Annotated in this window: 39 protein-coding genes; 23 read left to right on the plus strand and 16 right to left on the minus strand. The window is 71.1% G+C overall.

From position 1 onward, the window contains the following. Nucleotides 1–121 precede the first annotated feature (121 nt). On the minus strand, nucleotides 122–472 hold the full coding sequence (locus AB0368_RS37035) for a PLD nuclease N-terminal domain-containing protein (RefSeq protein ID WP_366158723.1): 351 nt from the start codon (nucleotides 470–472) through the stop codon (nucleotides 122–124). Nucleotides 473–619: 147 nt separating this feature from the next. Here AB0368_RS37035 and AB0368_RS37040 point away from each other — a divergent pair, with 147 nt between their 5' ends. Together AB0368_RS37040 and AB0368_RS37045 are read left to right on the plus strand one after the other, a co-directional pair. Then, the gene (locus tag AB0368_RS37040; RefSeq protein WP_366158759.1) at nucleotides 620–1,081 is read left to right on the plus strand and encodes a DUF4247 domain-containing protein; all 462 of its coding nucleotides are present in this window, start codon (nucleotides 620–622) and stop codon (nucleotides 1,079–1,081) included. Then, nucleotides 1,056–1,772 (plus strand): hypothetical protein, encoded by a 717-nt coding sequence (locus tag AB0368_RS37045; protein ID WP_366158724.1) that lies wholly within the window; start codon nucleotides 1,056–1,058, stop codon nucleotides 1,770–1,772. Before AB0368_RS37040 ends, AB0368_RS37045 begins: the two co-directional genes overlap by 26 nt. 24 nt (nucleotides 1,773–1,796) lie before the next feature. Here the strand turns inward: AB0368_RS37045 and AB0368_RS37050 are convergent, their stop codons facing one another. Continuing rightward, complete coding sequence (locus tag AB0368_RS37050; RefSeq protein ID WP_366158725.1) at nucleotides 1,797–2,297, minus strand: DinB family protein; 501 nt, start codon at nucleotides 2,295–2,297, stop codon at nucleotides 1,797–1,799. 99 nt (nucleotides 2,298–2,396) lie between these two features. On the opposite strand from AB0368_RS37050, the gene AB0368_RS37055 reads away from it, so the two are divergent. From AB0368_RS37055 to AB0368_RS37065, 3 genes are all read left to right on the plus strand, one after another. Further along, complete coding sequence (locus AB0368_RS37055) at nucleotides 2,397–2,981, plus strand: XRE family transcriptional regulator (RefSeq protein ID WP_366158726.1); 585 nt, start codon at nucleotides 2,397–2,399, stop codon at nucleotides 2,979–2,981. A gap of 36 nt (nucleotides 2,982–3,017) precedes the next feature. Further along, the gene (locus AB0368_RS37060; protein WP_366158727.1) at nucleotides 3,018–3,800 is read left to right on the plus strand and encodes a polysaccharide deacetylase family protein; all 783 of its coding nucleotides are present in this window, start codon (nucleotides 3,018–3,020) and stop codon (nucleotides 3,798–3,800) included. 74 nt (nucleotides 3,801–3,874) lie between these two features. Then, complete coding sequence (locus AB0368_RS37065) at nucleotides 3,875–4,720, plus strand: HAD family acid phosphatase (RefSeq protein WP_366158728.1); 846 nt, start codon at nucleotides 3,875–3,877, stop codon at nucleotides 4,718–4,720. A gap of 68 nt (nucleotides 4,721–4,788) precedes the next feature. Here AB0368_RS37065 and AB0368_RS37070 read toward each other — a convergent pair whose 3' ends face one another. Next, a complete protein-coding gene (locus tag AB0368_RS37070) occupies nucleotides 4,789–6,189 on the minus strand; it encodes a hypothetical protein (protein ID WP_366158729.1) in 1,401 nt (466 codons plus the stop codon). Between the two features lie 409 nt (nucleotides 6,190–6,598). Between AB0368_RS37070 and AB0368_RS37075 the strand changes: the two genes are divergently transcribed. From AB0368_RS37075 to guaD, 4 genes are read left to right on the plus strand one after another with little or no spacing between them, the layout of a single operon-like run. Beyond that, on the plus strand, nucleotides 6,599–8,047 hold the full coding sequence (locus AB0368_RS37075) for an FAD binding domain-containing protein (RefSeq protein ID WP_366158730.1): 1,449 nt from the start codon (nucleotides 6,599–6,601) through the stop codon (nucleotides 8,045–8,047). After that, complete coding sequence (gene xdhB / locus AB0368_RS37080; protein ID WP_366158731.1) at nucleotides 8,044–10,482, plus strand: xanthine dehydrogenase molybdopterin binding subunit; 2,439 nt, start codon at nucleotides 8,044–8,046, stop codon at nucleotides 10,480–10,482. Before AB0368_RS37075 ends, xdhB begins: the two co-directional genes overlap by 4 nt. After that, nucleotides 10,475–11,296, plus strand: coding sequence for a xanthine dehydrogenase accessory protein XdhC (gene xdhC / locus AB0368_RS37085; RefSeq protein ID WP_366158732.1), 822 nt, complete (start codon nucleotides 10,475–10,477; stop codon nucleotides 11,294–11,296). Before xdhB ends, xdhC begins: the two co-directional genes overlap by 8 nt. Further along, complete coding sequence (gene guaD, locus AB0368_RS37090; protein WP_366158733.1) at nucleotides 11,293–12,594, plus strand: guanine deaminase; 1,302 nt, start codon at nucleotides 11,293–11,295, stop codon at nucleotides 12,592–12,594. The genes xdhC and guaD overlap by 4 nt, the downstream gene beginning before the upstream one ends. On the opposite strand, the gene AB0368_RS37095 is transcribed toward guaD, so the two are convergent. From AB0368_RS37095 to AB0368_RS37110, 4 genes are all read right to left on the minus strand, one after another. Then, nucleotides 12,570–12,965: a thioesterase family protein gene (locus AB0368_RS37095; protein ID WP_366158760.1), complete on the minus strand. Its 396-nt coding sequence runs from the start codon at nucleotides 12,963–12,965 to the stop codon at nucleotides 12,570–12,572. The two genes, guaD and AB0368_RS37095, sit on opposite strands and share 25 nt — an antisense overlap. Before the next feature lie 91 nt (nucleotides 12,966–13,056). Next, complete coding sequence (locus tag AB0368_RS37100; RefSeq protein WP_366158734.1) at nucleotides 13,057–14,106, minus strand: methyltransferase; 1,050 nt, start codon at nucleotides 14,104–14,106, stop codon at nucleotides 13,057–13,059. Further along, nucleotides 14,103–15,323 (minus strand): cytochrome P450, encoded by a 1,221-nt coding sequence (locus AB0368_RS37105; protein WP_366158735.1) that lies wholly within the window; start codon nucleotides 15,321–15,323, stop codon nucleotides 14,103–14,105. Before AB0368_RS37105 ends, AB0368_RS37100 begins: the two co-directional genes overlap by 4 nt. A 12-nt stretch (nucleotides 15,324–15,335) precedes the next feature. Next, nucleotides 15,336–16,358, minus strand: coding sequence for a methyltransferase (locus tag AB0368_RS37110; protein WP_366158736.1), 1,023 nt, complete (start codon nucleotides 16,356–16,358; stop codon nucleotides 15,336–15,338). A gap of 178 nt (nucleotides 16,359–16,536) precedes the next feature. Here AB0368_RS37110 and AB0368_RS37115 point away from each other — a divergent pair, with 178 nt between their 5' ends. After that, on the plus strand, nucleotides 16,537–17,442 hold the full coding sequence (locus AB0368_RS37115) for a proline iminopeptidase-family hydrolase (RefSeq protein WP_366158737.1): 906 nt from the start codon (nucleotides 16,537–16,539) through the stop codon (nucleotides 17,440–17,442). Here AB0368_RS37115 and AB0368_RS37120 read toward each other — a convergent pair. Genes AB0368_RS37120 through AB0368_RS37135 form a run of 4 tightly spaced genes read right to left on the minus strand, consistent with a single transcriptional unit; the run spans nucleotide 17,432 to nucleotide 21,477 of the window. Continuing rightward, entirely contained in the window at nucleotides 17,432–18,946 is a 1,515-nt protein-coding gene (locus tag AB0368_RS37120; RefSeq protein WP_366158738.1) for a GMC family oxidoreductase N-terminal domain-containing protein, read from the minus strand. The two genes, AB0368_RS37115 and AB0368_RS37120, sit on opposite strands and share 11 nt — an antisense overlap. A 14-nt stretch (nucleotides 18,947–18,960) precedes the next feature. Continuing rightward, nucleotides 18,961–20,181, minus strand: coding sequence for a beta-ketoacyl-[acyl-carrier-protein] synthase family protein (locus AB0368_RS37125; protein ID WP_366158739.1), 1,221 nt, complete (start codon nucleotides 20,179–20,181; stop codon nucleotides 18,961–18,963). Beyond that, a complete protein-coding gene (locus tag AB0368_RS37130) occupies nucleotides 20,178–20,426 on the minus strand; it encodes a phosphopantetheine-binding protein (RefSeq protein ID WP_366158740.1) in 249 nt (82 codons plus the stop codon). Before AB0368_RS37130 ends, AB0368_RS37125 begins: the two co-directional genes overlap by 4 nt. Nucleotides 20,427–20,475: 49 nt before the next feature. After that, nucleotides 20,476–21,477 (minus strand): beta-ketoacyl-ACP synthase III, encoded by a 1,002-nt coding sequence (locus AB0368_RS37135; protein ID WP_366158741.1) that lies wholly within the window; start codon nucleotides 21,475–21,477, stop codon nucleotides 20,476–20,478. Between the two features lie 173 nt (nucleotides 21,478–21,650). Here AB0368_RS37135 and AB0368_RS37140 point away from each other — a divergent pair, with 173 nt between their 5' ends. Continuing rightward, complete coding sequence (locus AB0368_RS37140) at nucleotides 21,651–22,154, plus strand: MaoC family dehydratase (protein ID WP_366158742.1); 504 nt, start codon at nucleotides 21,651–21,653, stop codon at nucleotides 22,152–22,154. On the opposite strand, the gene AB0368_RS37145 is transcribed toward AB0368_RS37140, so the two are convergent. After that, nucleotides 22,138–22,914, minus strand: a complete 777-nt coding sequence (locus tag AB0368_RS37145) for an AfsR/SARP family transcriptional regulator (RefSeq protein ID WP_366158743.1) — start codon at nucleotides 22,912–22,914, stop codon at nucleotides 22,138–22,140. The two genes, AB0368_RS37140 and AB0368_RS37145, sit on opposite strands and share 17 nt — an antisense overlap. Nucleotides 22,915–23,134: 220 nt before the next feature. Between AB0368_RS37145 and AB0368_RS37150 the strand changes: the two genes are divergently transcribed. The 8 genes from AB0368_RS37150 to AB0368_RS37185 all read left to right on the plus strand — a co-directional run bounded on the left by AB0368_RS37150 (nucleotide 23,135) and on the right by AB0368_RS37185 (nucleotide 41,372). Then, a complete protein-coding gene (locus AB0368_RS37150) occupies nucleotides 23,135–23,977 on the plus strand; it encodes a DUF5829 family protein (RefSeq protein ID WP_366158744.1) in 843 nt (280 codons plus the stop codon). Nucleotides 23,978–24,024: 47 nt separating this feature from the next. Continuing rightward, nucleotides 24,025–29,010 carry an amino acid adenylation domain-containing protein gene (locus AB0368_RS37155; protein ID WP_366158745.1) on the plus strand — a complete coding sequence of 1,662 codons (4,986 nt, stop codon included), beginning with the start codon at nucleotides 24,025–24,027 and terminating at the stop codon, nucleotides 29,008–29,010. Then, nucleotides 29,007–33,398 (plus strand): MupA/Atu3671 family FMN-dependent luciferase-like monooxygenase, encoded by a 4,392-nt coding sequence (locus AB0368_RS37160; protein ID WP_366158746.1) that lies wholly within the window; start codon nucleotides 29,007–29,009, stop codon nucleotides 33,396–33,398. Before AB0368_RS37155 ends, AB0368_RS37160 begins: the two co-directional genes overlap by 4 nt. Nucleotides 33,399–33,453: 55 nt before the next feature. After that, a complete protein-coding gene (locus AB0368_RS37165; protein WP_366158747.1) occupies nucleotides 33,454–37,674 on the plus strand; it encodes a thioester reductase domain-containing protein in 4,221 nt (1,406 codons plus the stop codon). Next, nucleotides 37,671–38,906, plus strand: coding sequence for an amidohydrolase family protein (locus AB0368_RS37170; RefSeq protein ID WP_366158748.1), 1,236 nt, complete (start codon nucleotides 37,671–37,673; stop codon nucleotides 38,904–38,906). The genes AB0368_RS37165 and AB0368_RS37170 overlap by 4 nt, the downstream gene beginning before the upstream one ends. A 12-nt stretch (nucleotides 38,907–38,918) precedes the next feature. After that, complete coding sequence (locus AB0368_RS37175) at nucleotides 38,919–39,104, plus strand: MbtH family NRPS accessory protein (protein WP_366158749.1); 186 nt, start codon at nucleotides 38,919–38,921, stop codon at nucleotides 39,102–39,104. A gap of 22 nt (nucleotides 39,105–39,126) precedes the next feature. Beyond that, the gene (locus tag AB0368_RS37180) at nucleotides 39,127–39,723 is read left to right on the plus strand and encodes an NAD(P)H-dependent oxidoreductase (protein ID WP_366158750.1); all 597 of its coding nucleotides are present in this window, start codon (nucleotides 39,127–39,129) and stop codon (nucleotides 39,721–39,723) included. Between the two features lie 77 nt (nucleotides 39,724–39,800). Then, on the plus strand, nucleotides 39,801–41,372 hold the full coding sequence (locus AB0368_RS37185; RefSeq protein WP_366158761.1) for an acyl-CoA carboxylase subunit beta: 1,572 nt from the start codon (nucleotides 39,801–39,803) through the stop codon (nucleotides 41,370–41,372). Nucleotide 41,373: 1 nt separating this feature from the next. Here AB0368_RS37185 and AB0368_RS37190 read toward each other — a convergent pair whose 3' ends face one another. Beyond that, entirely contained in the window at nucleotides 41,374–44,199 is a 2,826-nt protein-coding gene (locus AB0368_RS37190; protein WP_366158751.1) for an AAA family ATPase, read from the minus strand. A gap of 469 nt (nucleotides 44,200–44,668) precedes the next feature. Between AB0368_RS37190 and AB0368_RS37195 the strand changes: the two genes are divergently transcribed. The 3 genes from AB0368_RS37195 (at nucleotide 44,669) to AB0368_RS37205 (ending at nucleotide 48,020) form a co-directional block, all read left to right on the plus strand. Then, the gene (locus AB0368_RS37195; RefSeq protein WP_366158752.1) at nucleotides 44,669–45,751 is read left to right on the plus strand and encodes a ferritin-like domain-containing protein; all 1,083 of its coding nucleotides are present in this window, start codon (nucleotides 44,669–44,671) and stop codon (nucleotides 45,749–45,751) included. Between the two features lie 99 nt (nucleotides 45,752–45,850). Further along, nucleotides 45,851–46,489 (plus strand): TetR/AcrR family transcriptional regulator, encoded by a 639-nt coding sequence (locus AB0368_RS37200; RefSeq protein ID WP_366158753.1) that lies wholly within the window; start codon nucleotides 45,851–45,853, stop codon nucleotides 46,487–46,489. Nucleotides 46,490–46,577: 88 nt separating this feature from the next. Then, nucleotides 46,578–48,020, plus strand: coding sequence for a DHA2 family efflux MFS transporter permease subunit (locus AB0368_RS37205; protein WP_366158754.1), 1,443 nt, complete (start codon nucleotides 46,578–46,580; stop codon nucleotides 48,018–48,020). Between the two features lie 24 nt (nucleotides 48,021–48,044). On the opposite strand, the gene AB0368_RS37210 is transcribed toward AB0368_RS37205, so the two are convergent. The 3 genes from AB0368_RS37210 to AB0368_RS37220 all read right to left on the minus strand — a co-directional run bounded on the left by AB0368_RS37210 (nucleotide 48,045) and on the right by AB0368_RS37220 (nucleotide 51,478). Further along, on the minus strand, nucleotides 48,045–49,121 hold the full coding sequence (locus AB0368_RS37210; RefSeq protein ID WP_366158755.1) for an LCP family protein: 1,077 nt from the start codon (nucleotides 49,119–49,121) through the stop codon (nucleotides 48,045–48,047). 4 nt (nucleotides 49,122–49,125) lie between these two features. Then, nucleotides 49,126–49,911 carry a polysaccharide deacetylase family protein gene (locus AB0368_RS37215; protein ID WP_366158756.1) on the minus strand — a complete coding sequence of 262 codons (786 nt, stop codon included), beginning with the start codon at nucleotides 49,909–49,911 and terminating at the stop codon, nucleotides 49,126–49,128. Between the two features lie 85 nt (nucleotides 49,912–49,996). Further along, nucleotides 49,997–51,478 carry an alkaline phosphatase family protein gene (locus AB0368_RS37220; RefSeq protein WP_366158757.1) on the minus strand — a complete coding sequence of 494 codons (1,482 nt, stop codon included), beginning with the start codon at nucleotides 51,476–51,478 and terminating at the stop codon, nucleotides 49,997–49,999. A gap of 152 nt (nucleotides 51,479–51,630) precedes the next feature. Here AB0368_RS37220 and AB0368_RS37225 point away from each other — a divergent pair, with 152 nt between their 5' ends. Then, nucleotides 51,631–52,923, plus strand: a complete 1,293-nt coding sequence (locus AB0368_RS37225; protein WP_366158758.1) for a GAF domain-containing protein — start codon at nucleotides 51,631–51,633, stop codon at nucleotides 52,921–52,923. Nucleotides 52,924–53,045 lie beyond the last annotated feature (122 nt).

Below are 53,045 nucleotides of genomic sequence, written 5' to 3' on the forward strand. Positions count from 1 at the left end.
CAGCTCCACTCCACAACCGGAGGCCTTCACCCGTCCAGAGCTCAGATCAACTCGTCACACAACCTCGACCAACCTCCCTGGACAGCACACCTAGGCCGGCCGGCGGTGAGACACGTCCGGGTCAGCGGTTCATCAACGCCTGGTGCTTGATGCGTTCGAACTCCTCGCCGGAGATCCGCCCCTCGTCGTGCAGCCGCGCCGCGGTGGCGATCTCGTCGGCGGGCCGGAAGCGCCCGGCCGCCGCCGGAACCGACGCGCCGTCCTCCCGGGGCGTCGTCGCGTGCGTGACCAGGTAGATGAGCACGCCGAGCAGCGGCAGGACGACGATCAGCGCGATCCAGGCGGCCTTGGCCCAGCCCGCCATCCGCCGGCGGAACAGGTCGTTGAAGACGGCGATGAAGGTCCAGATGATCCCGAACCAGAAGCACGCCAGGAACATCACGTAGAAGAGCGAATCGAACGACCAGTCCACAGCCCCTGCCCCCTTCGCAGCCGGTACCCCCCAGCCTGGGCACCGAGGCCGGCGGCGGCATCATTCCGGGCGGATGAGCCGGGGGCTCCCACATTGATCGTGTTCGTTAGCATCAGCGCGGCATGGCAGGTAGGGGAGAGGCCATTGGTGCGCAAACGCTGGCGTACGGAGGATCGGCGCGACGAAACCGCGGACTCCGGCGACGCCGGCAGCCGCAGCGGCGGGCCGATGAGTGTCCGGCAGGCCGTGGGTGCCGCGGCAGGCATGGCGGCTCTTGCCGTCGGCATACTCGTGTCGGACGGAATTCCCGGCCATCTCAGCGTCCGGCGGCACGTGGACGCCGCCTACTCCCGATCGCCCGCCGACGACATCGCGGGTGACGCTGTCGCGTACACGTCTTCGCTGATGCCGACCCGGGTCGCCGGAGACATCACCCACCGGTGGCTTCCCGGCCGTGGCGTCGCCGACGCCGACGGCGTCTATCTGCGCTACGACGATGACAGCGTCGTGATCCTCCGCCGGCAGAACGGCTCCCTGATCCTGGTCGAGAAGACCACCACCGCCTACCCGAGGTATCTGGACCATGTCGCAGGTCACTGGGACCGGTAGCAACCCGCAGCGGGTCTGGCAGAAGTTCGTCTTCCTCAGTGTCGCCATCGGCCTCGGCGGCGCCGCGCTGTCCGCCTTCATCGGCGGCCTGCTGCCCTCGGGTCCGCCGAACCGGGTCGGCCCGCCAGACCAGGACGCGGCCGCAGCGACCGCGGCCGCGCTGGCCCGGGCGACCCAGGCGCAGCACCTCTGCTACGGCTGGCAGCTGGACAGTTTCGAGAGAGGGCAGTGGCTGCCGCTGAGCCTGGGCTCGAACGCCGGCGCCGGGGTTTCCGTACGCCAGGCTCCCGGCTGCGAGCGCTGGCTCGTGATCGCCGCGCAGGTCTCCGCCGGGACTAGGCGTAACAAGGTCGTCCTGACGGTGGTGGACTCGCACGACGAGTCGTCGGTGCGGTTGCGGATCGGCGCCCTCGGCATGACCGAGAAGACGTTCCTCGCCGACACCGGCGCGGGCGTGCTGCGGGCCGCCGGCGCGCTTCCGCTGATCGCCGCCGAGAAGGGCCTGGCACAGCCGGTGCCCGCGCAGCCGGCCCCGGCTGCCGTGCGCCCGCTGCCGCCGGTCGGGTCCGACCTCTTTCGGGGACGCAGCGGGTCGGTGAAGGTCGGCATTCCGCTGTTGTTCCTGGCCCTCCCGGGGTACGTGCTGCTGGCGGACGCGCTTCGGCGGCGCCGTGCCGGCGCTGACGACTGAGCCGGCCTCGGCCGGCCCGCACAGTCAGCGACCGGTGAAGCCGTCGATCTGTTCGCGGAGGATGTCGGCATGGCCCGCGTGCCGCCCGGTCTCCTCGATCATGTGCACCAGGACCCATCGCATGGACGACGCCAGGGCGCGGCCCGGCGGCCGGGGCGCCGGCCGGGCCAGGTCGGTCCAGGTGCCGACGACCTCGTTCGCTTGCGCGGTGGTAGCCCGGTACTCGGCGAGCAGGCCCTCGACCGTCTCCTCGCGGGTGGGCCGGAAGGTACGGCCCATGGCGGTGATCGGTTCCTCGAGAAAGTAGAACCGCTCGACAGCGGTCAGGTGCTTGATCAACCCGAGGAGATTCGTGCCGGAGGGCACTCCGGCGGTGCGGACCTCCGGTTCCGGCACGCCGTCGACCTTCTCGGCGATCGCGTCGCGCAGGTAGTCGAGGAACCCCACCAGGGTGGACTTCTCGTCGGGGGCGGTCCATGCCGGCCCGGTGTCCTTGCGTTTGCGGGTTCGAGCGGGTGACGGCATCAGCTTCTCCGATCGCGGCGGGGGAACGACTTCCGCGAGCAGCGTGCCCGACCGCCTTACGTATTTGCGAGAAAACTTGCGGATCCGCATCATGGATTCATGATCGCCACCGAGGAAGTACTGGCCGGGGTCGGTCCTCGCCTGCGTGCGCTGCGCCGGGCGCGGGGCATCTCGCTGGCTGCCCTGGCGGCCGAGACCGGCCTGACCTCGAGCACGCTGTCGCGCCTAGAGAACGGGAAGCTCCGCCCGACGCTGGAGCAACTGCTGCCGCTGGCACGGGCGCACGGCGTACCGCTCGACGATCTGGTCGCGGCGCCGCCCACCGGCGACCCCCGCATCCACCTGCGCCCCGTCCGGCGGTCCGGCTTCACCGTCGTGCCGCTGACCAGGCGCCCGGGAGGCGTCCAGGCCTACAAGGTGATCTACCCGCCGGCCGGGAGGTCACCCACGACGACACTGCAGACTCATGACGGGTACGAATGGTTCTACGTGCTGAACGGACACGTCCGGCTCATCCTCGGCGATCAGGAGTTCGAGCTCGGCCCCGGGGAGGCCGCGGAGTTCGACACCCGTACGCCGCACCGGATCGGCAGCGCCGGCGCCCAGCCCGCGGAGCTGCTCACCCTCTTCGGAGCGCAGGGCGAACGCGCGCATCTGACGCCGCATGACGCCCAGGGGTCCTGATTTCCGGCAGGGACGTGCCGATGGTAAGGGCGAGCCATGGACACCTCGACCGGTAACCGGAGGGCACCGCTGATGATCACCACCAGGCCCCGCTGCCTTGCCGTCACGGCGACGCTGGCTCTCCTCGGCGCCACCGCCCTGTATCCCGCCGGGCCCGGCGCCGCCGCCGCGCTGAACACGTGTGCGAAGCCCGCGCCGAACCGGATCACGGCGACGCCGGCCACCTACCCGAGGACCGTGTCGCTGACCTTCGACGACGGCCCCTCGGCGTACACCTCGCAGTTCCTCGCGGTGCTCAAGAGGTACAAGGTGCACGGGACGTTCTTCCTCAAGGGCGCCAACGTCGTGATCAACCCGGCGCTCGCGCGCCAGGTCGTGCGCGAGGGCCACGTCATCGGCAACCACACCTTCAGCCACCTCGAGATGCCGACGCTGGACAAGGCGGCCCAGGCGGACGAGATGGACCGGGGGAGCGCGGCGATCATCGCCGCCACCGGCAGGCGGCCCTGCTATTACCGCTCACCGCGCGGGCACGCCACGGCCACCACCCAGCAACTCGCCGTCGCTCGCCGGATGACCGCGGTGCAGTGGTCGATCGACACCGACGACTGGAGTCAGCCGGCGCGCGTCGACAAGGCCTTCGAGAAGCACATCTACGACGACGCCACCTCGACGCGGAAGCACCCGATCATCCTGATGCACGACGGCGGGGGCGCCCCGTTGTACCGCGGCAACACCGTCCGTGCGCTCGACGACATCATCCGCTACTACAAGGTCCGCGGATACGTGTTCACCGACCCGATGGGCCACAGGATCTGAACCGCCCCACGATGAGGGCGGGCACCTCCCGGGACTAAGTTGCCTTAGGCAGCGTTCAACCCAGGAGGAACACCATGTCCTTGACCTTCTCACGGCGCGTCGTGGTCACCGCGGTCGCGGCGCTCACGGCCGCCACCCTCGGCGGCGCCGGCATCGGGTACGCGGCGTCGTCGGCGGCCGACCCGCAACCGGCCATCAAGACCTGGACGCCCCGCTCCGAGGACCAGATCACCAACATCGACGTCCTGCGGCAGCAGATCCGCAACTACTACGGCGACCCGCTCGGCACCGGCCAGTTCGCCGCGGACAGCTACTACGCCAAGGAGGCGTCGTCGGTCGCCCGCGACGGCAAGCGTTACCTGGCCGCGCGGCACCGGACCCACAAGACCCGGGCGATCGTGCTGGACGTGGACGACACCACGCTGGCCACGTACAACTACGAGATCGTCAGCAACTGGGCGTACAACCCCACGACCAACGCGGAGTACGTGACCCAGCAGAAGTTCCCGCCGGTGCCCGGCATGGTCGGCATGGCCGCCACCGCCGAGCGCGAGGGCTACGCGATCTTCTACCTGACCGGGCGCCCGGGCACCCAGGAGGCCGCCACCCTCGGCAACCTCACCGCCGACGGGGTCGGCGTGGACGCGAACTACCCGAAGCCGACCACGCTGAGCAACGGCGAGGACGGCCTGTTCACCAAGCCCGCCGTCGCCGACTACCCGGACTACCTGAAGACCGCGTGCGCCGGTGACCCGGACGGCAAGTGCACGACCATCCACTACAAGTCGGCCACCCGCGCGCACATCGAGTCGCTCGGCTACGACATCGTCGGCAACTTCGGCGACCAGTACAGCGACCTCAAGGGCGGCTTCGCGAACAAGACGTTCAAGCTGCCGAACCCGAGCTACTACCTGCCCTGACGGAAAGCGACCGCGGCCGGCGGGGGTCGTTGACCTCCGCCGGCCGCGGTCCTGGTACCCGATCTGTCTTACTTGTTGTGCTTCGCAGCGGCCCTCGCCGCGGCCCACGCGGCGATCCTGGCAGCGACGGCGGCGGCCCGTTCCTTGGCCTTCTTGAGCTTCTCCGCCGCCTTGTCGGCCCGGTCCTGGGCCTTCTTCGCCTTCTCCGCGGCCTTGTCGGCCTTCTCCTGGGCCTTCTTCGCCTTCTCGGCAGCCTTGGCGGCCTTCTCCACAGCCTTGGCGGCCTTCTGCTGAGCCTTCGTCGCCTTCTCAGCGGCGGCCTTGTCAGCGGCGGCCTTGTCGGCAGCGGCCTTGTCAGCGGCAGCAGCCTGCTCGGCAGCAGCCTGCTCGGCAGCAGCCTGCTCGGCAGCGGCCTGCTCGGCGGCGGCGGCCTGGTCGGCAGCGGCCTGCTCGGCAGCAGCCTGCTCGGCAGCGGCCTTCTCCTCGGCGGCGACCTTCTCAGCAGCGGCCTGCTCCGCGGCGGCCTGCTCGGCAGCGGCCTGGTCGGCAGCGGCCTTCTCGGCAGCGGCCTGGTCGGCGGCGGCCTTCTCAGCAGCGGCCTGGTCGGCAGCGGCCTTCTCGGCAGCGGCCAGCTCCGCGGCCTTCTCGGCCTCCGTCTGCTGGACCTCCTGCGTCCAGCTCCAGTCCTTGACGAGCACCTCGTGCGTCGGGGCCGAGGTGGCCGCCGAACCGGGCCAGAGGGAGATCGCCTCTACCTGGAGCCGGGCCGAGACGTCGGTGCCCCAGCTCGCCTTGGGCGACTTGGTGTAGGGCGCCGCGAGCGAGGTGCCGTCGATGGTGAGCTCAGACGCCTGGTGGAGCGGGTCCACGGCGAATCGCACGCTGTGCCAGGCGGTGTCCGGCTTCAGGTAGCCGGCCGGGATCCAGGCGCCGCCGTTGGCGTCCGACCAGACCCGGAGCTGCCCGAAGTTCGGGAGCCAGGGGTTGAGCACCCACTGGAACGCGATGCCGTTGTCGAGCCGGGTCACCGCGCCGTCCCACACGAACAGGCCGCCCTCGACGGTCTGGGCGTTGAGGGCCCCGCCGGCCATCGACGGCACCGACGGCAGCTGGAAGGAGTACACCGCCCGGTGGATGGTGTTCATCATCTTGTCGCCCGACACCCGCTTGTACGACAGCGCGTCGGCCATCACGCCACGGCGGGCGACGTTCGACCGCAGGCTGGAGTAGTCGCTACGGTTCTCGACGGCGACGTCCGCGCCGGTCACCGCGGCCTGGCCGGTGGCGGCGAAGGTGCTGCCGCCCAGAACCGTCTGCCAGCCGGTCAGGTCCGCACCGGAGCTCACCGTCACGACCGGGCTCGCCGTTGCGGGGCTGGTCAGGCCCACTGTTGCGGCCACGCTGGCGGCGACGGCCGTCCCCAGGAGGGACAGTAGGCGTCGCGAGCCGGCCCCGTTTGAAGCCTTCATCGGTGTGTTCCTTCCGCATCTTCGCTAACCCCAAAAGCGTGCAGCCGCTAGTTCAGGGCCAGCTCAAGGGCAGGTATGGGTCCCTGCAGTTCCCGGCTTGCGCACCGGGGCCGTCGCTCCGGCCGCCCCCGGGGGTGGAGGCGGGCCTTTGCGTCGACGGAGCACATCATCGGCGGCCGACCGCGGCGTTCAAGAGTTTTCGGCAGGCAGGTGGCCCCGATCACCTCCGGCCGGAATCAGCTTTCGGCAGATCTACCCCGGTGTGCCGCCCGACTTGTAGAGTCGACACCGGCTCGGGCGGTTGTTCACATGGATAACCAGCCGCCCCAGCGTCGCCGTCAACCATGTCCGGCCGGGACGACACCGGCCTGGGAATCGCCGTGGGTGGGACGGCTGACGGGAGTTCGTCATGGGCGCTGCCGGGGCCCGGGTCAACGGGCATGACATCGCATTCGGGGACCTCGCGCCCCACACCACCGTGCTCGAGTGGCTGCGGGGAAAGGGCCTCACCGGCTGCAAGGAGGGCTGCGGGGAGGGCGAGTGCGGCGCCTGCGCCGTCCTGGTCGCGCGGCCCGGCGACGGCTCCGGCACCGAGTGGGTCGCCGTCAACGCCTGCCTGATCCCCGCACTCGGGCTGGACGGCCAGGAGATCGTGACGGCGGAGGGGCTGGGCAGCCCCGAGAGCCTGCACCCGGTTCAGTACGAGATGGCGGTCCGCGGCGGCTCCCAGTGCGGGTACTGCACGCCGGGCTTCGTCTGCAGCATGGCCGCCGAGTTCTACCGCCCGGGCCGGGAGGCACACCCGAACGGCGGCGCGCCCCGGCCCGACCACGGCCCCAACGGCTTCGACCTGCACGCGCTCAGCGGCAACCTGTGCCGGTGCACCGGGTACAGGCCGATCCGCGACGCCGCGTACGCCCTCGGGCCGCCGGCATCCGACGATCCGCTCGCCCGGCGCCACGAGGCACCCGCGTCCCCTGCCCGGCCGACTCAGGTGCGCACGGGTGACGCCGAGTTCCTCCGGCCCACCGCACTCGCCGACGCGCTCCGGCTGCTGAGGGAGCGCCCCTCCGCGACGGTCGTCGCGGGCTCGACCGACTGGGGCGTCGAGGTCAACCTGCGAGGCGCGCGCGCCCGGTGCGTCATCGCGGTCGACCGGGTGCCCGAGCTGCGGGAGCTGGCGATCGGAGCCGACCACGTCGAGATCGGCGCGGGGCTCACCCTCACCGAGATCGAGCGTCGCCTCGCCGGCCGGATCCCGCTGCTCGGCCGGCTCCTTCCCCAGTTCGCGTCCCGGCTGATCCGCAACAGCGCGACCATCGGCGGCAATCTCGGCACGGGCTCCCCGATCGGCGACACCGCTCCGGCCCTGCTCGCGCTGGACGCCGACGTGGCCCTGGCCGACGCCGACGGCGAGCGGTACGTGCCGCTCGCGGACTACTTCACCGGGTACAGGCGCAGCGTCCGGCGCGCCGACGAGCTGATCCGGGCGGTCCGGATCCCGCTGCCCCTGGCCGGCCTGGCGGACTTCCACAAGATCGCGAAGCGCCGCTTCGACGACATCTCCAGCGTGGCCGTCGGCTTCGCCCTGGAAGTGACGGACGGGACGGTCGTACGGGCGCGGATCGGTCTCGGCGGGGTGGCGAGCACGCCGGTCCGGGCCCGGGCCACCGAGGCGGTGCTGGAAGGGCGACCCTGGTCCGCGGAGACCGCCGAGACCGCCGCGCAGGTGCTACGCGGGGAGGGCACGCCGCTGGACGACCACCGGGCCAGTGCGGCGTACCGGGCGGCGATGCTCGGTCAGAGCCTGCTGAAGCTGTACGCCGAGAACCCGAGCCCGCAGGAGGTGCGCGGATGAGTGCCCTGTCCGAGCGGCCGGAGAACCCCTCAGTCGGCGTCGCCGTGCCGCACGAGAGCGCGAAACTGCACGTCACCGGCGCGGCGCTGTACACCGACGACCTGATCCACCGCACCAAGGACGTGTTGCACGCCCACCCCGTGCAGGTGCCGTACGCCCACGCCCGCGTCACCGCGCTGGACGTGACGCCCGCGCTGCGGGTGCCGGGCGTCGTCCGCGTGCTCACGGCCGCCGACGTGCCAGGGGTCAACGACGCCGGCGTCAAGCACGACGAGCCGTTGTTCCCGGACGAGGTGATGTTCTTCGGGCACGCCGTCTGCTGGGTGCTCGCCGACACGTTCGAAGCGGCGCGGCTGGGTGCGGACGCCGTCGAGGTCGGCGTGGAGCCGTTGCCGTCCCACGTGACCCTGCGGGAGGCGATCGCCGCGGAGAGCTTCCAGGGCGCCACGCCGCAGATCCTGCGGGGCGACGTCGAGGCCGGCCTGGCCGACGCCGTACACGTGTTCAGCGGGGAATTCGAGTTTGCCGGGCAGGAGCATTTCTACCTGGAGACGCACTGCTCGCTGGCCCACGTCGACGAGGCCGGGCAGATCTTCGTGCAGAGCAGCACGCAACATCCCACCGAGACGCAGGAGATCGTTGCGCACGTGCTGGGCCGGCCGTCCCACGAGGTGACCGTCCAGTGCCTGCGGATGGGCGGGGGCTTCGGCGGCAAGGAGATGCAGCCGCACGGCTTCGCCGCCGTCGCGGCGCTGGGCGCCACGCTCACCGGCCGTCCGGTACGGGTGCGGCTCACCCGTACCCAAGATCTGACCATGTCCGGTAAGCGCCACGGCTTCCACGTGGACTGGCGCGTGGGCTTCGACGACGCCGGCCGCCTCCAGGCGCTCGACGCGACGCTGACCGCCGACGGCGGCTGGAGCCTCGACCTCTCCGAGCCGGTGCTCGCGCGGGCGCTGTGCCACACCGACAACGCCTACTGGCTTCCGCACGCGCGGCTCACCGGCCGGATCGCGCGGACCCACAAGACGTCCAGCACGGCGTTCCGCGGGTTCGGCGGGCCGCAGGGGATGCTGGTCATCGAGGACATCCTCGGCCGCTGCGCACCGCTGCTCGGCATCGACCCGGCGGAGCTGCGCCGGCGCAACTTCTACCAGGCCGGGCAGAGCACGCCGTACGGCCAGCCGGTGCGGCACCCTGAGCGGCTGCACCGGCTGTGGGAGCAGGTCCTCGACAGCGGCGCGATCCCTGCCCGGCAGCGGGAGATCGACGCGTTCAACGCCGGGCACCCGTACACGAAACGGGGCTTGGCAGTGACGCCGGTGAAGTTCGGCATCTCGTTCAATCTGACGGCGTTCAACCAGGCGGGCGCGCTGGTGCACGTCTACAAGGACGGCTCGGTGCTGATCAACCACGGTGGCACCGAGATGGGCCAGGGCCTGCACACCAAGATGCTGCAGGTCGCGGCCACGACGCTGGGTCTGCCGCTCGAGCGGGTGCGGCTGGCGCCGACGCGTACCGACAAGGTGCCCAACACCTCCGCCACCGCGGCCAGCTCGGGCGCGGATCTCAACGGCGGCGCGGTCAAGCACGCCTGCGAGCAGATCCGCGAGCGCCTGGCGCAGGTCGCCGCCACGATGCTGGGAGTCAACGCCGCCGACGTGCGCATCGCCGACGGCATCGCCCGGGGGATCGGCGCGGACGCGGGCGTCGTGTGGAACGACCTCGTCCGGGCCGCGTACTTCCAGCGCGTGCAGCTGTTCGCGGCGGGCTTCTACCGCACCGAGGGACTGCACTGGGACTCGTCGGTGATGCAGGGCTCGCCGTTCAAATACTTCGCGTACGGGGTGGCGGCTGCGGAGGTCGAAGTGGACGGCTTCACCGGCGCCTACCGGACCCGCCGGGTGGACATCGTGCACGACGTGGGCGACAGCCTCTCGCCGCTGATCGACATCGGGCAGATCGAGGGCGGTTTCGTGCAGGGGGCGGGCTGGCTGACATTGGAGGATCTGCGCTGGGACACCGGTGACGGAGCCGCGCGCGGCCGGCTGAGCACCCAGGCGGCCAGCACGTACAAGCTGCCCAGCTTCTCGGAGATGCCGGAGGTCTTCAACGTCACATTGCTGACCGACGCGGCGGAGGAGGGGGTCGTCTACGGCTCCAAGGCGGTCGGCGAACCTCCGCTCATGCTCGCCTTCTGCGTGCGGGAGGCGCTGCGCCAGGCGGCCGCGGCGTTCGGTCCGGCCGGAGTGAGCATCGAGCTCGCCTCGCCGGCCACGCCGGAAGCCGTCTTCTGGGCGATCGAGCGGGCGCGGGCCGGTGCCGGCGACAGCACCGTGGCCGAGGCGGACGTCGCGCCGCCGCAGCCCGGGGCCGGGTCGCACGCCATGCGGCCCGAGTCGGAGCAGGTGGGTCAGGCGGTGAGTCGTGCCTGACCGTACGTGGCTCGGCGCCGTCACCCACCTCAGGGCCGTCCGGGAGCCGGGAGTGCTGGTCACCCTCGCCGCCGTACGCGGTCATGCACCCCGGGCGGCCGGAGCGAAGCTCGTCGTCAGCGCGGACCAGACCTGGGGCTCCATCGGCGGGGGGAATGTGGAGGCCGTCGCCGTCGACCGCGCCCGGGACATGCTGGGCACGAACGGTACGGTCCCGGAGACGTTCACGCTGGCACTGTCCGACAAGGCGCCCTACGAGCACGGCGTCCAGTGTTGCGGCGGGAGCGTCACGGTGCTGCTCGAACCGCTGGCCGTCGTGCCCGCGGTGGCCGTTTTCGGCGTCGGCCACGTCGGCCTTGAGCTGGCACGCATCCTGGCCCGGCACGACATCGAGCTGCACCTCGTCGACACCCGCCCGGAGCAGCTGGCCGAGGACCGGCTGGCGGTGCTCTCCGACGCGGTGGCAGCGGTGCACGTCCACCGGGTGGCGGTGCTGCCGGAGATCGTGCTGGGGGAGCTGCCCGCCGGCACCCATGTGCTGATCATGACCCATGATCACGCGGAGGACTTCGCCCTCTGCGACGCGGTCCTGCGGGGCGGCGAGTTCGGGTCGATCGGCCTCATCGGCTCGGCGGCCAAGTGGGCCCGGTTCCGCACCAAGCTCGCGGCACAGGGCCACGACGACGCCGCACTGGCCCGGATCACCACGCCGATCGGGCTGGCGGACATCCGCGGCAAGGAGCCGGCGATGATCGCCGTCAGCGTGGCGGCGGACCTCCTGCGGACTTCCTCGGCTGTGGACGCCCAGGCATGACCCTCTATCGCGCCCAGACCATCGACACCCCGGACGACCCGTTCTCCGGCGGCGAGCTGCGCTGCGAAGCCGACGCCGGGCTGCTCGTCGAGGACGGCGTGATCGCGGAGCGGGGCACCTTCGCCGACCTGCGGCGCCGCCACCCCGAGGCCGAGCTGGTGGAGCTGCCCGACGGCGTCCTGCTGCCCGGGCTGATAGACACCCACGTCCACTTCCCCCAGGTACGGGTGATCGGCGCGCTCGGAATGCCGCTGCTCGAGTGGCTGGAGCGCTGCGCCCTGCCCGAGGAGTCCCGGCTCGCCGAGGTCGGCTACGCCCGCGCGGTCGCCGCCGAGTTCGTGGCGGCCCTCCTCGGGGCGGGCACCACCACGGCGCTGGTCTTCGGCTCCCACTTCGCGCCGGCCGTGGACGCGTTGTTCGAGGCGGCTGCCACCAGCGGCCTGCGCATCACCAGCGGCCTGGTGGTCGGTGACCGGATGCTGCGGCCCGACCTGCACACGTCGGCGCAGCGCGGCTACGACGAGGGGCACGCGCTGGCGGCACGCTGGCACGGCGCCGGGCGCAGCCGGTACGCGGTGATCCCCCGTTTCGCCCTGTCCTGCAGTGACGACCTGCTCGCCTCCTGTGGACAGTTGCACCGGGACCTGCCGGACAGCTGGTTCACGTCCCACCTCAACGAGAATCTCGACGAGGTGGCCACGGTCCGGCGCCTGTTCGGTGGCGGCACCTATCTCGACTGCTACGACCGGCACGGCCTGGTGGGTCCTCGCAGCGTGCTGGCACACGACGTCCATCCGACGGACAAGGAACTGAAGCGGATGGCCGAGGCCGGTACCACTGTGGCGCACTGCCCGACCAGCAACGCGGCCCTCGGCAGCGGCATGTTCCCGCTCAACCGGCACCTGGCCTACGGGGTGCCCGTCGCGCTCGGGTGCGACGTCGGCGCGGGCACGGGCTTCTCGCTGTTCAAGGAGGGGCTGCAGGCGTACCTGCTGCAGCAGCTGCGCGGCCCGGACGGAACTGCTCTCACCGCCGCCCACCTGCTGCATCTGGCCACCGCCGCCGGCGCGCAGGCGCTCGGGCTCCGCGATCAGGTGGGCGACCTGAGCGCCGGCAGACGGTTCGATGCCATTTGGGTACGCCCGCATCCGGGCACGCCGCTCCACATCGGCATGCGCCACTCGAACGGCCCCGAGGAGGCCCTCGCGAAGGTGTTCGCGCTGGCCACCTCGCACGACGTGGTGCAGGTCTGGGCCGACGGCGTACCCCGGGCTCAGCCCGCCGACAGCGTCTTGTAGATCGCCCTCGTCTCCTCCGCCCAGGGAGTCGGGCGGAACGTCGCCGGGTCGAGCCGGATGTGCACCCGGCGGCCCTCGGCGTGGACTGCGCCCTCGGCCGAGAGCACCCGGAACGTGTACCCGACGCTGGTCGAGCCGATGTGATCGACCGTCAGGTGGACGTAGACCGTGCCGGTTCCGATGATCGGCGCCTTGTAGGAGATCGCGAACTCCGCGACGCCCACCGAGGCGTCGGGATGGCCGAGCTTGCCGTTGCCGAAGCCGTAGCCGTGGGAGTCCCAGAACAGGGTCAGTGCGCGTTCGACCAGTACCCCGTAGCGGGTGTTGTGCACCATGCCCATCGAGTCGAGGTCGTCGAAGTGGACGAACATCGGCTGGAGGTGGCCATGATCCACGCTCGGTCCCTGGTTCACGAGAGATTCCTTTCGGTTGCCCGTCGAGAAGAGGTCAGCATAGCCAGGCTCAGAGCGCCACGACTTCCGTGATCGACATCGCCGACGGCGTCGCAACCACGCGGCTGATCCTCAGGCCGGCAGCCGACATCAGCTTCGCGAGTTCCTCCTCGGTGCGTTCCTTGCCTTCGAACACGGTCATCATCAGCACGTCGGACGTCGGGTTCGGCTGCTCCGCACCGGCCGGCGGGACGACGATGTCGATGACGAGCAACCTCGCGGACTCGTTCATCGCGGCGCGGCAGGTCTGCAGGATCCGGACGGCCTCCTCATCGCTCTTGTCGTGGAGGATCCGCTTGAGCAGGTAGATGTCCGCGCCGGAGGGGAGCTTGGCGAAGAAGTCGGCCTCGGCGAGCTCGAACCGGCCGGCGACGGCGGGATCGGTCATCCGGTGCCGCTCGAGCACCTCCGACCGGTCGACCAGGACACCGCGCAGCCCGGGATTGCGGACCAGCACCGACTGCAGCATCCCGCCGAGCCCGCCGGCGACGTCGACGACCGTGCCCGACGCCGGGAAGTCGTAACTCTCGGCTATGCCCGTGTGCTCCAGTACCGACAGGTCGGCCATTGCGTCGACGAACAGTTCGTTCTTCGCCGGGTCCTTGCTCAGGTGCTCGAAGATCTGGGCGCCGAAGATGGTGTCGAAGGCCGTCGTGCCCCGCCGTACGGTCTCGTCGAGGCGCCCCGCCGGCCGCCAGTACATCTCGTCGGTGAACAGCAGCACCAGATTGCGCAGTGGGGCCGGGGAGTCCCGGCGCAACACGCTTGCCGCGGTGGTCAGGGCGAAGCTGCCGTCGGGCTGCTCACTGAAGACCCCACGGGTGGCCAGGAACCGCAGCAACCGGCGCAGGTGGCCGCTGTCCACGCCGGACCGGCGGGCCAGTTCCTCCGCGGTGAGCGGCCCGTCGGCGAGGTGGTCGGCGATTCCGGCGCCGGCGGCCGCCCGCAGCGCCGCCGGGTACAGGTAGGCCAGTGCGTCGCCGAGCAGCTGCCGTACGGCCGCGCCGATGTCCTTGGGGTCCGAGCTGATCACGAGCAGGCCTTCCGTCGGAGGTTTCACCAGCTGACGAGGAACCGTTCGAAGCCGCCGAGCGCGGCGTTGTTCTTCCAGCGCAGGTCGTTCGCGGACTCGACCATCCGCAGGCCGGGGAACCGGTCGAACAGCGCGCGCAGCCCGATGCCCACCTCCAGCCGGGCGACCGGCGCGCCCAGGCAGAAGTGCGGCCCGTGGCCGAACCACACCTGCGAAGGCTGGTGCCGCCGGATGTCGAACGCCTCCGGGTTCTCGTAGACCCGCGGGTCGCGCAGCGCCGTCTCGTAGTTCACGACCATCGCCGTGCCCCTGGGGATGTCCACCCCGTGCATCGTCAGATCCTCGGTCGCGATCCGCGGGAACGGCGAGACCCCCGGGATGCCCACCCGGGAGATCTCCTCGGTCGCCCCCGTCCACAGCTCGGGATCCGCCTTCAGCGCCGCCAGCTGGTCGGGGTGCCGCAGCAGGTTCAGCACCCCGGCGGTGAGCACGGTGGCGCTGGTCTCGTGCCCCGCGACGAGCAGGAAGGTGCCCAGCGACACCAGTTCCGCCTCGGTGAGGCTGCCCTCGGCGTCGGACTGGGCTGCCAGCACGCTGAGGAAGTCGTCACCGGGGTCGGCGCGCTTGTCCGACACCAGCTTGATGAAGTAGCTGCGCAGGCCGACGTACGCGGCGGCGATCTCCTCGGCGGTCGAGGCGATCGTCATGATCGTCTCGGTCCATCCGGTGAACAGGGGCCAGTCCTCGAACGGCACACCGAGCATGTGCGAGATGATCCGCAGGGGCAGCGGCCGGGAGAACATCTCGTTGAGGTCGACGGGACCGTCCTCGGCCGCCATGGCCGTCAGGATGTCGTCGACGATGGACTCGATCTCCGGCGTCAGCGCGGCGATCCGGGCCGGGGTGAAGGCCTGGGCAGCGAATTTGCGGATGCGCGTGTGCCGCGGCGGGTCCATGTTCATGATGGAGTCGGGACTCGGCCGAACGGCCTGCGAGCGTGGCGCCAATTCGCCGCACACCGCCGCGCGGCTGAACACCCGATCGGTGAGCACCCGCTTCAGGTCGTCGTGCCGGGTCACCAGCAGCGCCGGGTCGCCGGTCACCATGGAGATCGGGCAGACCGGCTTCTCCTCGCGCAGCCTGCCGAAGACCTCCGGTATCTCGATCGGATTCGTCCGGGGGATCGGAAGGGCCAGCCGCTCGGGCTCCGTGTCCGGGTGGGGGGTCAGCATCTCGCTGGACATGGTCTCTGCGCCTCAGGCCGCGACGGCCTCGACGACGGAGACCGAGCCCGGCGTGGCGATGACGCGTTCCAGCCGGAGGTCCGCCTGTGCGAACAGGGCCCTCAGTTCCGCCTCCGTACGCTCCTTGCCGTCGAAGACGATCATCATCGCGATGTCGGACAGCTTGGCGGGGTGCGGGTCGTTGCCGAGCGGTACGACCGTGTCGATCACCAGGACCCGGCCGCCCTCGGCCATCGCGTTCCGGCAGCCGCGCAGGATGCGGACGCTGTCCTCGTCGTTCCAGTCGTGCAGGATGCGCTTGAGCAGGTACACGTCGGCGCCCGACGGAATGGCCTCGAAGAAGCTTCCGCCCTCGATCCGCCAGCGCCCGTCGAGCGCGGGAACGTCCAGCCTGTGTCCCTTCACGACCACGTCGCGGTCGAACAGCACGCCGGTGACTTCCGGGTTGGCCTCGAGGACCGCGCGCAGCAGGCCCCCCTGACCGCCGCCGACGTCCACCACGGTGGAGCCGGACGGGAACTCGTAGTTCGCCACGATCGGACCGTGCTCGGTGGCGGACAGGTCGTCCAGCGCGGTGTGGAACGTCTGGCCGCTGTCCTGGTGCTGCTCGAGATAGTCGAACAGCGACGAGCCGAAGATGTCCGGGAATGCCGTGGTGCCCTTGCGGACCGTGTCGTCGAGGCGGCCCGCGGGCAGCCAGTACATCTCGTCGGTCAGCAGATTCACGACGGAGGCCATCGCCAGGGGTGAATCGGCACGGAGCAGGTTGCCGGCGGTCGTGAGGTGGAAGGCGCCCTCCGCGTCCTCCTCGAACAGCCCCCGGGTGGCCAGGAAGCGCAGGACCCGCCGGAGGTGGTCCGCGCTCGCCTTGCTCAGCTCGGCGAGCTCCTCGGCGCTCTTCGCGCCCTCCGCCAGGTGGTCGGCGATGCCGAGGGAGACGGCGACGCGCATCGCGGCGGGGTAGAGGTAGCCGAGAGAGTCCCCGAGCACCTGCCTGACCGCCGCACCGATGTCATTCTGCTGCGCCTGACTCAACGGATACCTCCGAGGTGACTTGGATCGACGATCAGACCGGCCCAGTCTCGCGGCGGCGGCTGACGTGTCATTGACGGCTGGTTGACCGGGTGCTGACGAAGGCCGGAGGTCAGGGCACCGTCAGTGATCGGTCAACGGGCATTCGGATACTCGCCGGAAACGACGTGGGGAGACGGCGATGCTGATCACCGAGGGCGTGCTGGAGCGCGGGGACCTCACCACCTGGTACCAGGTCGTCGGCGACCTCGGCGCGGACGACGCCCGGACCCCGGTGGTCGTCTGCCACGGCGGTCCCGGGCTGACCCACGACTACCTGTCCGCACTGCGGGTGCTCGCGGAGTCCGGCCGTCCGGTGGTGTTCTACGACCAGTTCGGCAGTGGCCGCTCGGGACGCCTGCCCGGCGTGGACGCCGGCTTCTGGACCGTCCCGCTGTTCCTGCGGGAACTGACCGACCTGATCGCCCATCTCGGTATCGGCGAGTACCACCTGCTCGGACACTCCTGGGGCGGCATGCTGGGTCTCGAACTGGCGGCCCAGGTGCCGGCCGGCCTGCGTTCCCTGGTCGTCGCCGACGCCTTCGCCCGCTCGCGGACCTACAGCACGGAAGTGGCGGGGCTGGTTGCCGCGCTGCCGGAGGACGTCCGTAGCACCATCGAGCGGCACGAGGCGGCCGGGAGCACGAGCGACCCCGACTATCAGGAAGCGGTACGCGCCTTCTACCGGCTGCACGTGTGCCGGTGCCGCCCGGTGCCCGACGAGCTGCTCAGGACGCTGGGCGCGCTGGCCGAGGACTCCACCGTCTACCTGGCCATGGCGGGACCGAGCGAGTTCCGGCTGACCGGCAATCTGCGCGACTGGGACATCACCGGGCGGCTCGGCGCGGTCACGGCCGACGTGCTGATCGTGTCCGGCCGCCACGACGAGGTCACCCCCGGCGCGGTGGCAGAACTGCACGCCGCGTTGCCGGGCTCACGGTGGGAACTGATCGAGGACGCCAGCCACATGCCGCACCTCGAGACCCCCGGGCGATTCCTCGAACTGGTGGAGAAGTTCTTCGACGACGCCGACGGCGTCAGGCGATGAAGGCGGCGGCCTGCTCTCCGACCAGCAGGGCCGGTGCGTGGGTATTGCCCGTCGGGACGCTGGGGAACACCGATGCGTCCGCCACCCGCAGGCCCTGGACGCCGTAGACCCGCAGACGCGGATCGACCACCGCCTCGGCGTCGGTGCCCATCCGGCAGGTGCCCGACTGGTGGTGGTACGTGGTGACGGTCGCACGGATGTACTCCCGGAGCGCCCGTCCGGACTGCACCCCGGGTCCGGGGTGGCACTCGACCGCGTCCCATTCCTTGTCCAGCACCCGGGCCCGGCCGATCTCGCGGCACAGCGTCACCGCCGCCGCGAGCGTGTCGACGTCGGCGGCGGTACGCAGGATCGCCGGATCGATCAGCAGCTCGTCGTCGGGATCCGCGCCGGTCAGGCGTACGCTTCCGCGGCTGGTCGGGCGGACCAGGCCGGCCTGCATCGTGAAGCCGGTCGGCGGCCCGGAGAGACCGGGCTGGTACATCGGCACCGGGAAGTTCAGCGGCTGCACGTCCGGCACGACCAGCCCCGGCCGGCTGCGCCAGAACAGGTGAGTCTGCGCGGGCCCGATCCCCGCCGACGGTCGTCCCGGATCCCGCCCGGTCCCGACGATCACCGGCACGAGCAGGTGATCGTGCAGGTTCCGGCCGACCCCGGGCAGCGCCACCCGGACGTCGATGCCCACCGAGCGCAGGTGCTCGGGATCGCCGATGCCGGAGAGCATCAGCAGCCGCGGCGATTCGATCGCCCCCGCGCTGACCACGACGTCACCCGAGCACGAGGCCTGCTCCACCCGTCCCTCTCGCAGCCACTCGACGCCCACGCAGCGGGTGCCCTCCAGCAGCAACCGCCGGACCCGCGCGCCGGTCAGGATGGTCACTCCGTCGGCCGCCGCCAGGTACGCACGGAAGGCGCTGCTGCGCTGTCCGCCCGACACGGTGAACTGCACCCGCGACACGCCGTCGGGCGTACCGGTGTTGTAGTCGGGGTTGTAGGCGATACCGGTCTCCATGGCCGCCTCGATCAGCGACTCGTGAACAGGGTCCGTGCGGTACCGGGTGGTCACCGGTAGCGGGCCGCCGGTGCCGTGCCATTCGCCGGCGCCGGCATCGAAGTCCTCGATCCTCTTGAACACCGGCAGCACGTCCGCCCAGGACCAGCCGTCGTTGCCGAGGTAGGCCCAGTGGTCGTAGTCGGCCGCCGCGCCCCGGGTGTAGATCATGCAGTTGAGGGAGCTCGATCCGCCCAGCACCTTCCCGCGCGGCCAGTGCAGCCGGCGCCCCGCCGCGTCCTGCTGCGGCGTGGTCCGGTACGCCCAGTCGCGCTCGCCGAACCACAACTCGCCGAAGCGCCGCGGGTCGTGGATGGCCGGATCGGTGTCGGCGCCGCCCGCTTCCAGGAGCAGCACCCGTGCTCCCCGGTCAGCCATCCGGCGGGCCACGACGCAGCCCGCCGAACCCGCACCCACCACGATCACATCGAATTCGGCGCCGTCGGTCGGCATGGTCCTCCTTGGTGTCAGGCAGTGAACACGAGCACGGCGTTCTGGCCGCCGAATCCGAACGAGTTGCTCACCGCGACCCCGACCGGCTGCGCGCGAGCCGTCTTGGCCACGACGTCCAGCTCGATCTCCGGGTCCAGGCTGTCCAGATTCGCCGTCGGCGGCACCGATGCCTGCTGTACGGTCAGCGCGGTCACGGCCGCCTCGATCGCCCCGGCCGCTCCGAGTGAGTGCCCCACGACGCCCTTGACCGAGGTCACCGAGGGCCGGTCGCCGAGCATGCGGCGCAGCATCCGCGCCTCCGTGACGTCGTTGAGCGGTGTCGACGTGCCGTGCGCGTTGACGTGGTCGACGTCGGCGGTCCCGAGGCCGGCGTCGGCGAGGGCGGCGGAGAGGGCCCGCGTCGCACCTGCCCCGGTCGGGTCGGGCGCGGTCATGTGGTGCGCGTCGGCGGAGCTGCCATATCCGGCGACCCGGGCGCGAACCGTGGCGCCGCGGGCGCGGGCGTCGGCCTCCCGCTCCAGCACGAGGATCCCGCTGCCCTCACCGACGACGAACCCGTCCCGGTCCACGTCGAACGGGCGGGACGCCGCGGCCGGGTCGTCGAGGCGCCCCGAGAGCGCGCCCATCCGGGCGAACCCGGTGACGATCAGGGGGCTGACGCCGGCCTCGGCGCCGCCGGTGAGGACGATGTCGCACAGGTCGTCGCGCAGCAGGGACATGGCCGACCCGATCGCCGTGGCCCCGGAGGCGCAGGCTGTGGCCGTGACGAAGTTCGGCCCGGTCGCCCCGAAGCGGATCGCCAGATGACCGGCCACCATGTTCGGCACCAGCATCGGGATCAGCAGCGCCGAGACGGTCTCCGGCCCGGAGCCGAGGAGCTGGTGGTGCTGGCGCTCCCACGTGGACACGCCGCCGAGCCCGCAGCCGATCACCACGCCGACCCGGGCACCGTCCCAGGTCGAGGGGTCGAGGCCGGCATCGGTGATCGCCTCGGCCGCCGCGGTCAGCGCCAGCTGGACGAACCGGTCGTGACTGAGCTCGCTGCGCCGGCCCACGTGCCGGGCCGGGTCGAAGCCGGGGACGGTGCAGGAGATGTCCACCGGTAGTCCGGCGAGCTTCGGGTCCCGGCGCGCGGTCGGCGTACCGGACCAGATCACCTCGCGGTTGGCGGTGACACCGATGCCGGCGGCGGTGACCAGACCCAGGCCGGTCACCGCGATCGCCGGACGGGTCATGACGTTGCCGCCGCGGCCACCTGCTTCTCGATCATGTCGGCGGCGTGTTCGATGGTGTCGCGCGGGGTGGCCGTGTCCTCGGTGATCCGCACGCCGGTCGTCGTCTGCACCTCCAGCAGCAGCTCGACCATGAAGAGGGAGTCCATCTCCAGCTCCTCGAAGGTGATGCCGGGCTGGATCTCGTCCCGCTCGACCTTGAACTTGTCGACCAGCAGGTCGACCAGGGTTTCGTACATCGTGCTCATGTCGGGACTCCTTCATCGGTCGGGAATGGGTGGTCGAGGGGCAGCCGGCTCATCCCCGGGCCAGCGCCGGCCAGGTGAGCACGGTCGACCCCCAGGTCAGGCCACCGCCGAACGCGGTGAGCAGGACGCGGTGCCCCGGTCGCAACAGTCCCGCCGCGCAGACGTGGTCCAAAGCGAGGGGGATCGAGGCCGCGGCCGTGTTGCCCACGGCGGCGATGTTGCTCACGCAGCGCTCGCGGGGGATGCCGAGGTTGTCGGCGAGCCGGTTGAGGATGCGCTGGTTGGCCTGATGCCCGACGAGCCAGTCGACGTCCTCGGTGGTCATCTTGGCCTGTTCCAGCACCGCCCGGCAGGAGTCGGACATCCGTTGCACAGCCCGCCAGAAGACCTCGCGGCCCGCCATCGTGAAGTAGTGGTCGCCCGGTTCCGGCGACGTGGCGGCCAGTCGCGACCGGGACCCGCCCGCCCGTACGGTGATCATGTCGTAGCCCTCGCCGTCGCTGCCGAGGTCGCACCGGCCGATCGCGCCCGGCTCGTCCGCCGTGCCCGCGCGCAGCACCACAGCGCCCGCACCGTCGCCGAAGATCGCCGACGTCGTGCGGTCGGCCGGATCGAGGATGCTGGAGAAGGTCTCCGCACCGATCACCAGGACCCGATCGGCGGAGCCGCCCGCGATCAGACCCGCGCCGGTGGCCAGGCCGTACAGGAACCCGGTGCACACGGCGTTGACGTCGAAGGCGGCCGCGCCGGTCAACCCGAGGCGGCTCGCCACCAGCGGCGCCGTGCCGGGGCAGGGGCGGTCCGGGGTGGTGGTCGCCACCACGACCGTGTCGACCGTGCTCTCGCCCGCGGACTTCAGGGCGGCGGCGCCCGCGCCCACCGCGAGATCGGAGGTCGCCATGCCGGGATCCGCATAGTAACGCTGCGCGATGCCCGTCCGGGCCCAGATCCACTCGTCCGTGGTGTCGAGACGCGCGACGAGGTCCGCGTTGGACACGACTCGGGGTGGCAGGAAACTGCCGATCCCCACCAGCACTGCCGACCGGCTCACGTTGAATCCTTTCGCTGTCACCACTGTCAGTGTCTGCGGAGGCTCTGACCGGCCGGCGACGGCTCCTTGACCGAGCGCTGACCGATCACTGACTGCCCCGGGCGCGGTCATCGGCTCGTCAACAGGCGGTCAGCGCGGCTCGACACGCTGGGAGCACGGAGCCGGAGGTGCAGGTGAGTCCTACAAACGTGATCCCGCCACCGCAGCGGGTGTTCGACGGCGTGTCCGCGCTGGCGGGCGAGGTGGGCCGGAACCTCGGTGTCACCCCGTGGCGACGACTCGAACAGGCAGAGGTCAGCCGCTTCGCCGAAGCGACAGGGGATCGACAGTGGATCCACGTCGACCCGGATCGCGCCGCGGCCGGCCCGTTCGGCGGCACCATCGCGCACGGCTACTACCTGCTGGCGCTGGTTCCGGCGCTGCTCGCCGAGATCTTCGAGGTGCGGGGCGTGGGCGCGGTGATCAACACCGGGGTGACCGAGCTCCGATTCCGGCATCCGGTGCCGGTGGGCGCCCGGTTCCGCGCGGGGGCCCGGCTCGACGCTGTCGAGACGAACCGCCGGGGCGTCGCGGATCTGGTGCTGTACGTCGAGTTCCACCTCGAAGGCCGTACGGACCCCGCGTGCACCGCGCTGGTGCAGCAGATGGTGCGGCCGCCGGTCAGCCGGCCGAGGTGACTCCCACCAGTCCGTCGGCCAGCGCCGGATCCTGGGCGAGAATGTCGGCGTAGCGTTGCCGTAGCGGGCGGCTCGGCTGCAGTCCCAGCTCCTCGTCCAGGTGCCTGCGGGTGCGGTGGAACGTCGCGAGGGCATCACTCTGCCGGCCGCAGCGGTAGAGCGCGAGCATCAGCTGTTCACAGAACACTTCCCGCAGCGGGTACTGCGTGACGAGCGGGCCGAGGTCCGCGGCGGCGGTCACGTTGTCGCCGACGGCCAGCCGCGCGCTGGTGACGAGCTCCCAGACATCGAGCTTGCGTTCCTCGAGCAGCATCGCCGCCGAGCGGCAGCGCAGCCCGTCGCCGGCGTCGAGCAGGGCCGGGCCGCGCCACAGCCGCATCGCCTCCTCGAGCAGCTCGATCGTGCGGCGCGGTTCGGTACGCACCAGCGCGGCACCGCGTGCGGCGAGCATGAGGAACCGGCTGCCGTCGACGTCCTCGGGTGCGACGTCGAGCAGGTAGCCGTTGGGCACCGCACGAATCGCGATGCCGCCGGGGCCGTCGACCAGCTTGCGCAGCCGGGCCGCGTGCGCCTGGACGGCATTCCGGGCGTTGGACAGCGACCGGCCCGACCACAGTTCGGTCGCGAGGTCGTCGTAGGACATGGGGCGTCCGGGATCCAGCGCGAGCGTGGCGAGCATCGCGCGGACCTTGCTCGCCCGGATGTCGCGCAGGACGCCGTCGACGTTCACGGAGACGGTGCCGAGAATACGAATGAGCACGATTTCTCCCTAGCGGCCGGCGTGGGCGGTTGTCGCTGCCCAGAAAAGCACACCCGGCGCAGCTGCCGCCATTCTTTCCGGGCCCCGGTCGGAATTCTTACCCTGGACCGACCCAGGGGGTGCCCGGCCCCGATACAGGGGTTCCCCCACTGCTTTCCAAGGGTCCGGCGGTGCAGACTCGCAACAGCTCGAATGTCCGCCGAGGATTCGGAGTGTCCGCATGGAGAAGACCGCTGTCGAGGCGCCGCCGGTGCCGCGCCTCGACCACGTCATGGTCCTGCTCGACCCCGCCGACTATCAGGCGGTCGCGGACTCCTCGTTCCTCGGCTCGCGGTTCGCGCGGCGCAAGCTGAAGCATGCGGACAGTTCGGTGGCGGGTTCGTACTCCACGTTGGGGCTCGCCGGGGACAACACGCTGATCGAGCTCTTCGGTACGCCCCCGGCCGCCGCGGGCGCCCTCGTGGGCGGGCTGGTGTTCTCCTTCGAGCAACCCGGATCGTCGGCCCGGGCCCAGGCCGTGCTCAGCGACGCCGGCGTCGAGTATCACCACGATCTGGTGCGGCGCACGCTGCCGGGCCATGACGAGCCGCAGCCGTGGTACCACCGCATCAACGTCGCTCTCGGCCCGGGCTGCCCGATGGTGCTGTTCCTCAACGAGGTCACCTCCGCGTACCTGGCCGCCGTCGGGGCGGCCCCGACGCCGGACGGATCGATGACCCGGGCCGGCTATCTCGATGCCGCCGTGGGCGGGTCCGGCGAGGGCTTGCTGATGCGTGACATCGAGAGCGTCACCCTGGTCACCACCTCGGAGCGGGCCGCCCGGCTGACCGCCGCGCTCGCACCGGTCGGCTTCGTCGCCGGCGAGGACGGCGTGCTCAGCGGCCCGGATCTGACACTGCGGCTCCGCCCGGCGCAGGACGCGCCAGAACGGATCACGGAAATCGGAATCCGAATCTCCGGCGCCGACCCCGCCGAACAGCGTGAATACAACTTCGGCGCGGCCTGCCGACTCGTCATCGATTCGCCGGAATCCGCGCGAATGCTGTTCTCGCCGGCGAGCTGAGCGACCTTTCGCACTCATGAGCATTCGGTAGAAGGAATTCAATGGTGATGGCCAGAACTATGCCCTTGTTCGCCGACGTGTTCGCCCGGCAGGTGGCGCTCACACCGCACACGGTCGCCGTCGAGTTCCGCACCCACACGATGACGTACCGGGAGCTCGACGCCGCGGCCGCTTCCCTCGCCACCGTCCTGCGCGAGCGCGGGGCCGGGCCGGGCACCCTGGTCGGGGTCTCCGCGAGCCCGTCCCAGTACCTGCCGGTCGCCATTCTCGGCGTGCTGCGCGCCGGGGCCGCCTGGCTGCCGCTCGACCCGGGCTACCCTGCCGACCGGCTGCAATACATGATCGCGGACTCGGGGATCGGTCTTCTCGTGGCCGACCCCCTCTCCGCCGCGGTCCTCGGTCACGGCCTCGACGTTGTCGGTCCTGATGTCTCCGCCGTGCCGGCGGCCGCCGTGCCGGTGGGCCCGCACGACGCGGCGTACGTCATCTACACCTCGGGATCCACCGGCCGCCCCAAGGGCGTCACGCTCACCCACGGCGGCCTGGCCAACCTCGTCGCCGCCCAGCAGGCCGCTTTCGACGTCGGCTCCGGCGACCGCGTCCTGCAGTTCGCGCCGTCCAGCTTCGACGCGTCGGTGTTCGAGATGGTCATGGCGCTGGCCACCGGAGCCACCCTGGTGCTGGCCCCGCGGGACGCGCTGGCACCCGGTCCCGGCCTCACCGACCTCCTGCGCCGTGACGGGATCACGCATCTCACCATCCCGCCGTCCGTACTGGCCACGCTCCCCGCCGAGGATCTGCCGGACCTGCGGACCGTGATCTGCGCCGGCGAGGCGTTGCCCGAGCACCTGGTGCGGCGGTGGCAGCCCGGGCGCCGGATGGTCAACGCCTACGGCCCGACGGAGACCACCGTCTGGGCCACCGCCGCCGACCTCAAGGCGGACGACGGCAAGCCGTCGATCGGCACCGCCATTCTCGGGGCCGGCGTGGTCGTCGTCGACGACCGGCTGCGCCCGGTGCCGACGGGCGTGCCCGGCGAGCTGCTGATCGGCGGTGCCGGCGTGGCCCGAGGCTATCTCGGCAGGTCGGGACTGACGGCGCAGCGGTTCGTGCCGGACCCGGTCACGCCCGGCGGACGCCGGTACCGCACCGGTGATCTGGTCGTCCACCATCCGGACGGCAACCTGGAGTTCCTCGGCCGGGTCGACAACCAGGTCAAGATCCGCGGTGTCCGGATCGAGCCGGAGGAGATCGCCCGCTGCCTCGCCGAGCACGACGCCGTCCACGACGCCGTCGTGGTTCCGCTCGATCTCGGCCGCGGCGACGAGCTCTTCGGCTATGTCACCGGCACCGCCGAGCCGCAGCAGCTCATCGCATACCTGCGGAGCCGGCTGCCCGAGCACACGGTGCCGGCCGAGGTCGTCGTCCTCGAGACGATGCCGCTCACCCCGAGCGGGAAGATCGACCGTGCGGCGCTGCCGGAACCGCCCCGCGGCCGGTCCTTGCAGGACTATGTCGCGCCGCGGACCCCCACCGAGCACGCGCTCGCGGAAATGATCGCCGAGCTGCTGCACCTCGAACGGGTCGGCGTGCACGAGGAGTTCTTCGCGCTGGGCGGGCATTCGCTGCTCGCCGGGCGTCTCGCCGCGCGGGTACGCCAGGAACTGGGCCGGGAACTACCGCTGCGATCGCTCTACCAGTCGCCGACCGTCGCCGGAATGGCGGCGGTGCTCGACGGCGGCGTGCGGCACGGGTTGACCCCACCGCCGATCGAGACCACCGCCGGTGCCGATCCCGCACCGCTGGCGTTCCCGCAGGAGCGCGTGTGGTTCCTCGAGAAGCTCGTCCCCGGCAACCTTGCCTACAACGCGCAGGCGACGCTCCGGCTGCGGGGACCCCTCGATCCCGAGGCGCTGAGGGCCACCCTCACCGAGATCGTGCGCCGGCACGAGGTCTTCCGCTGCGCCTTCGTCGCCGAGGCGGGTACGCCGACCCAGCGGCCGATGCCACCGATGCCGGTCGAGCTGCCGATCATCGACCTGACCGGCCTCCCGGCCGACGCCCACGACGACCGCGTCGAGGAGATCGTCGCCGACACGGTGCGTACGCCGTTCGACCTCGCCTGCCCGCCGCTGGCCCGCTGGGTGCTGATCCGCCAGGCCGAGGACGACCACACCCTGGTGCACGTCGAACACCACCTGGTGCACGACGGCTGGTCCTTCGCCCTGTTCGTCCGCGAACTCCAGCGGATCTACCCGGCGGTACTCGACGGCGAGGTCCACGACCCACTGCCGGAGCCGCGGTACACCGACTTCGCGCGGTGGCAGCGGAATTGGCTGCGCGGTGACGTCCTCGACAAGTTCCTGGCGTTCTGGACCGCCGAGCTCGACGGGTGCCCCACCGCGCTGGAGCTTCCCCTCGACCGCCCGCGCCCGCGGGTGCAGAGCTTCCGCGGTGCCGTGCTCCGGGTCGACGTCCCGCCCGCACTCAGCGGCAGACTCCGCCAATACAGCCGGGCTCGCGGGGTCACGCTCTACTCGGTGATGCTTTCGGGCTTCGCCGCCCTGCTCTCCCGCCACGCGGGGCAGGACGAGGTCGTCGTCGGCAGCGGAGTGGCGAACCGTCGTCTCGCCGAGACCGAAGACCTGATCGGCATGATCGTCAACACCCTGGCCCTGCGCATCGACCTCAAGGGCTCGCCGGGCTTCGACGAGCTCGTCGCCCGCGCGCACGGCACCGTCGGCCGGGCGAGCCAGTGGCAGGACATGCCGCTCGAGCTGCTCGTGGACGCGCTGGACCTGCCGCGCGACCCGGGCCGCAACCCGCTGTTCCAGGCCATGTTCAGCTTCCACGACTCCCAGGTGCCCGAACTGGACTTCGCCGAGATCCGGGGAACCGTGCTCGAACGGCACAACGGCTCGGCCAAGACCGACATCAACGTCGTGGTCGTGCCCCGCGCCGAACAACGCGCCGGGCACGCGGTGCTCGACGACGCCGACCCGATCACGCTGATCTGGGAGTACGCCACGGATCTGTTCGACGCCGAGACCACCGCCGGGCTCGTCGAGCGGTATCTGGCGCTGCTCGACGCGGCGATGGCCGACCCGGCCACCGCGTTCGACCGCCTGCCCATGCCCGTCGGCGAGCAGCCGTCGTCCGGACCCGTCACCGACTTCCCCGCCGGGCGGACGATTCCCGAGCTCTTCGCCGAGCAGGTCGCGGCGCGTCCGGACGCCGTCGCGATCGTCGACGGCGACCGCGAATACACGTACGCCGAGCTCGACCGGCGTGCGAACAGCATCGCGCACGCACTGCGCGCCCACGGCGTGGGCCCGGACAGCCCGGTCGGCGTGCTGCTCCCGCGCGGCGGCGAGATGATCGTCGCGGTTCTCGCCGTGCTCAAGGCGGGCGGGGCCTACGTGCCGCTCGACCCCGGCTACCCGGCGGAACGCCTGGAGTTGATGGCCGCCGAAGCAAGTCTCACCGCGGTCGTGACGCGGGCGCAGTTCGGCGGGCTGCTGACCGGCCTCCCGGTGCTGGCCATGGAGGAGGTCGCAAGCGGCGCCGCCGCGGCGCCGCCGTTCACCGCAGGGGCACGAAATCTCGCGTACATCCTGTTCACTTCCGGCTCCACCGGCCGGCCCAAGGGCGTGATGGTCGAGCACCGGTCGGTGCTCCGGCTGGTGTGCGGGACGGACTATGCCGAGTTCCGCCCGGGGGAGCGGTTCGCCCAGGTCGCGGACGCCTCCTTCGACGCGCTCACCTTCGAGCTGTGGGGTGCGCTCCTGCACGGCGGCACGGTCTGCGTCATCGACACCGAGACGCTGCTGACCCCCGGCGGCCTCAGTCGCGCGCTCGAGCACCACGGCGTGACCGCCATGTTCCTCACCTCTGCGCTGTTCACCGAGGTCATGGCGGATCATCCGGGTTCCTTCGCGGGCGTACGCACCCTGCTCGTCGGCGGCGAGGCACTCAACCCCGACCGCATCCGCCGCCTGCTCGACGCGCCGGCCGCGCAACGGCCCCACCGGCTCATGAACGGCTACGGGCCGACCGAGACCACCACCTTCGCCGTCTGTCACCTCATCGAGGAACTCTCCGCGGAGGCGACGTCGGTGCCCATCGGCCGCCCGATCGCCAACACCACCGCCCATGTCCTCGACCCCCACCTGGCGCCGGTCCCGGCCGGCGTGGCAGGTGAGCTGTATCTCGGCGGTCCCGGCGTCGCGCGCGGCTACGCGGGACGGCCCGGCCTGACCGCCCAGCGATTCGTGCCGGATCCGAACTCCAGCGACGGCGGTCGCCTCTACCGCACCGGCGACCTCGTCCGTCTCCGCCGGGACGGCCTGATCGACTTCCTCGGCCGGGCCGACGGACAGGTGAAGATCCGCGGTTTCCGGGTCGAGCCGGGCGAGGTCGAGGCCGTGCTGGCCGCCCACCCCGACGTCGCCCAGGTCGCGGTCGTCGTCCAGGACGCACCCGGCGGGCGCCGCCTCGCCGCCTACGTCGTGGGCGCGGTGACCACCGCACAGCTGCGGGAGTTCCTCGCCGAACGGCTGCCGCCCTACCTGATGCCGGCGCGGTACGTCCGGCTGCCCGCGATGCCGATGACCCCGAGCGGCAAGGTGGACCGGGCCGCGCTGCCGCCGGGTGACGATCCCGACGAGGCGGCCCACTACGAGCCGCCGCGTACCGCCACGGAGGTCGTGGTCGCCGAGCTGATCGCCGAGTCGCTCGGACTTGCCCGTATCGGCAGAACCGACGACTTCTTCCGGCTCGGCGGCCATTCCCTGCTGGCCATGCGACTCGTCGCGCGGATCAACGATCGGTTCGGGACCGACGTGCCGCTGCGCCGCTTCCTGCTCACCCCCACGGTCACCGCGCTCGCCGCCGAGGTGGACGCCGCGGCCGGGCCCGCCGTGCCCGAACTGCTCGACACCGACGCCGGATTCCTGGACCGGCTCGAGCAGATGTCCGACCACGACGTCGAGGAGTTGCTGCAGACCATGGCCGAGAAAGAGGCCGACCGGTGACCGGCACCCCGGGAATCTCCCACCTGCCCGCAGATCCGGCCGCCCGCCGGGCGCTGCTGGCGGAACGGTTGCGGGAGCGCATCGCCGCCCGCGGGCACGTCCTGTCGTACCCGCAGCAACGTCTTTGGTTTCTCTCCCAGCTCGACCCCGGCAATCCGGTGTACGTCGTGCCGATGGTCTACCGGATCAACGGTCCGCTGGACCTCACCGCGCTGGAGCACGCGCTGACCGAGCTCGTGCGCCGCCACCACGTGCTGCGGACGACGTTCCGCGTGGTCGACGGCGAACCACGTCAGTTCGTTCAGCCCGCCTCCGCCATCACCGTCGATGTCCGCGACGCCGCCGACGTCACCGTGGCCGAGCAGATCTGCGCGGACGAGGCCAGGCGCGCGTTCGACCTCGAAACCGACTTGATGATCCGGCCGCTGCTGGTGCGCCTCGGCCGTACGGAACATCGACTGTGCCTCACGCTGCACCATCTGGTCTGCGACGGCGCGTCGCTCGGCATCATCGGCCGCGAACTGTCCGCGCTGTACCGCGCACACCAGACCGGCACGGCCGCTGACCTGCGCGAGCCGGCCCTGCAGTATGCCGAGTACGCCGAGCGTCAGCATGCCCGCCTCACGGGCCCCGGGCTGGCGGAGATGCTGGGCTACTGGCGTGACCGTCTCGCGGGTGCACCCGTCCTGGCGACGCTGCCCACCGACCGTCCGCGGCCACCGGTGCAGAGTCACCGGGGTGGGCATGTCCCCTTCACCGTCGGTGCGGCTCCCACCGCCGGGCTCACCGCGCTCGCCAGGGACAGCGCGGCCACGCCGTTCGCGGTGCTGCTCGCGGCGTTCGGCGTCCTCGTGCACGGCTACACCGGTGCCCAGGAGGCCATCATCGGCTCGCCCGTCGCCGGTCGTACCACCGAGGCGGTCCGGCCGCTGATCGGGTTCTTCACCAACACCGTCGTGCAGCGCCTCGACCTCAGCGGCGATCCGACGTTCCGGGAACTGGTGGCCCGGACCCGCGACGAGGCGCGCCTCGCGCTGGCGCACCAGGAGTTGCCCTTCGAGAAGTTGGTCGAGGAGCTGCACCCGAGCCGCGACACCGCCCACAATCCGGTCTTCCAGCTGATGATGAGCCACCAGGAAGGCGAGCAGGGCGAGCTCGTGCTGCCGGGCTGCGAGGTCAGGATGGTTCCCGGTGACACCGAGAGCGCGAAGTTCGATCTGACGCTGGGCCTCACCAGTACCGGAGACACGCTGTCCGGACGGCTGGAGTACGCCACCGACCTGTTCGATCCGGCGACCGCGCACCGGCTGGCCCGGCATTTCACCACGGTTCTCAGCGCCGCGGTGTCTCAGCCGGACGCCCGCATCAGCACCCTCCCGCTGCTCTCGGCCGAGGAGTCCCAGCACCTGCTCGCCGGTCTCAACCCCCCGCCGGTGCCGGTGCCGGACGCACTGGTGCACGAGCTGATCGCGCAGCAGGCCGCCCGGACCCCGGACGCCCCGGCTCTGATGCACGTCGACGACACACCGGACGGGGCCCTGACCTACCGCGAGTTGGACGCCCGCGCCGAGGCGCTCGCCGCCCGGCTGCGTGCCGCCGGCGTCGGCCCGGACCTCCCGGTGGGCGTGTACCTGCACCGGTCGCCGGACCTCGTGGTCACGCTCCTGGCCATCCTCAAGGCCGGCGGTGCGTACCTGCCGCTCGACCCCGGTTATCCGCACGCGCGGCTGGCGTTCATGGTCGCCGACGCGCAGGCCCGGGTCGTCGTGACCAGCGCGACCCTGGCCCAGCGCGCCACCCGGTTGCCCGCTCGAGCCCTGCTCGTCGACGAACCCGGCGAGGACGAGGCCCCGCCCGCCGCCCCGGCGGCGCTCACCCCGGACAACCTGGCGTACGTCATCTACACCTCCGGGTCCACCGGCACCCCCAAGGGCGTCATGGTGACCCATCGCAACGTCGGGAACTTCTTCGCCGGCATGGACCCGCTGGTCCCCGGCGCCGCCCCGGCGAGCTGGCTCGCCGTCACCAGCATGTCGTTCGACATCTCCGTGCTGGAACTCCTGTGGACCCTGGCCCGCGGCCACCGGGTGGTGCTCCGGGGCGACGAACCCACCCGGACCACGGTCCCGGGCGGCGGCACGGTCGTGCCCGCCGCGGCGCAGGCGCGCACGATGGACTTCAGCCTGTTCTACTTCGGCGGTGACCGCGGCGGTGACCCGGCCGACCGGTATCGGTTGCTCATCGAGGGCGCGAAATTCGCCGACCGGCAAGGTTTCCACGCGGTGTGGACCCCGGAACGGCACTTCCACGAGTTCGGTGGCCTGTATCCGAACCCGGCGGTCACCGGTGCCGCCGTCGCCGCGGTCACCGACCGCGTGCAGATCCGGGCGGGCAGCGTGGTCCTCCCGTTGCACGACCCGCTGCGGGTCGCCGAGGAATGGTCGGTGCTCGACAACATCAGCGGGGGCCGCGTCGGCGTTTCCGTCGCCTCGGGCTGGCAGCCCGACGACTTCGTTCTCGCACCGGACAACTACGCCGATCGTAAGCAGGCCATGCTCGACGGTCTCGCCACCCTGCGGCGGCTGTGGCGCGGCGACAGCCTGACCCGCCGTAACGGGGTCGGCCGGGACGTCGACGTCTCGATCTTCCCGCCGCCGGTGCAGCGGGACCTGCCCGTGTGGATCACCAGCGCGCGCAGCCCGGAGACGTTCCGGATGGCGGGTGAGGTCGGCGCCGGCCTGCTGACGCACATGCTGGGTCACTCGGCCGAGCAGCTCGCCGAGAAGATCACGCTCTATCGCCAGGCCTGGCGGGACGCCGGGCACCCCGGCGACGGCCGGGTGACGGTGATGCTGCATACGTTCGTCGGCGCCGACACCGATGAGGTTCGGGAGATCGTGCGCGAACCCCTGTGCGCCTACATCAAGTCCTCGCTCGACCTGCTCTCCGGGCTCGGCGCGGCGATGGGCGACGACACCGACCCGCGGACGCTGCCCCCGGACGAGCTGGACCTGTTGGTGGCGCGGGCTTTCGAGCGGTTCTTCGACACCTCCGGCCTGCTCGGCACGCCGGAGCGCTGCGCCGACCTAGTCGATCAGCTCAAGGCCATCGGCGTCGACGAGGCGGCCTGCCTGATCGACTTCGGTGTCCCGCACGAGCAGGTGCTCGAGGCGCTCGGCCCGCTGCGGCTGGTGCGGGAGCTGTCAGAGGACCGGAGTCGCCGTGCCCGCGCCGACGAGCCGATCGCCGCGCAGATCCGCCGGCACGGCATCACGCACCTGCAGTGCACGCCGTCGGTGGCCGGGCTGATGGTCGACGACGAGGACGCCGCCGCCCTCGGCGAGCTGACCGGCCTGCTCGTCGGCGGCGAGGCGCTGCCGGATCCGCTGGCCGACGTCCTGGCCAAGAGCGTCCCCGCGGTCCGTTCGATGTACGGGCCGACCGAGGTGACCGTGTGGGCAACGAGTGCGGAGGTGAACGGCCGCCCGGTCGTCCTCGGCGAACCGATGGCCAACACCCGTGCCTACGTCGTCGACGCCCACCTGCGGCCCGCACCTCCAGGGGTACCCGGCGAACTGCTGCTCGGCGGCCTCGGCGTGACCCGGGGCTATCTCGGACGCCCCGCGCTCACCGCCGGGCGCTTCATCCCGGATCCGTTCTCGGGCATCCCCGGGCAGCGGCTCTACCGCACCGGTGACCTCGTGCGCCGCGACGCCGAGGGCGCGTTGTGGTTCCTCGGCCGGCTCGACCACCAGGTCAAGCTTCACGGCCACCGGATAGAGCTCGGCGAGATCGAGAACGTCGTGGCGGCGCATCCCGGCCTGCGGGCTGCCGTCGTGGTCGTCCGCGGCGAGAATGCGGGCCGCCGGATCGTCGCCTACGGCGTTGCCGCGAACGAGGCCACCCCGCCGGCAGCGGAGGAGATTCGCGCCTTCTGCGCCCGGACGCTGCCCGACTACATGGTGCCCGCGGATGTCGTGCTGCTCGACCGGCTGCCGAGTACGCCCAACGGCAAGGTCGCCCGGGATGCGCTGCCGGAACCGGGCCGGCAGGCGACCCGCGAGTACCAGCCGCCGAAGGGCGACGCCGAAGGGGGAGTGGCCCGCGTGTTCGCCGAGGTCGTCGGCGCCGAGCGGGTCGGCGCGCACGACAACTTCTTCGAGATCGGCGGGAACTCGCTGCTCGCCGTACGGCTCCGGACGCTGCTGGTGCCGGTGCTGGGCGACCGGGTGTCGCTCGTGGACATCTTCCGCTATCCCACGGTCCGGGGCCTCGTCTCGGCCTCGGTGGCGCAGCGGACCGACGCCGGGGTCGACCGGGCCCGCGAGTCGGCAGGCCGTCGCGCCGCCGCCTTCGCCCGGCGCCGGGCGGGACGGGACCGGGCATGAGCGACCGCACCGGACGGTGGGCGGGCCACGAGCGCACAGGAGAGGCGGGAATCGGATGAGCGCGACCGAAGCGGAGGGGCTGGAGCCGATCGCCCTGGTCGGGATCGCCTGCCGGGTTCCCGGCGCGCGGACCCCGCAGGCGTTCTGGCGCAGCATGCGCGACGGCGTCGAATCCATCACCCGGTTCGACCGCGCCGAGCTGCTGGCCGCGGGGATCGACGAGCAGACCCTGGCCGATCCGGACTATGTGCCCGCCTCCGGGCACCTGCCGGACGCGGACCGCTTCGACGCCGCGTTCTTCGGGTTCACCGCGGCCGAGGCAAGGACCATGGACCCGCAGCAGCGGATGCTCATCGAGACCGCCTGGGAGGCCATGGAGGACGCCGGTCACGACCCTGGCCGGTTCCCCGGCGACGTCGCCGTGTTCGCGGGCGCCTTCTTCACCAAATATCTGCTGCAGAACCTCGCCACCAACGCGCGGTTCCAGCGTTCGCCGATGGCGCCGCTGGCCCGGATGTTCAACGACAAGGACTTCGTCGCCACCCGGGTCTCGCACCTGCTCGACCTCACCGGTCCCGCGCTCACCGTCCAAACGGCCTGCTCGACGTCGCTGGTCGCCACGCATCTCGCCTGCCAGTCGCTGCTCAGCTACGAGTGTGACGCGGCCCTGGTCGGCGGCGTGACGGTCAACGTGCCGCTCAAGACCGGCTATCCCGTCGCCGAGAGCGGACTGTTCAGCGCCGATGGTCACTGCCGTCCGTTCGACGTCGCCGGCGGCGGCACCGTGCCGGGCAACGGCGCCGTCGTGGTCATGCTGCGCCGGCTCGCCGACGCCCTCGCCGACCGGGACCATGTGTACGCGGTCATCCGCGGCTCCGCGGTGAACAACGACGGGGCGATGAAGGCCGGGTACGCCGCCCCCAGCGTCGACGGCCAGCTACGGGTGGTCACCTCCGCGCTTGCTGTCGCCGGCATCGATCCCGCAACCGTCGGATACGTCGAGGCACACGGCACCGCGACCCAGGTCGGCGATCCGATCGAGACGACGGCGCTCAGCCAGGCGTACGGCGCCGGCGGCATCGTTCCCGGCTCCTGCGCGCTGGGCTCCGTCAAGGCGAACATCGGCCATCTCGATGCCGCCGCCGGCCTGGCGGGACTGCTGCGGGCCGCACTTGCCCTGCACCACGCGCAGGTGCCGCCGGCCGCGAACTTCACCGCGCCCAATCCGCACCTGCGGCTCGACGAGACGCCGTTCTACGTACCGACGAAGGCCGAACAGTGGCGGACCACCGGGCACCCGCGCCGAGCCGGCGTCAGCTCGCTGGGCGTCGGCGGTACGAATGCGCACGTCGTCCTCGAAGAGGCCCCCGCGGCGCGGCGCCCCGCCACCCAGGCCCGGCAGTGGCAGTTGCTGCCGGTCTCCGCGCGGACCACGAGCGCACTGGACAGCGCCACCCGCGGACTCGCGGACGTCCTCTCCACTGCCGAGGCACCGGAACTGTCCGACGTGGCCTTCACGTTGCAGGAGGGCAGACGCGCCTTCGGGCTGCGCCGTGCGATCGTCTGCACCGACCACGCCGACGCCGTACGGGTGCTGCGCGGCGAGGACCCCCGGCGGCTGGCCACCCGGTCGGCGCCGGACGGTTCGCACGCCGCGGTGTTCGCCTTTCCCGGTGGCGGTTCGCAGCACCCGAACATGGGCCTCGACGTCTACCGGTCGGAACCGGTGTTCCGCGCCGAGGTCGATCGCTGCGCCGAGATCCTGCGTCCCCGGCTCGGTTTCGACCTCCGCCGGCTGCTGTTCCCGGCCGCGTTCACGCCCCTGGAGGGCCGCGAGCTCGCCGGGGGAGCGGCCACGATGGGCCGCGATCAGGGCGCGGGCGTGGTGTCGTCGCTCTTCGTGATCGAGTACGCGCTGGCCCGCCAGCTGATGGCGTGGGGCGTGCAACCGGCGGCCCTGCTCGGCCACAGCCTCGGCGAGTACGTCGCGGCGTGCCTCGCCGGCGTGTTCACCCTCGAGGGCGCCCTGGAGATCACCCTGGCCCGCGGCGAACTGTTCGCCGCGATGCCACCGGGCTCGATGCTGGTCGTCGGGCTGCCCGAGGCCGAGGTCGCCTCGATGCTGTCCGACCGCGTGTCGATCGCCGCCGTCAATGCTCCCGACCTCACCGTGGTCGCCGGGCCCGACGAGGACATCATCGCGCTGCGGACCCGGCTGCGCGCGGACGACATCGACTGCCGCAAGGTCAGCGTCCCGGTCGCCAGCCACTCCTGGATGGTTGATCCGTACCTGGCCGATTTCACCCGCAAGGTCGGCAGGATCACGTTGGCGGCGCCGGAGCTGCCCATGCTCTCGGGGGTGACCGGCACCTGGCTGACCGCCGAGGAGGCGATCGACCCGGCGTACTGGGCCCGGCACCTGCGCCGGCCGGTACGGTTCGCCGACAGCCTGCGGGAGGCCCTGGCCCAGCCCGGCCGGGTGGTGCTGGAGGTCGGCCCCGGCCGTACCCTCAGCTCGCTGGCCGGGTCGCAGCGGCTGGCGCCCACTCCCGTCGCGGTGCCGACCATGAGCCTGCCCCGGGATGTGCTGCCCGACCTGGCCCATCTCGTCTCCGCCGTCGGGCGGCTGTGGCAGTCCAACGTCGATGTCGACTGGGTGGCCTTCCACGGTGCGGCCGACCCCCGCCGGGTCTCGTTGCCGACGTATCCGTTCCAGGGCGAGCGGTACTGGATCGACCCGGGAGGCCCCCGGGCCACCGAGAGCGTCCCGGCTCAGCCGGCCGGCCCCGCGCCGGAGGAGCTGCGGCTCGACGACGGATTCGTGGGGCCCCGGACCGAGCGGGAAAGGCGGATCGCCCGGATCTGGTGCGATCTGCTGGACCTGGAACGCGTCAGCGTCGACGACGACTTCTTCGACCTCGGTGCCCACTCGCTCATGGTCACCCAGCTCACCCGCGAGCTGCGCCGCATGGGGGCGATCGACCTGAGCGCCCGTGACGTCTTCGCGGCGGGCACCGTCGCGGGCATGGCGGACCTAATCGGCCGGGCACTCGGCGAGCCGCCCTCGGCACCTGCGGGTACCGGCATCGTCCTGGCCGACGAGGTCGTGCTGGACGAGTCGATCACCGCGGCAGGACTACCACCGCTGACCGCCGGGTCCGGGCCGCTCACCGTGCTGCTGACCGGCGCGACCGGGTTCGTCGGTGCGTACCTGTGTGCCGAGCTCCTGGAACGTACCGCTGCGACCGTCGTGTGTCTGGTCCGTGCCGCCGACCAGAACGGCGGCCTGGAGCGGGTGCAGGCCAATCTGACCTCCTACGGGCTGCGTGCCTCCTGGGGCGGGCGGCTTCGCGTCATGCCGGGCGACCTGGCCCGGCCCCGGCTCGGACTGGGCGACGCCGAGTTCGCCGCGCTCGCCGAGCAGGTCGACGCGATCTACCACTGCGGTGCGTGGGTGAACTTCGTCCGCCCGTACCGGGCGCTGAAGGCCGCCAACGTGCTGGGTACGGAGGAGATCCTCCGGCTGGCCACCACCACGCGGCTCAAGCCGGTGCATCACCTGTCCACGCTGGCGGTCCTCGCCGGGGCGATGCGCCCCGACGTCGCCCGCATCGGCGAGGACGACCCGCTGCCACCCGCGATCGGGCACGACACCGCCTACAGCCAGAGCAAATGGGTCGCGGAGGGGCTGATCGGCCTCGCGCGTGAACGGGGAGTGCCGGTCTCGATCTACCGCGCCGGCGGCGTGCTGGCGGACAGCGGCAGCGGCGCGTCCAACCGGGAGGACTACGTCACCAAAGTCATCCAGGGCTGCGTCCAGCTGGGACTGGCACCCGAGCGTCGCTACGAGCTCTCCGTCGGCACGGTCGACCATCTCGCCCGGCAGGTGATCGGTCTTTCGCTCGCCCCGGCGGCGCTCGGGCGCACCTTCCACACGATCGACCCGGACACCTTGTCGTGGAACACGATCTTCGAACAGATCCGCGAGTTCGGCTACCCGGTCGACTCCGTGCCGTTCGACCAGTGGCGGTCAGCACTCGTGGAGCAGGTGGATCGCGAGGGCGATGACAACGCCCTCGCACCGCTGATGGCCATGATCGGCGAGACCCCGGACCGGGCGATGCCCGCCATCTCCTGCGACAACGTGCGTGACGTGCTCGGCAACCGCACCGCGCCGGCACTGGACCGAGCCTATTTCACCAAGATGCTGGGGTTCTTCGTCAGCAACCGGTTACTGCCGCCGGTCCTCGCGGCGAAGAAGAGAGGTTCCTCATGAGCATGTTTCTTACCGGCGCGACCCTCATCGACGGCATTGCCGACGAACCGGTCACCAACGTCCAGGTCCTCGTCGAGGGCGAGCGGATCGCCGAGGTGGGATCACCCGGGTTGCCCGGCGACGCCGACCTCGTCGACCTGTCCGGGCTCACTCTGCTTCCCGGGCTGATCGACGCCCACGTCCACATCGGCCACTCGAGCGAGATGCGCGCGGTACTGAACATGGAACTGTCGGTCGCCGAACGCGCCGCCGACATCTTCCGGACCCTGCGCCAGACGCTCGACGCGGGTTTCACCGCTGTTCGCGACTGCGGCGGCATCGACCATGGCGTCCTGCGTACGGTCGGCCGCGGCCTGGTGCCCGGCCCGCGCATCTGGGCCTCGGCGTCCCCGCTGGTGCAGTGCGGCGGCCACGGTCACCTCGGCTCACCGTTCGTGGGCCCGGACGAGACGTTCCACTTCCGGGTACGCGGGCTCACGGCGGTCGGGCGCATCTCCGACGGGTGCGACGAGGTGCGCAAGGCCGCTCGCGAGTGCTTCCGCCAGGGCGCGACCTTCCTCAAGATGGCGGTCACCGGGGGCGTGGTGTCGATCGCGGACAACCTCTCCGACACCCAGTTCACGGTGGAGGAGATCGCGACGGCGGTGGCCGAGGCGCATGCCCGCAACACGTACGTCACCGTGCACGCCCACAACGTCCCCGGCATCCGCAACGCGGTGTCGGCCGGCGTCGAATGCGTCGAGCACGGCACCGGCATCGACGAACCCACCGCGGCGATGATGGCCGAGCACGGCGTCAGCCTCGTGCCGACGTTGGCGATCGCCAAGGTGCTGGAGGAGAACTTCGACGTCCACGGCCTGCCCCCGCAGGTCCGCGAGCGCGTCTGCGGCACCATGGACGGGATGGTCGACGGTCTCCGGGCCGCCATGGCCGCGGGCGTCCCGGTGGGCTCCGGATCCGACCTGATCGGCCCCGACCAGACCCGCCGCGGCCTCGAGATCGCGCTGAAGGCCGAGATCATCGGGGCGATGGCGGCGATCAAGTCCGCCACCTCCGTCAACGCGAAGATCATGCGGGTCGCCGACAAGATCGGCTCGATCGCGCCCGGCAAGTACGCCGACCTGGTCGCGGTCGACTTCGACCCGCTGACCGAACCCGCCCTCTTCGACGATCCCGAGCGCGTGGTGCTCGTGATCAAGGGCGGCCGGATCGTCAAGGACACCCGCAAGTAGAGGAGCACAACGATGGCCGAGCCCACTTTCCTGGTCGTGGTGAACGACGAGGAGCAGTACTCGATCTGGGACGAAACCGCGCCGGTTCCCGCCGGCTGGCGGGCCGCCGGATTCGCCGGGCCCGAACAGGAGTGCCTGGCCCACATCGACCAGGTGTGGACCGACATGCGTCCGCGCAGCCTGCGCGACGCGAGCTGAACGCGAGGAGCGGGGGAGAACGATGGACGCGCTCGGAAAGCGACCCCTGGTGGTCGGCATCGGTGGGTCGGAAGGCCCCGGGTCGGCGACCGAGCGGGCCCTGGCACGAGCGCTGGAGGAGGCCGGACTCCGCGGTGCCGAGGTCCGGATCTACGGCGGGGCCTTCCTCGGAGCCCTGCCGCTGTTCCGGCCCGGTCATCCGGAGCGCACCTGGCAGGCCCGTGAGCTCGTCACGACCGTCGCCCGCGCCGACGGGATCATTCTCGCCACCCCCAGCTACCACGGCGGCGTCTCCGGCATGGTCAAGAACGCGCTCGACTACCTCGAGGACCTGCGCTGCGATGACCGGCCCTACCTCGACGGCCGCGCGGTCGGCTGCGTCGTGACGTCCGCGGGCACGCAGGCGGGCGGGATCACGCTGGCCGCGCTGCGCGCCATCGTGCACGCTCTGCGCGGGTGGCCGACACCGTTCGGTGCGACCCTGGACGTCCTGCCAGGCGCGTCGGCGGAGTCCGTCGTGGACCGGGACGCGGGCAAGCTGGCCATCGTCGCCGCTCAGGTCGTCGAGTTCGCCCGGATGGCCGGAGCCGTGCACAACGCGATCGAGGTGGCCGGGTGACGACCGCCGAACATGCGGCCCGGCCGCAAGCCCCGGCCCGGCCGTCTGCCGCAGCGGAGGCCCGGACCGAGGCACCGGTGATCTCCCCGGATGCCACGACGGCGGGCCGCATAGCCGAGTACCGGCGACGCCGCGAGGAAGCCCGTCAGCCCGGCTCGCCTCGTGCCGCACGCCGTCAGCACGTTCTCGGCAAGTTCACCGCCCGGGAGCGCCTCGCCATGCTGCTCGACGAGGACTCCTTCGTCGAGATCGACTCCCTGGTCCGGCACCGCAGCACCAACTTCGGCACCGACCGGCAACAGCCCCCAGGTGACGGCGTGGTGGCCGGGTTCGGCACCGTCGACGGCCGACCGGTCTGCGTCTTCGCCCAGGACGTGACGTCGTTCAACGGCAGCGTGGGCGAAGCCTTCGGACACAAGGTCGGCAAGGTCCTGGACATGGCCGTACGGGTCGGCTGCCCGGTGGTCGGCCTCTACGACTCCAGTGGTGCGCGCGTGCACGAGGGCGTGCTCTCCCTGGCGTCCTTCGGCCAGGTCGCCCGCCGCGTGGTCGCGGCGTCCGGCGTGATCCCGCAGATCTCGGTGATCATGGGGATGTGCGCGGGCGGTGCGGTGTACACGCCGGCCGCGTCGGACTTCGTGGTGATGGTCGAGAAGACCTCGCACATGTTCGTCACCGGGCCGGACGTGATCCGCTCGGTCACCGGCGAGACGGTCGGCCTGGAGGAACTCGGCGGTGCCTGGCTGCACGGTTCGAAGACCGGCAACGCCCACCACGTGGCCGCCGACGAACCCGCGGCCATCGAATACGTCAAGGACCTGCTGTCCTTCCTGCCCGGCAACAATCTCGACGAGGCACCGCACCATGCGGTCGAAGCGGATCTCGCCCAATCACCGCTCGACCGCGAGCTTGACGAGGTCGTTCCCGACTCGCCGGCGCACGGTTACGACGTCCTCGAGGTCATCAACCGGCTGGTCGACGACGGGTTCCTGCTGGAGGTCCACGCCCGGTTCGCGCGCAACGTCGTCTGCGGCTTCGCCCACGTCGAGGGCCGGACGGTCGGCGTGGTCGCCAACCAGCCCCAACACCTCGCGGGGGCGCTCGACATCGCCGCCGCCGAGAAGGCCGCACGGTTCGTACGGTTCTGCGATGCCTTCGGAATCCCGCTGCTCACCCTCGTCGACGTCCCCGGTTTCCTGCCGGGCACCGACCAGGAGCACGCCGGCATCATCCGGCGCGGCGCGAAACTGGGCTTCGCCTACATCGAGGCGACGGTCCCGAAGATCACGGTGATCATCCGCAAGGCCTTCGGCGGCGGGTACGCGGTGATGGCGTCGAAGGAGTTCGGCGCCGATCTCGTCCTGGCGTGGCCCACCGCGGAGATCGGCGTGATCGGCGCCGGCGGCGGAGTCGGTCTGCTGTTCCACCGGGAGATCACGGCGGCCGCCGATCCCGAGGCGGCGCGCCGTGAATTCTCCAAGCAGTACTACGACACCTTGGTCAGCCCCTATGTCGCCGCGGAACGCGGCTGCATCGATGACGTCGTCGCACCGTCGGAGACGAGGGCGCACATCGTCCGCGCGCTTCGCACTCTGCGGACCAAACGGGTGGAGACCACGCCCCGCAGGCACAGCAACATCCCACTCTGAGTCACCCCGCCGAGGCGGCCATCACCGCGAGCTGAGAATTCGTCACGTACGCGGCGACCCCGGCCCGGTTGACCACTCCCAGCTTGGCGAACAGGTTGGTCAGGTGCATCTCCACGGTCTTCTCGGAGATGCTCAAAGTGCGGGAGATCCTGCGATTGGTCAGCCCGTCCCGGACGAGCTCGGCGATCTGCTGTTCGCGACGGGTGAGCACCGTCTCCGTCGCGGTCCGCTCGGACTGCTCGCGCAGCCTCGGTCCGCGCGCGGCAAGCCGGCGTTGTTCCCGGCGTGCGCGTTTCGCGAGGGGGACCGCGCCGATCCGCTCCAGCCCGACCTTCGCGCTGCGGAGCTCCCGCAGGGCCTCGTCCGGGCAGTCCCGATGCCACATGGCGATGCCCAGCACGATCCGGGCACGCAGCTCGTCGATGATGGCCCCGGTGGGTCTGATGCCGGCGACGGCCTGCTGGGCGCGTGGCAGCGCGCTGATGGGATCGGTGGCCAGCAGCACCTGCGCCGTCGCCAGATGACCCAGCCCGGACGATCCGACCCGCTTCGTCAGCGCCTCCGAGCGTTCCGCCCACCTTGCCGCGGCCCCGGGACGTCCCGCGTCCAGCTCGGCCCGGACCAGCAGTTCGTACCAGGTGGCCCGGGAGGTGGCGTTGGCGCCCTGCAGGTTCGCGCCGCCCGCGAGGTGCACGAGTTCCAGGCAGCCGTCCGGATCGTCGTTCATCAACCGGGCCTCGGCCAGCATCCGCACGGCCAACGAACCCTGCCAGCCCACCACGGCGTCACCCGCGCGGGCCATCGCCTCGGCAGCCGTGTCCAGTTCCTTGTCGAAGCTGCCCAGATGACTGTTCGCCCACGAGAGCATGGCCCGGGCGACGAAGAGCTGCTCCTGGCTCGTGGACTGCTCGGCCAGCCGGAGCGCATGCTGCGCGGCCGCCTGGGAGTCCACCAACCGGCCTCGATTACGCAAAGCCATCACCTGACCCAGCAGGAGGTGCGGCAGTACGAGGCCGTTGTTGGTCCGGACGGCGCTGTCCACCGCCCGGCCGAAATGCCGAGCGGCGTCGCGCCAGCGCCGGAGCAGAACCTCACTCCAGCCGATCCACACCGCTGCGTCCAGGCTCTCGGGCAGCTTGTCGTCGAGCATCCCGTCGAGGATCGCGGCCGCCACGTCCAGCCGGGTGGAGGCGCCGGACACGTTGCCCATCGCGCAGTCCGTCTTGCTGAGCAGGCCCAGGCAGGACGCCTCGAGGGCGTGGTGCCCGTGCAGGCGGGAGATGGCCAGGGCCTTGCTGGCCCACTCGTGGGACGCAGCATGATCCTCGCGGACCAGTTCCCGGTGAGCCATCTCCAGTTGCAGGAACGCGGTGAACACGCTCGTGTCGTCGCCGCGCGCGGCGATCTCCGCCCGCAGTACGGCATCGGTCGAGCTGTGCGTGCCCAACATCCGCTCGACGGCGGCGATGTGGGCCACCGCCTCAGCCCGTTGGTCGGGCCGCCCGTCGCCGATCGTGCGCAGCGCGTAGTGCATCGTGCTCAACGACTCGGGCAGCTTGCCACTGATCCCGAGGCTCTTCGCCAGCGCCGTCAGCACCACGGCCCGCCGATCGCGGGTCTCATCCTGCTGCGGCAGGGTCTGCAGCGCGGTACGCAGCCACGAGGTCGCCGTGTCCGGCTGGTTCGCCATGATCTGCACGGCCGCGCCGGTCAGCAGGTCGGCGCCTTCGAGGTCGCCGTGCCGGATGCTGTGCTGCACGTGCGGTGCCCGTTGCAGGGCCGTCGCGGCTCGTTCCCGCAACGCTTCCTCAGCCCGTTCGTGCAGGCCGATACGCCGGCTCAGGCCTAGGCTGCGGTAGATCGCCCGGCGGATCACCGCGTGCCGGAACGCGAAGCTGGTGCCGTGGGCGGAAGGGCGTACCAGGTCCCGGGCGATCAGTGAGTCCAGGGCCGCCAGCACGGTCTGCTCGGGCTCGGCGAGCATGGTGGCGATCAGGGCGATGTCGAAGCCGTCGCCGAGCACCGCCGCGGCGTCCGCGACATGCCGTGGCAGACCGGTGATCCCGTCGAACTCGCCCAGGAAGTCGATGTCGTCGTGGTTCGTGCCCGGGCCGTACGCCGGCTCGTCGGGGCCGGACCTCTCCCGGAGCAGGGCGTGCAGGTAACGCGGATTACCGCCGCTGTCCTGGTGGAGCTGCTTGCGCCAGGTCGGGGTACCCGACTCGCCCAGCAGCTGGTACACGGTCTGCTCGGAGAGCGGACGGACCTCGAGGTGCATGGCGGGCAGGGCTCGCAGGCGATCCTGAATGCTCGACCGCAGTCCGGTGCATGCCTGCCGGTCCCGGTAACCGAGCACGAACATGACCGGGGCGTCCGGCGGCTTGCGAAGAAGGTCTCCCAGTAGTGTCAACGACCTCGAGTCGTAGGCGTGGCAGTCGTCGAGGACGAGCACCAGCGGATGTTCGGCGGCGAGCCGCTCCAGCAGGCCGCGGACGTTGCGGTGGGTGTCCTCCGGAAGGTCGCCGGAGATGGGCGGGATGTCGTAGCGGTCTTCCAGCAGGTCGCTGAAGACCCCCAGCGGGCGGTCGGCCGCCCCGCGAAACGCGCGTCCGGTCAGGACTGTCGCCCCGCGGGCCCGAGCCATTCCGGAAAAGGCGTCCAACAGCGCGCTCTTGCCGATTCCCGGATCTCCGGTGACATTGGCAAGAATCGATGTATCGTGCTCGTTTAGAATGTCGAGAAAATCGACCAGCGATTGAAGTTCGGTAGTTCTGCCGAGCAATGTTCCATGATCTAGAGAATGGTCCGTTCCGCGCTTCCCCGTCATTGAAGCTCCCCTGGCCTCACGGCTTGTCTGTCCCCATATGTCCCGAAAGGACCTGCCGCGGAGTCCTTTCCGGCCCAGCCCGTAACCGATGGTGTACGCATCGTTGCGGAGTGAGGGGTCTACGGAATCGCAACGCCTCGTCAGTGTCAAGCGTCCGGCTGTGCACAGGATCACATTGAATTCGGTCGAAGTTCGATGCTGGCGAAGGCAGCGGTGTTTCCGAGGGGACGTTTCCGGGGTTGGGGACGCTATCGGTCGCTCTTAGCGATATTGAAGACACTCACGGTAGTGGATGTGTCGGGAATGCGGCACGGCACCCCACACAGAGACCAGCGGCCCCGGCCGGCAGGCGGATGGTGACACCCCAGGGGAGGGTTACCCCAGGGTATTCCCCACTGCCCCAGGGGCGTCCGGCCCACAAGACTGGGCTACGTCCTGGCCAGCGCAAGGGAAGCCCGTGGAGGATCTTGTGAGCACACGCATCTATGCGCTGCCGGTCGAACAGACACAGTGGCAGGTGCCGGGCGGCGGAACCACGGTCTTCGACTGGGAGTACGACGAGGGCCGCGACCGCCTGCTCAGCCTGTACGAGAAGGGCAAGCAGAAGCAGTGGGACGGCGCCGACCGGCTGGACTGGTCGATCGAGGTGGATCCCAACGACCCCATGGGCGTACCGGAGCAGAGCATCGCGATCTACGGCTCCCGGGTCTGGGAGTCTCTCGGCCCCAAGGATCGGGGCGTGATCCGCCACCATCTCACGGCGTGGCAGTTCTCCCAGTTCCTGCACGGTGAGCAGGGTGCACTGATCTGCTCTTCCAAGATCGTCCACACCGTCCCCGAGCTCGACGCGAAGTTCTACGCCGCGACCCAGGTGATGGACGAGGCCCGCCACGTCGAGGTGTACTCGCGCTACCTGCGGGAGAAGCTCGAGCTTGCGTACCCGATCAATCCGGGCCTCAAGGCCCTGCTCAACGACGTCATCTCGGACTCTCGCTGGGACATGACCTACCTCGGCATGCAGGTGCTGATCGAGGGGCTCGCGCTGGCCGCGTTCGGGTTGATCCGCGACATGGCGACCGAGCCGCTCGCCAAGGCGCTCAACGCTTACGTGATGCAGGACGAGGCCCGCCATGTCGCCTTCGGACGGCTCGCATTGCGCGATTATTACCCGCAGCTCACCCAGGCCGAACGGGACGAGCGCGAGGAGTTCTGCACCGAGGCGTGCCATCTGATGCAGCAACGGTTCGTCGGCGAGGAGGTGTGGCGGAACCTCGACGTCGACGCCGATGAATGCATAGATTTCATGCGCCGCTCGGAGCACTTCAAGCAGTTCCAGAGCCACTTGTTCTCCCGGATCATGCCGACTCTCAAGGACATCGGACTCTTCGGCGAGAAGATGCAGGCGACGTTCGCGGACATGGGGATCCTCGGCTACGCGGGACAGGACATCGACGTGTTGATGGACGAGGACGAAAAGATCGCCGGCGACCTGGACAAGGCCCGGATCCAGCAGGTGGACACTGCCATCGCGGTCGGCCGGTTCAGCGACTGAGCGTGGGCCGGCACTCCGCCGAGGACGGTCCACTGTGACGTGGCTCTCATCGGGACTAACTAAACGACCGGTCGTACATTTTGTTGGTAGCGTCCTCCTGTGACCCAGATCGCAGACGGCAGACTGGCTCGGGGCGACCGCACCCGGGCCGCGGCCTTGGACAGCGCGATCGCGCTGGCCACGGAAGCCGGACTCGACGGACTGACGCTGGGGCAACTGGCCGACCGGCTGGGAGTCAGCAAGTCCGGCCTGTTCGCGCACTGGCGCAGCAAGGAGGAGCTTCAACTGGCCACGATCGAGCGGGCCAGGGAGAGCTTCAAGGAGCGGGTGGTCGCGGCGGCCATGGACCGGCCGGCCGGCGTCGGGCGGCTGTGGAAACTGCACGAGGCCCGGCTGGAGTACATCGCCGACGACAGGCTGCCCGGAGGCTGCTTCTTCGTCAACGCGCAATTCGAGTACGACGCCAAGACGGGCCCGGTCCGGGAGCGTCTGGCGGAGGTGCTCGCGGAGTGGCTGGCCCTGATCGAGCGGCTCGCGACCGAGGCGGTGGACGCCGGTGAGCTCGCCGCCGATGTCGACGTCTCGCAGCTGGCCTTCGAGATCAACGCCGTGGGAGCTGCCACGGTCTACCAATCGCGCCTGCTGCCGGACTCGGCGGTGATGTCGCTCGCCCGGACCGCCGTCCTGGCCCGCCTGAGGTCCGCCTGCACCGACCCGGAGCTGTTACCGCGCTCCTGAGCAACCCGTCCGTAGCTCCACCTGTTGACCAGCGCCGCCCGACGCGGCGCTGTGTCGTGCACCCGAACGGAAGTGAGAGGACTTCGTCATGGCCGAATCCACGCCCAAATCCTATCGGGCGGTCGTCCTGACCGCCTGCGGCGGCACCTTCCTGGCCATGTTGGACTCGACGGTCACCAGCCTGGCCGTCCCGGACCTGCACCACGACTTTCCCACCGCCACGGTGCCCGATCTGTCCTGGGTGCTCAGCGGCTACGCGGTGATCCTCGCCGCCCTGCTGGCTCCCGCCGGCCGGCTCGCCGACGTGCTGGGCAGGCGCAAGCTGTTCATCGCCGGCGTCGCCCTCTTCACGCTCGCGTCGCTGGCGTGCGCCCTCTCGCCGGACCTGGTGCCGCTGGTGGTGGCCCGCCTGGTGCAAGGCGCGGGTGCCGCGGCGATGATCCCGGCGTCACTGGCGATCCTGTTGATGGACGGGCCCGCCGAGAAGCGGGCCGGATCGATCGCGCTCTGGAGCACCGCGAGCGCGGTCGCCGCCGCGGTGGGCCCGAGCGTCGGTGGTGTCCTGGTCGAGCAGTTCGGCTGGCAGTCGGTGTTCTACATCAACATCCCGCTCGGGCTGCTGGTCATCGTGGCGGCCCTGCGGGTGCTGCCCGCGCCGCAGGCCGCGCTCACCGGCAGGCTTCCCGACCCGGTCGGGACGCTGGCGCTGGCACTGGGCATCGGCGGGCTCACCTTCGCCGTCACCCAGGGCGGCACCTGGGGATGGTCCGACGCCCGGATCGTCGGCAGCGCGGCGCTCGGCCTGTGCGCGCTGCTCATCGCGGTGCTGCGGTCCCGCCGTCACCCGGTCCCGGCGATCGAGATCTCGCTGTGGGGCAACCCGACCTTCGCCGCGGTCAACGTCGTGTCGCTGTTCTACGGCATGGCCCAGTACGCCTGGATGCTCGGCAGCATCTTCTATCTCACGGAGATCTGGAACTACTCCGAGCTGCAGGCCGGTGTCGCGAACACGCCGGGAGCGTTCGCGGCCTCCGTCGCGGCGCTGGGACTGTCGCGGATCGTCGGCAAGATCGGCGGCCCGCGTACGGTGACCATGGTCGGCCTCGCCTGTTTCGCGGCCTGTGGTCTGTGGTTCAGCTTCGGACTGATCGACCACGCGGCGTTCCTGACCTTCTGGTTGCCGGCGGCGCTGGTGGCCGGGTTCGGCATGGGCGCGGCCACGATGGGCACCTCGGCCACCGCCGCGATGTCGGCGCCGCCCACCCGATTCGCCGGTTCCAGCGGCCTCAACACCGCCTCCCGCCAGTTCGGCGGCGCCCTGGGCATCGCGGTGATGGCCGCGATCCTGCAGCACTACACGTCCGCGAACGGCGTCCGGACCGTCGACGCCTACAGTCACATGTTCCTGTACTGCGCGATCATGATGCTGCTCGGGCTGCTGGTCACGGCGATCTTCATCAAGTTCCCGCCGCCGGCCGCCGAGCACGTCGCCCCGAAGCCCGCGCCGGAGGCCGCAACTGTGGAGGGTTGATCCAGGTCCGCTCGCCCTGAGTGATCAGCGACCGTGACTGACGTCGTTGGGAGGGTACTTGCGGACGTACCGGTCCAGCCGGCCGGCGCGTAGTGCCGCGAACAGCTCCTCGCAGCGCCCGGGGTCGGGGACCATCACCGCCCCGACCCCGGGTACGTCGCGGTTCTCCGCGATGGGCAGAGTCATGAAGGTCAGATCCTCCGGGCGCAGGCCGCGCAGCGTGAACGCCAGGCGTTGCACGGGCATGGTGCGGTCCACGGTGAGCATGCCCGCCGCGGCCCGTACCAGCCGGTCCAAAGCCAGCGGATCGGTGAGCAGGTTCCCCTGGGCGACCTTCTCGGCGACCGCCCGCAGGTACTGCTGGTGCCGCTTGGCGCGGTCGAAGTCGTCGTTGGGCAGACCCCTGCGCTGGCGTACGTAGTACTCCGCGAGCTTGCCGTCGAGGTGCACCTTGCCGGCGGTGAAGACCACGCAGTGGCGCGACCGGCCCTGCGGATCGGTGCACGGCGCCGACGGGTACGGGCTGTCCTCCGGCAGGAAGCGGTAGCGGTCGACGGCCGTCTTGTCGACCACGACGTCGACACCGCCGACCAGATCGGTGAGCTTCCTGACCCCGGTGAAGTCCACGATGATCGGCCAGTCGACCGTGATGCCGCCGAACTGGTCGAGCGTCTGCACGAGCCGGGGAGCGCCGCCCCAGGCGTAGGCCGCATTGACCTTGTTCCGTTGCCCCCGCCCGCCGTCGGCCGTGGCGATCGGGAGGTACGTGTCGCGGGGAATGGAGATCACATATGCGTGCCGGGTCGACTCCGGGATGTGGACGAGGATGACGACATCGCTGCGCCCGTCGCCCGGTTTGCCCTTCGTGCGGCTGTCCGAGCCGATGAGCAGCAGGTTCATCGGCCCGCGTACCTTCGGGGGCTCGGTTCTGCCGCCGGACCGGGCCGGTGCGGGGAGCAGGTCGGCACGGTTGACCGCGCCTTCGTAGCGGCCGGCGAGAACGTGCATGCCGGCCACGGCCGCCACCGATCCGGTGGCGAGGACGGCGACGACCACGGCGACCACCAGCCGCCAGCGGCGTCGCGGGTGGCGTACGGCCATGCCGTCACACCCCCACGAACTTGTAGCCGGAATCGATGAGCACGGGGACGAAGTGCCGCAGTGCCTGCACCGTCTGCGAGCGGTCGCCACCGCCGTCGTGGTTGAGCACGATCGACCGGTTCCCGACCTGGTCCAGCACCCGGGAGCTGATGTGCTGCGAGCCCGGGGTGTCCCAGTCCCGCGGGTCGACGTCCCATGCGATCGAGGTCTGCCCCATCGCCGCGCATTCCTGGAACACGGTGCGGGACCAGCTGCCGTACGGGGCGCGGAACAGGTCGGGCATCCGGCCGGTCGTCGCCGTGACGGTCTCGACGGCACGCCGTATCTCGTGCCGCACCTTGGGCGCGGGCAGGTTGCTGAGGTTCGCGTGGGACCAGGTGTGGGTGCCGACGGCGTGGCCGGCGTCCACGAGCGACCGGATGAGGTCGGGATGTGCCGCCGCGCTCTTCCCGATCACGAAGAAGGTCGCGGTGACGTGATACTTGCGCAGTATCGCCAGGACCTGGGGGGTGTACGTCGGGTCCGGGCCGTCGTCGAGGGTCAGCGCCACCACCTTCGAGCCCTTGCGTGCGGACGATGCGGGGACCACGTACCGCGGTTCTTTCTGCACCGGGATGCGGCGGGACGGTGGTGACGAGGGTGGCGGCGATGCCGGCGGCGACGACGGGGGATGCGTCCCCGGGGTGGGGCCGGGTGCGGGCCGCCGTTCCCCCGCGCAGCCGCTGAGCAGCGTGAGGCCGCCGAGTGTGAGGAACACCCGGCGGCTGCCGCATCGTTGTCGTTGCGTCATCCTCATCACCACCTCCGGCTTCGCGCGCCGCTGTCGAAGGGGCGGCGTCGGTTCGCGAAGTGGTGGGAAGTCTGGCGGTGAGTTATCAGGAACTCATGAGCATGCGCAGATCGTCGATGACCCAGTACCAGTTGTTGCCGGCGTCGTAGTAGCGGAACTTCACGGTCATCGTGGTCGCGCCGGACGGGATCGCCACCGGCAGCGACTCGGCGGTGGCGCGGGCGTCCGACGCGTACCGTTTCACGAGCTGGTCGGGTCCGCCGTTGAAGGAGACCAGCACGTCGCCCTTCTGCGCGCCCTCCTGCCGGTAATGGGTCACGTAGGTCAGCCGGACCGTGCTGCCGGCGGTGACCGGGTACGCCGGCGAGACGAGCGTGGAGTCGTAGCGGTCGCCGCCGGACTTGTCGGCGAACTCGTCGCTGTCGGCGACCGCGAAGACGCCCCGGGTCCGCAGCGCGTTCTCGCGTTCCTGGCCGCTCTGCGTACGGCTCCAGAACTCGTCGGTGGCGAACGACCAGCCCCGCCACTCGGTGACCCCGCCGGTGGGCATCGCGCCGCGGGCCACCGACCAGCCGGCCGGCGCGTCGGGGGTCCAGCCCGCCAGGGTGGCCGGGATGCCCGTCTCGTCCACCCGCGTACGCAGGGGCAGGGCGTCGAACGGGTCGGTGGAGCGCACCCGGACGTTCTTGCCGTCCAGGGAGGCGGGGACGCCGAAGTGCGCCAGCGCCGACGCGGCGACGTCCGGCTGGCGTACGTCGATCGGCTGGATCCCGGCACCGATCCCGGAGCCGGTCGCGAGCAGGAACGTGCCGCGCTCGTCGATGCGGCAGCCGCCGTGCCCACCCAGCGGTACCCGGTGGCCGTGGTCGGTGGTCACCATGATCAGCCAGTCCTCCCCGGCGTAGGTGGGCCGCGACCGCACTGCGTCGAGGATCCGTCCGAGCTGCTGGTCCTGCTTCTCGATCGCGGCCCGGTACCGGGCGCCGGTGCCCGAGGCGTGTGCCACCACGTCGGTGTTGCCGAGGTAGACGAACGAGGCGTCCGGGCCGCCGCCGCTCAGCCGGCCGACGGCGTCCGCGGTGATCTTCTCGTCCTCGGCCGGGTAGCCGTTCGCGTCGCCGTCGAGGGTGACCCGGGTGTCGATCGCGGGCGAGAACGTGCCCTGGTCGTGCAGCGGAGCCCAGTCGACGGCGGAGTAGGTGGCGTACGCCGGGTTCGCCTGTTCGAGGCGGGTCAGGAAGTCGGGATAGGTGCCGTACTGCTTGCCGGTGAAGGTGTTGTCGTGCACGCCGTGCCGGTCGGGCCACACACCGGTGGCGATGGTGGACCAGCCGGGGCCGCTGGACGAATCGGCCAGCGACGGGCACTGCACCAGGCTGCGGCCCAGCAGGCCCTGCGCGGCGAGGGCGTCGAGGTGCGGAGCGTTCGCGGCGACGACGCTGTCCCAGTTGAGCCCGTCCATGCCGACGACGAGGAGCTTCTTCGCCGGCTCGGCGGCCGCCGCCGGTGCGGGCACGGCGACGGCCGCACCGGTCAGTAGTGCGAGGGCGAGGCCCAAACGTCGCATTCGTGGCATCAGTTACCTCCAGGAGTCCGGCTGACACACATAGAAGAGCATGGATCGATCGGGGTTGGTCGGACTCTGCCGCCGGAACGACGTCCCGTAGGTTGGTGGCACTCGATCACCCACGCATCGGCAGATGAGAGGCGGACCACACCATGACGGCGGTATCAGGCCGGCGGCCGGCTGCTGCGGATCCGGCGATCGCCGGGCAGCGGGCGGAGGAAGATCTGCGGGCGTTGTTCGGGCAGTCCGTCGCCGTTTTCGCGTCCCTCGCGGGACCGGCGCACGTGGTGGAGACGGCGAACCCGGCCTTCTTCGCCACCATCGGGGAGGAACGGGCTCGTACCGGGGTCGCGCTGGCCGAGCTGATGCCCGAACTGGCCGGTCAAGGCTTCATCACCCTGCTGGATGAGGTCTACCGCACGGGTGAGCCCTACGCCGGCCGGGACGTACGGGTCGTGCTGGGCCTCGGCCCGCACGCGCGGGAGGCGTTCTTCGACTTCACCTACGAGCCGCGCCGGGACGCCGAGGGCGAGGTGACCGGAATCCGGATGATCGGCGTGGAGACCACCCAGGTCAAGCATGCCCAGCGGCTGATGTCCGAGCATCGCGCCCTGCTCGAGCAGATCGCCCGTCAGGCACCCCTGGCCGAGGTGCTCGACGGGATGGCCCGCTGCATCGAGAACCTCGCACCGGAGGAGGTCCTCGTCTCCGTGCTGCTCGCCGATCCCGACGGCCGGCACCTGCGCCACGGCGCCGCGCCCAGCCTGCCGGATTTCTACAACCAGGCCATCGACGGCATCGCCACCGGCGAAGGCGTCGGCTCCTGCGGCACCGCCGCGCACCGGCGGGAACCGGTCATCGTCACCGACATCGCGACCGACCCGTTCTGGGACGACTTCCGGCAGCTGGCCGACCGGGCCGGCCTGGCCGCCTGCTGGTCCACGCCGATCCTGGCCCGCGACGGCGTCCTGCTGGGCACCTTCGCCATGTACCACCGCACCCCGCGCGTCCCGCAGGACACCGATCTGGCCCTCACCCGGGTCTTCGCCGGCACCGCGGCCCTGGCCATCGAACGCCACCACATCGAGCAGGCGAAGGCGGCCGCCGAAGCACGCGCCCGGTCGGCCCACGACGAGCTCGCCAGGGCGGTACGCGCGGAGCGGGAACTGCGGGCCGAGGCCGAGCAGCGCGCCGCCGCCGCCGCGGAACTCGCCGCCCGGATGCGCACCGCCGCAGCGGCGCAGGCCGCCGCGCCGCACCCGGAGCGCTGCCAGCTCGGCGGCGTTCCCGGCTGCAGCGCGGCGGCCGAAATCAAGATCGCGGATTCGTGGGGCGACGCGGCGTGGGGCTGCCCCGCCCACGTCGAGGAGGCCATCATCAACGTACGGTCGGTGTTCATCGCGAGCGAGGAACTCGGCGGACTGGCCGCCTACCTCAACCGCTGACCCGCCGCCTTCTCAGGCGAGCTTGATGTTGAAGATCGGGTTCGCGGCCAGCTTGCGGAACGCGGTGAGGCTGGTCTTGGTGCTGTTGATGCTGATGTCGCGGTCGCCCTGGTCGTCGTGGG

It is taken from the genome of Actinoplanes sp. NPDC051475 (genome assembly GCF_040689425.1).
GTDB lineage: Bacteria > Actinomycetota > Actinomycetes > Mycobacteriales > Micromonosporaceae > Actinoplanes.

Excerpts from the sequence above, each read along its gene's own strand:
- AB0368_RS37045 (WP_366158724.1), top strand. The coding sequence starts at position 1,056 with ATGTCGCAGGTCACTGGGACCGGTAGCAACCCGCAGCGGGTCTGGCAG.
- AB0368_RS37050 (WP_366158725.1), bottom strand. The coding sequence starts at position 2,297 with ATGCCGTCACCCGCTCGAACCCGCAAACGCAAGGACACCGGGCCGGCA.
- AB0368_RS37055 (WP_366158726.1), top strand. The coding sequence starts at position 2,397 with ATGATCGCCACCGAGGAAGTACTGGCCGGGGTCGGTCCTCGCCTGCGT.
- AB0368_RS37060 (WP_366158727.1), top strand. The coding sequence starts at position 3,018 with ATGGACACCTCGACCGGTAACCGGAGGGCACCGCTGATGATCACCACC.
- AB0368_RS37065 (WP_366158728.1), top strand. The coding sequence starts at position 3,875 with ATGTCCTTGACCTTCTCACGGCGCGTCGTGGTCACCGCGGTCGCGGCG.
- AB0368_RS37070 (WP_366158729.1), bottom strand. The coding sequence starts at position 6,189 with ATGAAGGCTTCAAACGGGGCCGGCTCGCGACGCCTACTGTCCCTCCTG.
- AB0368_RS37075 (WP_366158730.1), top strand. The coding sequence starts at position 6,599 with ATGGGCGCTGCCGGGGCCCGGGTCAACGGGCATGACATCGCATTCGGG.
- xdhB (WP_366158731.1), top strand. The coding sequence starts at position 8,044 with ATGAGTGCCCTGTCCGAGCGGCCGGAGAACCCCTCAGTCGGCGTCGCC.
- guaD (WP_366158733.1), top strand. The coding sequence starts at position 11,293 with ATGACCCTCTATCGCGCCCAGACCATCGACACCCCGGACGACCCGTTC.
- AB0368_RS37095 (WP_366158760.1), bottom strand. The coding sequence starts at position 12,965 with ATGTTCGTCCACTTCGACGACCTCGACTCGATGGGCATGGTGCACAAC.
- AB0368_RS37105 (WP_366158735.1), bottom strand. The coding sequence starts at position 15,323 with ATGTCCAGCGAGATGCTGACCCCCCACCCGGACACGGAGCCCGAGCGG.
- AB0368_RS37115 (WP_366158737.1), top strand. The coding sequence starts at position 16,537 with ATGCTGATCACCGAGGGCGTGCTGGAGCGCGGGGACCTCACCACCTGG.
- AB0368_RS37120 (WP_366158738.1), bottom strand. The coding sequence starts at position 18,946 with ATGCCGACCGACGGCGCCGAATTCGATGTGATCGTGGTGGGTGCGGGT.
- AB0368_RS37125 (WP_366158739.1), bottom strand. The coding sequence starts at position 20,181 with ATGACCCGTCCGGCGATCGCGGTGACCGGCCTGGGTCTGGTCACCGCC.
- AB0368_RS37130 (WP_366158740.1), bottom strand. The coding sequence starts at position 20,426 with ATGAGCACGATGTACGAAACCCTGGTCGACCTGCTGGTCGACAAGTTC.
- AB0368_RS37150 (WP_366158744.1), top strand. The coding sequence starts at position 23,135 with ATGGAGAAGACCGCTGTCGAGGCGCCGCCGGTGCCGCGCCTCGACCAC.
- AB0368_RS37155 (WP_366158745.1), top strand. The coding sequence starts at position 24,025 with ATGGCCAGAACTATGCCCTTGTTCGCCGACGTGTTCGCCCGGCAGGTG.
- AB0368_RS37165 (WP_366158747.1), top strand. The coding sequence starts at position 33,454 with ATGAGCGCGACCGAAGCGGAGGGGCTGGAGCCGATCGCCCTGGTCGGG.
- AB0368_RS37170 (WP_366158748.1), top strand. The coding sequence starts at position 37,671 with ATGAGCATGTTTCTTACCGGCGCGACCCTCATCGACGGCATTGCCGAC.
- AB0368_RS37175 (WP_366158749.1), top strand. The coding sequence starts at position 38,919 with ATGGCCGAGCCCACTTTCCTGGTCGTGGTGAACGACGAGGAGCAGTAC.
- AB0368_RS37180 (WP_366158750.1), top strand. The coding sequence starts at position 39,127 with ATGGACGCGCTCGGAAAGCGACCCCTGGTGGTCGGCATCGGTGGGTCG.
- AB0368_RS37190 (WP_366158751.1), bottom strand. The coding sequence starts at position 44,199 with ATGACGGGGAAGCGCGGAACGGACCATTCTCTAGATCATGGAACATTG.
- AB0368_RS37205 (WP_366158754.1), top strand. The coding sequence starts at position 46,578 with ATGGCCGAATCCACGCCCAAATCCTATCGGGCGGTCGTCCTGACCGCC.
- AB0368_RS37210 (WP_366158755.1), bottom strand. The coding sequence starts at position 49,121 with ATGGCCGTACGCCACCCGCGACGCCGCTGGCGGCTGGTGGTCGCCGTG.
- AB0368_RS37215 (WP_366158756.1), bottom strand. The coding sequence starts at position 49,911 with ATGACGCAACGACAACGATGCGGCAGCCGCCGGGTGTTCCTCACACTC.
- AB0368_RS37220 (WP_366158757.1), bottom strand. The coding sequence starts at position 51,478 with ATGCGACGTTTGGGCCTCGCCCTCGCACTACTGACCGGTGCGGCCGTC.
- AB0368_RS37225 (WP_366158758.1), top strand. The coding sequence starts at position 51,631 with ATGACGGCGGTATCAGGCCGGCGGCCGGCTGCTGCGGATCCGGCGATC.